At 70.4% G+C, this 57,671-nt stretch carries 40 protein-coding genes, 1 tRNA gene and 2 pseudogenes (1 of these 43 only partly in view); 30 read left to right on the top strand and 13 right to left on the bottom strand.

Going from position 1 to position 57,671, the window contains the following annotated elements:
* Window positions 1-115, bottom strand: partial view of a TetR/AcrR family transcriptional regulator gene (locus ACIQAK_RS04405; protein ID WP_366387836.1) — the start only. It extends 623 nt beyond the left edge of the window; the window shows 115 of its 738 coding nt (coding positions 1-115); its start codon is at window positions 113-115; its stop codon lies off the left edge, out of view.
* A 158-nt stretch (window positions 116-273) separates the two neighbouring features.
* Between ACIQAK_RS04405 and ACIQAK_RS04400 the strand changes: the two genes are divergently transcribed.
* Window positions 274-2,583: an MMPL family transporter gene (locus ACIQAK_RS04400; protein ID WP_366387837.1), complete on the top strand. Its 2,310-nt coding sequence runs from the start codon at window positions 274-276 to the stop codon at window positions 2,581-2,583.
* A gap of 243 nt (window positions 2,584-2,826) precedes the next feature.
* Complete coding sequence (locus ACIQAK_RS04395; RefSeq protein ID WP_366387838.1) at window positions 2,827-3,579, top strand: class I SAM-dependent methyltransferase; 753 nt, start codon at window positions 2,827-2,829, stop codon at window positions 3,577-3,579.
* Window positions 3,580-3,609: 30 nt separating this feature from the next.
* Here ACIQAK_RS04395 and ACIQAK_RS04390 read toward each other — a convergent pair whose 3' ends face one another.
* Window positions 3,610-3,801: an AlpA family transcriptional regulator gene (locus ACIQAK_RS04390; RefSeq protein WP_010064909.1), complete on the bottom strand. Its 192-nt coding sequence runs from the start codon at window positions 3,799-3,801 to the stop codon at window positions 3,610-3,612.
* Window positions 3,802-4,060: 259 nt separating this feature from the next.
* Between ACIQAK_RS04390 and ACIQAK_RS04385 the strand changes: the two genes are divergently transcribed.
* The gene (locus ACIQAK_RS04385; RefSeq protein WP_366387839.1) at window positions 4,061-4,597 is read left to right on the top strand and encodes a DinB family protein; all 537 of its coding nucleotides are present in this window, start codon (window positions 4,061-4,063) and stop codon (window positions 4,595-4,597) included.
* Between the two features lie 22 nt (window positions 4,598-4,619).
* On the opposite strand, the gene ACIQAK_RS04380 is transcribed toward ACIQAK_RS04385, so the two are convergent.
* Window positions 4,620-5,555, bottom strand: a complete 936-nt coding sequence (locus tag ACIQAK_RS04380; RefSeq protein WP_366387840.1) for a sugar phosphate isomerase/epimerase — start codon at window positions 5,553-5,555, stop codon at window positions 4,620-4,622.
* A gap of 133 nt (window positions 5,556-5,688) precedes the next feature.
* Between ACIQAK_RS04380 and iolC the strand changes: the two genes are divergently transcribed.
* The 5 genes from iolC to mmsA are packed head-to-tail and all read left to right on the top strand — an operon-like array spanning window position 5,689 to window position 12,278.
* Window positions 5,689-6,738 carry a 5-dehydro-2-deoxygluconokinase gene (gene iolC, locus ACIQAK_RS04375; RefSeq protein ID WP_366387841.1) on the top strand — a complete coding sequence of 350 codons (1,050 nt, stop codon included), beginning with the start codon at window positions 5,689-5,691 and terminating at the stop codon, window positions 6,736-6,738.
* Window positions 6,735-7,703, top strand: coding sequence for a deoxyribose-phosphate aldolase (locus ACIQAK_RS04370; RefSeq protein ID WP_366387842.1), 969 nt, complete (start codon window positions 6,735-6,737; stop codon window positions 7,701-7,703). The genes iolC and ACIQAK_RS04370 overlap by 4 nt, the downstream gene beginning before the upstream one ends.
* A 9-nt stretch (window positions 7,704-7,712) precedes the next feature.
* Window positions 7,713-8,687 (top strand): 5-deoxy-glucuronate isomerase, encoded by a 975-nt coding sequence (gene iolB / locus ACIQAK_RS04365; RefSeq protein ID WP_401847761.1) that lies wholly within the window; start codon window positions 7,713-7,715, stop codon window positions 8,685-8,687.
* Window positions 8,684-10,735: a 3D-(3,5/4)-trihydroxycyclohexane-1,2-dione acylhydrolase (decyclizing) gene (gene iolD / locus ACIQAK_RS04360; RefSeq protein ID WP_401362959.1), complete on the top strand. Its 2,052-nt coding sequence runs from the start codon at window positions 8,684-8,686 to the stop codon at window positions 10,733-10,735. Before iolB ends, iolD begins: the two co-directional genes overlap by 4 nt.
* Before the next feature lie 40 nt (window positions 10,736-10,775).
* On the top strand, window positions 10,776-12,278 hold the full coding sequence (mmsA, locus tag ACIQAK_RS04355; protein ID WP_366387843.1) for a CoA-acylating methylmalonate-semialdehyde dehydrogenase: 1,503 nt from the start codon (window positions 10,776-10,778) through the stop codon (window positions 12,276-12,278).
* 6 nt (window positions 12,279-12,284) lie between these two features.
* On the opposite strand, the gene ACIQAK_RS04350 is transcribed toward mmsA, so the two are convergent.
* Window positions 12,285-13,271 carry a hypothetical protein gene (locus ACIQAK_RS04350; RefSeq protein WP_366387844.1) on the bottom strand — a complete coding sequence of 329 codons (987 nt, stop codon included), beginning with the start codon at window positions 13,269-13,271 and terminating at the stop codon, window positions 12,285-12,287.
* 365 nt (window positions 13,272-13,636) lie between these two features.
* Between ACIQAK_RS04350 and ACIQAK_RS04345 the strand changes: the two genes are divergently transcribed.
* The 3 genes from ACIQAK_RS04345 (at window position 13,637) to ACIQAK_RS04335 (ending at window position 16,838) form a co-directional block, all read left to right on the top strand.
* Complete coding sequence (locus ACIQAK_RS04345; protein WP_366387845.1) at window positions 13,637-14,257, top strand: DUF4291 domain-containing protein; 621 nt, start codon at window positions 13,637-13,639, stop codon at window positions 14,255-14,257.
* A gap of 192 nt (window positions 14,258-14,449) precedes the next feature.
* Window positions 14,450-15,817 carry a histidine kinase gene (locus tag ACIQAK_RS04340; RefSeq protein WP_366387846.1) on the top strand — a complete coding sequence of 456 codons (1,368 nt, stop codon included), beginning with the start codon at window positions 14,450-14,452 and terminating at the stop codon, window positions 15,815-15,817.
* A gap of 340 nt (window positions 15,818-16,157) precedes the next feature.
* Window positions 16,158-16,838: a response regulator transcription factor gene (locus ACIQAK_RS04335; RefSeq protein WP_366388581.1), complete on the top strand. Its 681-nt coding sequence runs from the start codon at window positions 16,158-16,160 to the stop codon at window positions 16,836-16,838.
* A 90-nt stretch (window positions 16,839-16,928) separates the two neighbouring features.
* Here the strand turns inward: ACIQAK_RS04335 and ACIQAK_RS04330 are convergent.
* Window positions 16,929-17,516, bottom strand: a pseudogene (locus tag ACIQAK_RS04330) (phosphatase PAP2 family protein); the annotation flags it as partial.
* Between the two features lie 284 nt (window positions 17,517-17,800).
* Here ACIQAK_RS04330 and ACIQAK_RS04325 point away from each other — a divergent pair.
* The 4 genes from ACIQAK_RS04325 (at window position 17,801) to ACIQAK_RS04310 (ending at window position 23,885) form a co-directional block, all read left to right on the top strand.
* Window positions 17,801-20,599 (top strand): alpha/beta fold hydrolase, encoded by a 2,799-nt coding sequence (locus ACIQAK_RS04325; protein ID WP_366387847.1) that lies wholly within the window; start codon window positions 17,801-17,803, stop codon window positions 20,597-20,599.
* On the top strand, window positions 20,596-21,507 hold the full coding sequence (locus tag ACIQAK_RS04320; protein ID WP_366387848.1) for an ABC transporter permease: 912 nt from the start codon (window positions 20,596-20,598) through the stop codon (window positions 21,505-21,507). Before ACIQAK_RS04325 ends, ACIQAK_RS04320 begins: the two co-directional genes overlap by 4 nt.
* Before the next feature lie 267 nt (window positions 21,508-21,774).
* The gene (locus tag ACIQAK_RS04315) at window positions 21,775-23,340 is read left to right on the top strand and encodes a von Willebrand factor type A domain-containing protein (protein WP_366388582.1); all 1,566 of its coding nucleotides are present in this window, start codon (window positions 21,775-21,777) and stop codon (window positions 23,338-23,340) included.
* A 77-nt stretch (window positions 23,341-23,417) separates the two neighbouring features.
* On the top strand, window positions 23,418-23,885 hold the full coding sequence (locus tag ACIQAK_RS04310; RefSeq protein WP_366387849.1) for an anthrone oxygenase family protein: 468 nt from the start codon (window positions 23,418-23,420) through the stop codon (window positions 23,883-23,885).
* A 62-nt stretch (window positions 23,886-23,947) separates the two neighbouring features.
* Here ACIQAK_RS04310 and ACIQAK_RS04305 read toward each other — a convergent pair whose 3' ends face one another.
* Entirely contained in the window at window positions 23,948-24,823 is an 876-nt protein-coding gene (locus tag ACIQAK_RS04305) for a peptidoglycan-binding protein (RefSeq protein ID WP_366387850.1), read from the bottom strand.
* Window positions 24,824-25,641: 818 nt separating this feature from the next.
* On the opposite strand from ACIQAK_RS04305, the gene ACIQAK_RS04300 reads away from it, so the two are divergent.
* The 3 genes from ACIQAK_RS04300 to ACIQAK_RS04290 all read left to right on the top strand — a co-directional run bounded on the left by ACIQAK_RS04300 (window position 25,642) and on the right by ACIQAK_RS04290 (window position 27,022).
* The gene (locus tag ACIQAK_RS04300; protein ID WP_366387851.1) at window positions 25,642-25,914 is read left to right on the top strand and encodes a hypothetical protein; all 273 of its coding nucleotides are present in this window, start codon (window positions 25,642-25,644) and stop codon (window positions 25,912-25,914) included.
* 46 nt (window positions 25,915-25,960) lie between these two features.
* Window positions 25,961-26,521: a hypothetical protein gene (locus ACIQAK_RS04295; RefSeq protein WP_366387852.1), complete on the top strand. Its 561-nt coding sequence runs from the start codon at window positions 25,961-25,963 to the stop codon at window positions 26,519-26,521.
* 306 nt (window positions 26,522-26,827) lie between these two features.
* Complete coding sequence (locus ACIQAK_RS04290; RefSeq protein WP_366387853.1) at window positions 26,828-27,022, top strand: hypothetical protein; 195 nt, start codon at window positions 26,828-26,830, stop codon at window positions 27,020-27,022.
* A 13-nt stretch (window positions 27,023-27,035) separates the two neighbouring features.
* Here ACIQAK_RS04290 and ACIQAK_RS04285 read toward each other — a convergent pair whose 3' ends face one another.
* The 5 genes from ACIQAK_RS04285 to ACIQAK_RS04265 all read right to left on the bottom strand — a co-directional run bounded on the left by ACIQAK_RS04285 (window position 27,036) and on the right by ACIQAK_RS04265 (window position 32,620).
* Window positions 27,036-28,178: a Fic family protein gene (locus ACIQAK_RS04285; RefSeq protein WP_366387854.1), complete on the bottom strand. Its 1,143-nt coding sequence runs from the start codon at window positions 28,176-28,178 to the stop codon at window positions 27,036-27,038.
* A 1,075-nt stretch (window positions 28,179-29,253) separates the two neighbouring features.
* On the bottom strand, window positions 29,254-31,005 hold the full coding sequence (locus ACIQAK_RS04280) for an ABC-three component system protein (RefSeq protein ID WP_366387855.1): 1,752 nt from the start codon (window positions 31,003-31,005) through the stop codon (window positions 29,254-29,256).
* Window positions 30,983-31,273: an ABC-three component system middle component 6 gene (locus tag ACIQAK_RS04275; RefSeq protein WP_366387856.1), complete on the bottom strand. Its 291-nt coding sequence runs from the start codon at window positions 31,271-31,273 to the stop codon at window positions 30,983-30,985. Before ACIQAK_RS04275 ends, ACIQAK_RS04280 begins: the two co-directional genes overlap by 23 nt.
* Window positions 31,270-32,211, bottom strand: coding sequence for an ABC-three component system protein (locus tag ACIQAK_RS04270; RefSeq protein ID WP_366387857.1), 942 nt, complete (start codon window positions 32,209-32,211; stop codon window positions 31,270-31,272). Before ACIQAK_RS04270 ends, ACIQAK_RS04275 begins: the two co-directional genes overlap by 4 nt.
* 25 nt (window positions 32,212-32,236) lie before the next feature.
* On the bottom strand, window positions 32,237-32,620 hold the full coding sequence (locus ACIQAK_RS04265; protein ID WP_366387858.1) for a DUF4357 domain-containing protein: 384 nt from the start codon (window positions 32,618-32,620) through the stop codon (window positions 32,237-32,239).
* A 201-nt stretch (window positions 32,621-32,821) separates the two neighbouring features.
* On the opposite strand from ACIQAK_RS04265, the gene ACIQAK_RS04260 reads away from it, so the two are divergent.
* The 8 genes and pseudogenes from ACIQAK_RS04260 (at window position 32,822) to ACIQAK_RS04225 (ending at window position 46,486) form a co-directional block, all read left to right on the top strand.
* On the top strand, window positions 32,822-33,415 hold the full coding sequence (locus tag ACIQAK_RS04260) for a hypothetical protein (protein ID WP_366387859.1): 594 nt from the start codon (window positions 32,822-32,824) through the stop codon (window positions 33,413-33,415).
* A 4-nt stretch (window positions 33,416-33,419) separates the two neighbouring features.
* Window positions 33,420-34,237 (top strand): annotated as a pseudogene (locus ACIQAK_RS04255) (RNaseH domain-containing protein).
* Between the two features lie 930 nt (window positions 34,238-35,167).
* Window positions 35,168-36,430, top strand: coding sequence for an ATP/GTP-binding protein (locus ACIQAK_RS04250; RefSeq protein ID WP_044374115.1), 1,263 nt, complete (start codon window positions 35,168-35,170; stop codon window positions 36,428-36,430).
* 68 nt (window positions 36,431-36,498) lie between these two features.
* Window positions 36,499-37,113 (top strand): RloB family protein, encoded by a 615-nt coding sequence (locus tag ACIQAK_RS04245; RefSeq protein ID WP_343236835.1) that lies wholly within the window; start codon window positions 36,499-36,501, stop codon window positions 37,111-37,113.
* A 90-nt stretch (window positions 37,114-37,203) separates the two neighbouring features.
* The gene (locus ACIQAK_RS04240) at window positions 37,204-39,861 is read left to right on the top strand and encodes a class I SAM-dependent DNA methyltransferase (RefSeq protein ID WP_366387860.1); all 2,658 of its coding nucleotides are present in this window, start codon (window positions 37,204-37,206) and stop codon (window positions 39,859-39,861) included.
* Complete coding sequence (locus ACIQAK_RS04235) at window positions 39,854-41,101, top strand: restriction endonuclease subunit S (RefSeq protein WP_401847760.1); 1,248 nt, start codon at window positions 39,854-39,856, stop codon at window positions 41,099-41,101. The genes ACIQAK_RS04240 and ACIQAK_RS04235 overlap by 8 nt, the downstream gene beginning before the upstream one ends.
* Before the next feature lie 989 nt (window positions 41,102-42,090).
* Entirely contained in the window at window positions 42,091-45,675 is a 3,585-nt protein-coding gene (locus ACIQAK_RS04230) for a type I restriction endonuclease (protein WP_366388584.1), read from the top strand.
* 4 nt (window positions 45,676-45,679) lie between these two features.
* Window positions 45,680-46,486 (top strand): SprT family zinc-dependent metalloprotease, encoded by an 807-nt coding sequence (locus tag ACIQAK_RS04225; RefSeq protein WP_366387861.1) that lies wholly within the window; start codon window positions 45,680-45,682, stop codon window positions 46,484-46,486.
* Window positions 46,487-46,852: 366 nt separating this feature from the next.
* Here the strand turns inward: ACIQAK_RS04225 and ACIQAK_RS04220 are convergent, their stop codons facing one another.
* Window positions 46,853-49,003: an AIPR family protein gene (locus ACIQAK_RS04220; protein ID WP_366387862.1), complete on the bottom strand. Its 2,151-nt coding sequence runs from the start codon at window positions 49,001-49,003 to the stop codon at window positions 46,853-46,855.
* A gap of 1,084 nt (window positions 49,004-50,087) precedes the next feature.
* Here ACIQAK_RS04220 and ACIQAK_RS04215 point away from each other — a divergent pair.
* Window positions 50,088-51,488: a tyrosine-type recombinase/integrase gene (locus ACIQAK_RS04215; protein WP_366387863.1), complete on the top strand. Its 1,401-nt coding sequence runs from the start codon at window positions 50,088-50,090 to the stop codon at window positions 51,486-51,488.
* A gap of 1,141 nt (window positions 51,489-52,629) precedes the next feature.
* On the opposite strand, the gene ACIQAK_RS04210 is transcribed toward ACIQAK_RS04215, so the two are convergent.
* Window positions 52,630-52,705: transfer RNA gene (locus tag ACIQAK_RS04210), tRNA-Arg, on the bottom strand.
* 327 nt (window positions 52,706-53,032) lie between these two features.
* Between ACIQAK_RS04210 and ACIQAK_RS04205 the strand changes: the two genes are divergently transcribed.
* The 3 genes from ACIQAK_RS04205 (at window position 53,033) to ACIQAK_RS04195 (ending at window position 57,327) form a co-directional block, all read left to right on the top strand.
* Window positions 53,033-54,676: an ATP-binding protein gene (locus tag ACIQAK_RS04205; RefSeq protein ID WP_366387865.1), complete on the top strand. Its 1,644-nt coding sequence runs from the start codon at window positions 53,033-53,035 to the stop codon at window positions 54,674-54,676.
* Window positions 54,673-56,703, top strand: a complete 2,031-nt coding sequence (locus tag ACIQAK_RS04200) for a GTPase (protein ID WP_366387866.1) — start codon at window positions 54,673-54,675, stop codon at window positions 56,701-56,703. Before ACIQAK_RS04205 ends, ACIQAK_RS04200 begins: the two co-directional genes overlap by 4 nt.
* Before the next feature lie 126 nt (window positions 56,704-56,829).
* A complete protein-coding gene (locus ACIQAK_RS04195; RefSeq protein WP_366387867.1) occupies window positions 56,830-57,327 on the top strand; it encodes a single-stranded DNA-binding protein in 498 nt (165 codons plus the stop codon).
* The last annotated feature ends 344 nt before the right edge of the window (window positions 57,328-57,671 follow it).

Genomic DNA, 57,671 nt, shown 5'->3' with positions numbered 1-57,671 from the left:
GGGCCTGGCGGCGGCGGGGGCGTGCGGTCCCCGCGGTGCCGCCCGTCCCGTCGGCGGCGGGTTTTCCGGCTGCGCCGTCCCCTGCGGTGCCCCTCTTGGCTTTGGCCTCCGACACGGTCAATCCCCAGCTTTCGTGATGCGTTTGACAAACACGAGTACTCGCTCGCATTCTTATAAAACACGAGCGATCACTCGTGTTTGCCAGTGTAAGTGGCAACGACTGACCCATGCTGCCCTGTGCCGCCCGGGTCTCGGTGAAGGGGACACCGCACCATGTCCGAAGTCAACGGTCCACCCGGTCCGCCCGCCTCTCCTGGTTCTCCTGGTCCGCGTCCTGTCGGAGGCTGGACCCGGTTCGTCACCGCCAGGCCCCGGCTCGCCCTGCTGGCCGCCCTGGTGATCACCGCCCTGGCCGTGTTCGCCGGGAGCGGCGTGGCCGACCGGATGGGCAGTGGTGGCTGGCAGGCCCCCGACGCCGAGTCGTCCTACGCCACCGAGGCGCTGGAGCGGGAGTTCCCCGCCTCGCAGCCCAACCTGCTCCTGCTGGTGGACAGCGGCCCTGCCTCCGTCGACGACCCGGCGGTGGCGGCCGAGGCCGCACGGCTCACCGAACGGCTCGCCGCCGAGCAAGGCATATCGGGGGTCACCTCGTACTGGCAGACCAAGGTGCCCGCCCTGCGCGCCGAGGACGGCCGGGAAGCGCTCATCGCGGCCCGGATAGCGGGCGACGAGACGGAGGCGGGGGAGACGCTCGAACGGATCGCTCCCGCCTTCGCCGGGGAGAGCGGCCCGGTGACGGTCTCGGTCGGCGGGCCCGTCGCCGTCCAGCACGAGATGCAGACGATCATCCAGGAGGACCTGCTGCGGGCCGAGCTCATCGCCCTGCCGGTGACGCTGATCCTGCTGGTCATGGTCTTCGGCAGCGCGATCGCCGCCATGCTGCCGCTCCTCGTCGGCATCGTCGCGATCCTCGGCACCAACGCCGTGCTGCGCGGACTGACCGAGTTCACCGACGTCTCGGTCTTCGCCATGAACCTCACTACGGCCCTCGGCCTCGGACTGGCCATCGACTACGCCCTGTTCATCGTCCGCCGCTTCCGTGAGGAGCTGGACGCCGGGGCCGGTACCCGGGCGGCGGTCGGCACCACGTTGCGCACGGCCGGACGCACGGTGCTCTTCTCCGCGCTGACGGTTGCCGTGTCCCTGTCGGCGATGCTCGTCTTCCCGCAGTACTTCCTGCGGTCCTTCGCCTACGCCGGGATCGCCGTGGTCCTGCTGGCCGCGGCCGCCGCACTGATCCTGCTGCCCGCCGCGCTCATGCTGCTGGGCCCCCGGGTCAACGCGCTGGACCTGCGCCGCCTGCTGCGCGGCAGAAAGAGGACGGCAGCCGCTGTCGTGGAGTCCGGCAGGGGGTGGGCGCGCTTCGCCGAGTTGGTGATGCGCAGGGCACCTGTCTTCGCCATCGTCACCACGGTGGGGCTCGTCCTTCTCGGACTGCCCTTCCTCGGCGTCAAGTTCGGTACGGCGGACGACCGCCAGCTCCCCGTCGGCGCCGAGTCCCGGGTGGTCCAGGAGCACATCCGGGACGGCTTCCCCGGCAGTCCGAGCGGCGGCCTGGAGATGCTGGTCGAGGGAGAGGGGACGCCCGCCGCGTACGCGACCCTGAAGGACCGGATCGAGAAGGTCCCGGGCGTGCTGCGCGTCGAGGGCCCGGTCGCGGCGGACTCGGCCGCGTACTTCAGCGTGCTGCCGGACGGCGAGGCGGTCGGAGAGCAGACCCAGCAGCTCGTACGGGACCTGCGCGCGATGCCCGCGGACTCCTTCGACACCTCGGTGACAGGTACGGCGGCGGTCCTGGTCGACTCCAAGGACGCCATCGCGGACCGGCTCCCCTGGGCGATCGGCATCGTCGTGGTGGCGACACTGCTCCTGGTCTTCCTGCTCACCGGCAGTGTGCTCATACCGATCCAGGCGGTCCTGCTCAACGCCCTCAGCCTCACGGCGATGTTCGGGGCGGTGGTCTGGGTCTTCCAGGACGGGAACCTCTCCGGGCTTCTCGCCTTCACCAGTACGGGGGACATCGAGACGACCCTGCCCGTCCTGATGTTCTGCGTGGCCTTCGGGCTCTCCATGGACTACGGGGTCTTCCTGCTCTCCCGCATCAAGGAGGAGTACGACCGGACCGGTGACCACGAACGCTCGGTCACCTTCGGGCTGTCCCGCACCGGCGGTCTGATCACCGCGGCCGCAGTGATCCTCGCGGTCGTGATGGTCGCCATCGGCACCTCACGGGTCACCAACACCAAGATGCTGGGGCTCGGGATCGCCCTCGCCGTCCTGATGGACGCCATGGTGGTCCGCAGCCTGCTGGTACCCGCGGTGATGAAGCTGACGGGCCACGCCACCTGGTGGGCGCCCGGGCCGCTGCGCGCCTTCCACCACAAGTTCGGCCTCAGCGAAGGGGAGTCGGCCCCGGCCGCTTCCGGTACGAAGGGGGAGCCCGGCGGCCCCGGGGACGACCCGGCCGGCGGGGAGATACCCGAGACGGCCCGGGACGGGGAGAAGGTCACCACGGGGGCGTAGGTGCCCGCTTCTGCCGCGGCCGGCCCGGGATCGGTTCGGAAACAGCTCTCGGGCCGGCCGTGGAAGGCCCCCTGACGGGCCGTGGCGGGCGCGCGGACGGCCTGGCCGCCCGGGGGCGGTGGGCCAGGGCTCCCGCTCGGCCGCGCACCCTCTGGGCGCCCTCGGGACGATCACCGAACCTGCCTTGACCTGGGCTTTCGCCCTCTCGATCACTAGAATTGGCGCATGGGGAAAGGGGGCCGGATGGACCGGAACATCCGCACGCCGGACGATGTCATGACGCTCTTGGACGACCTGTTCGTACCCGAGGCGCACCGCTGGACCGCTGACGCCGCGTCATGGTGGGACGACTTCTACGGGGACCGTTCGAAGCCGGTGCCCTTCTTCGTGGACAAACCCGACGAGAGCCTCGTCTCGTACGTCGACCGGGGGCTGATCGCCCCGGGCCGTGCGCTCGACCTGGGCTGCGGCCCCGGGCGCAACGCGCACGCGCTGGCCTCGTTCGGCTTCGACGTCGATGCGATCGACCTCTCCCCGGCGGCGATCGCCTGGGCCGAGGAGCGCGCCAAAGCGTCGGGGGGCGAGGCTCGGTTCCACCGCGGGGACGCCTTCGCCCTGACGTCGGGCGGGGCGGAGCTGGCGGGCCCGTACGACCTGATCTATGACTCCGGGTGCTTCCACCACCTGCCGCCCCACCGGCGTATCAGCTACCTGGCCCTCCTCGACCGCTGTCTGGCACCCGGTGGCCGTTTCGCGCTCACCTGCTTCGCGGCAGGCGAGGGCGGCATGGGCTCCGAGCTGCCGGACGCGGAGCTCTACCGGCAGGGAAGCCTTCATGGCGGACTCGCCTACACCGCCGAGGAGTTGCGCCGGGTCTTCTCGGACCTGACGGAGATCGAGCTGCGCCGTATGCACGACGAGGCGCCCGGGTCCGAGGTGGTCGGTGAGTCCTTCCTCTGGACGGCGCTGTTCCGCAAGGAGGCGCCCGGGCGGTAGTGCCCGGGCGCCGGTGGATCGGGGTCGGCGTCAGCGGCCCCGGTTGCGCGGGCGGGAGGCGACCCAGGCGCGGACGGTGTCGCCGTACCAGTACGGCTTTCCGTTCTTCACCTGGTCGGGCGGAGGGAGGAGGCCGTGTTTGCGGTAGGAGCGGACGGTGTCCGGCTGGACCTGGATGTGCGCGGCAATGTCCTTGTAGGACCAGAGTGTTCTGTCCGTCATCCGTGACACCTTTCTGCTCTGCTCTGCTCTGTGCTGCTCGGTTCTGCCCCCGGTGATCACTCAGCCTGCGCTCGGTTGAACGACCTCGAACGGCAGGCCGGGTGGGGCTGTTGTGCGTCTGTGACGGAAAACCCGCGTAACGGAGATATGTGTGGCGAAACGGTGACTGGAGTGACAGAAGGGGCGAACGGTAAACGCCTTGTCGAGTCGCCCACCTGCTGCCCGGGCGATGTCAGACCCGGATGTCACGATGACGGCCATGAGCACTTTCGAACGTCCGATGCCCCCTCTCGTCGCCGATGAGCGGACCTCACTGGAGAGCTGGCTCGACTTCTACCGCGCCACCCTCGTCCAGAAGTGCGCGGAGCTGCCCGAAGAGAGGCTCCGTGACGCCTCGGCGGCACCCTCGTCGATCACGCTGCTCGGACTGGTCCAGCACGCTGCGGCCGTCGAGCGGAACTGGTTCCGGCGGGTCCTCGTGCAGGAGGACGTTCCGCCGCTGTTCGCCCCTGGCGACGGAGGAGGGAGCGGGGGCGGGAGCGGGGGCGGTGGACACGACGGTGGGTTCGAGCTCGCCGAGCACGCCACGTACGAGGAAGCGCTGACGGTATGGGAGGGCGAGGTCCGGCGGGGCCGGGAGAACTGCGCGGGCCGGGGGCTCGACGACACCTGTCCGTTCATGGGGGGTGAGGTGACGCTCCGCTGGATCTACACGCACATGATCGGCGAGTACGCGCGCCACTGCGGGCACGCCGATCTGATCCGTGAGCGCATCGACGGGCGTACGGGAGTCTGACGCGGAGCCCGCCCCGGGAAGGTCAACGTGTGGCGCGGGACGTGCTGGGCCTGCCGCAGGAGCGGAGGAACTCGCGGGTGCGGCGTGCGATCGGGAGCGGCCTGTCCGGGTCGCACGGGTACATGTCCTGCTCCACGATGGCGAACAGGTCGACGTCCAGGGCGCGCGCCGCGTCCAGGACCGGTTCCAGGGCGGGTACGCCGCCGGGCGGTTCGCACATCACGCCCCTGGCCACGGCCGGGCCGAACGGGATCTCGTCCGCCACCACCGCCGCCAGGACCCCGGGGTCGACCTGCTTGAGGTGGAGGTAGCCGATGCGCTCCCCGTACGTCTCGATGAGCTTGACGCTGTCACCGCCGCAGTAGGCGTAGTGCCCGGTGTCCAGGCAGAGCGAGACCAGGGAGGGGTCGGTGGCGTCGAGGAAGCGGTTGACGTTCTCCTCGCTGTCGATGTGGGTGTCCGCGTGCGGGTGGACCACGATGCGGAGCCCGTAGCGCTCCCGGACCTCCCGGCCGAGGCGCTCCGTCTGCGTCGTCAGATCCCGCCACTGCGCGGGGGTGAGCGTGCGGTCCTCCAGGACCTCGCCCGTCTTGTCGTCGCGCCAGAAGGAGGGGATGACGACCAGGTGTTCCGCTCCCATGGCCCGGGTCAGTTCGGCGATGCCGGCGACGTGCGCCCAGGTCCGGTCCCAGACGTCGGGCCCGTGGTGCAACCCGGTGAACACGGTGCCGGCGGAGACGGTGAGCCCCCGGCTGCGGGTCTCGTCCGCCAGCCTCGCCGGGTCGGTGGGCAGATAGCCGTACGGGCCCAGCTCGATCCATTCGTACCCCGCCTCGGCCACCTCGTCGAGGAAGCGCTGCCAGGGCACCTGCCGCGAGTCTTCGGGGAACCACACCCCCCACGAGTCGGGTGCCGAGCCGATGCGGATGCGGGTCGAAGAGGGTGCGGAGGGGGTCATATCGCCCAGCGTCGCGGCTTGTGCGGACGAGTGTCAAGGCTTCGTCCGAATGTCCGGACAAAATGTTGACAGGGTTCCCGGGAGGGGACTAGACCTGGGAGCAGCCGGCCGCCGGTGGGTCGAAGGGATGCGCATGCCTGAGCCGTACGACGTGATCACCATGGGGCGGATCGGGGTGGACATCTACCCCCAGGACGTCGGGGTACCGCTCGCCCGCGTCGAGACGTTCAACAAGTTCCTCGGCGGCTCCCCGACGAACGTCGCGGTGGCGGCGGCGCGGCTGGGCCGGCGGACGGCGGTGATCACCCGTACCGGCCGGGACGCCTTCGGGGACTACCTCCACCAGGAGCTCCGGGGGTTCGGGGTGGACGACCGGTGGGTGACGGCGGTCGAGGAGTACCCGACCCCGGTCACGTTCTGCGAGATCTTCCCGCCGGACGACTTCCCGCTCTACTTCTACCGGCAGCCCAAGGCGCCCGATCTGGAGATCCACCCGCCGGAGCTCGACCTCGGCGCGGTGCGCGATGCGCGGATCTTCTGGATGACCGGTACCGGACTCAGCGCCGAGCCCAGCCGGGCCGCGACGCTGGCGGCGCTCCGGGCCCGTAGCGAGAGCGCCCGTAGCGAGAGCGCCCGCGGCGAGGACCCGGCCGGAGAGTCCCGTACCGCGACCGTGTTCGACCTCGACTGGCGGCCCATGTTCTGGGACGGCGGGGACCACAGCTCCGTCGCACTCGCCCGCTACCGGGAAGCGCTCGCCCACGCCACCGTCGCCGTCGGCAACGTCGACGAGTGCGCGATCGCAACCGGCGAGCGCGAACCGCACGCCGCCGCCCGCGCCCTGCTCGCGGCCGGGGTGGAACTCGCCGTCGTCAAGCAGGGGCCGAAGGGCGTCCTCGCCGTCCACCGCGACGGCTCGACGGCCGATGTGCCGCCACTGCCGGTGGAGGTCCTCAACGGGCTGGGCGCCGGGGACGCGTTCGGCGGGGCGCTCTGCCACGGACTGCTCGCCGGGTGGGACATCGCGCGGATCATGCGGTACGCGAACGCCGCCGGGGCCATCGTCGCCGCCCGGCTCGCCTGCTCCTCGGCGATGCCCTTCCCGGCGGAGGTCGAGCGCGCCCTCGCCGAGGGGGCCGTGACCGGGGAGATCGCCTCCGGGCCCCCTGGAGCGAGCTCATGACCCCCGCCGCCCCCTCCGTCCACCACCTGGTCCGGCTCCGCGCCGAGCGCCCCGAAGCGATCGCCGAAGCCGCCGCACGACGGAAGCGGCGCCCCCTGCTCCGTACCCCCGACACCGCCTCGGACCGTGCGCGCCCGCCCCACTCCACCGCCCGGGAGAGCCCGCCCCACCCCGGTCGGCTGATGATCATCGCCGCCGACCACCCCGCACGCGGCGCCCTCGCCGTCGGGGACCGGGCCCTCGCCATGGCCAACCGGTTCGAGCTCCTCCAGCGGCTCTGCCTCGCCCTCTCCCGCCCCGGCGTCGACGGCGTCCTCGCCTCCGCCGACGTCCTGGACGACCTGCTCCTCCTGGGCGCCCTGGAGGACAAGGTCGTCATGGGCTCCATGAACCGGGGCGGGCTCGCGGGCGCCGCCTTCGAACTCGACGACCGGTTCACCGGGCACCGCGCCGAGGACCTGGTCCGCCACGGGTTCGACGCGGGCAAGCTGTTGCTCCGCATCGACCACGACGACCCCGGCTCCCTGGACACCCTGCACGCCGCCGCCCGCGCCATCGACGCGATGGCCGCGCACCGGCTGCCCGTCTTCGTCGAACCGTTCCTCTGCCGGCGCGTCGACGGCCACCTCCGCAACGACCTGGACGCCGCCGCCGTGACCACCTCCATCGCCATCGCGTCGGGCCTGGCCGGGAGCTCCGCGTACACCTGGCTCAAGGTCCCCGTCACCGAGGACCCGGACGACATGGCCCAGGTCATGGAGACCTCCACGCTGCCCGCCGTCCTGCTCGGCGGGGAGGTGGGCGACGACCCGGACGGGGCGTACGCGAGGTGGCGCGAGGCGCTGCGGCTGCCGACCGTGCGGGGGCTGGTCGTGGGGCGTTCGCTGCTCTACCCGGTGGACGGGGATGTGGCGGGCGCCGTCGACACCGCCGTAGCGCTGCTCCAGCCGGAGAAGGACGGGTAGGGAGGGGGCATGGAGACGCACCACGAGCAGCACGAGCACCATGAGCATCCCGGCCGCGGCATGACGCGCGCCGGACGCCACCACCTGCCCTCCGGCAGCGCGGGTCGCGGCCCCTATGTCCTGGACATCGATCCGGAAACGGCCGGATGGGACCGGTCCCATCTGCGTGTTCTGGAGCTGGAGCCGGGCGGAGTTCATACGTTCGTCACCGGGGAGAGCGAATGGATCGTCCTGCCGTTGGCCGGTGGCTGTACGGTGCGTACGGCAGGTGACACCTTTGAACTGCTGGGCCGGGAAAGCGTGTTCAGCGGGGTGAGTGACTTCGCCTACGTGCCGCGCGACGACCGGGCGCAGATCGCCTCCGACGCAGGAGGCCGCTTCGCCCTGGCAGGAGCGAAGTGCGAGCGACGACTCCCCGCTCGCTACGGCCCCGCGCCGGAGGTACCCGTCGAGCTGCGCGGCACCGGCACCTGCTCGCGCCAGGTCAACAACTTCGCTGCTGCCGACACCTTCGTGTGCGACCGTCTGATCGCCGTCGAAGTGCTCACCCCCGGCGGCAACTGGTCCTCCTACCCGCCCCACAAGCACGACGAGCACGTGCCGGGCGAGGAGTGCGAGCTGGAGGAGATCTACTACTTCGAGGTGGCGGGCGGCGGCCTCGGCTACCACCGGGTCTCCCCGTCGCGCGAGGGCGGTACGGATGTCCTCGCCGAGGTCGGCGACGGCGACGCGGTCCTCATCCCCGACGGCTGGCACGGTCCGTCCATCGCCCCGCCCGGCCGGACGCTGTACTACCTGAACGTGATGGCGGGGCCGGGGGAGGAGCGGGCCTGGCTGATCCGCGACCATCCGGACCACGGATGGATCCGCGACACCTGGCCGAACGAGCCGGTCGACGCCAGACTGCCGCTGTACACGGCGCATCCGCAGACGGCCCGCCCGGACACGGCGCGTCCGTCGCCCGGCCCGGAGGTAACGCCTTGAGCCCGACGAGTCCCGCGAGCCACCCCGACTCCCGTAACGCGAGCCCCACCGACGGAGCGAGCCCCGCGAGCCGCACCGGCCCCCGTAACGCGTCCCCCACCCGCCGCCTGACCACCGCTCAGGCCCTGGTGGCCTTCCTCGCCCGCCAGTACACCGAGCGCGACGGCCGCCGCCGGCGCCTGATCAACGCCACCTGGGGCATCTTCGGCCACGGCAACGTCGCCGGGATCGGCCAGGCGCTCGTGGAGGCCGGCAACGGAACGCGGAACGGCCTCGGGACGCGGACCGGCGACGGGACGCGGACCAGGCCCCGGATGCCGTACCTCCAGGGCCGCAACGAACAGGCCATGGTGCACGCGGCCGTGGGGTACGCCCGCCAGTCCGGCCGGCTCTCCGCGCACGCGGTGACCACCTCCATCGGCCCGGGCGCCACCAACCTCGTCACCGGCGCCGCCCTGGCCACCATCAACCACCTGCCGGTGCTCCTGCTCCCCGGCGACACGTTCGCGGCCCGGCCCGCCGACCCCGTACTCCAGCAGCTCGAAGTGCCGTACGCCGGTGACGTGTCGGTCAACGACTGCCTGCGGCCCGTCTCGCGCTACTTCGACCGGGTCACCCGCCCGGAGGCGCTGATTCCGGCAGCGTTGCAGGCGATGCGGGTCCTGGCCGACCCGGCCGGGACGGGCGCGGTCACGCTGGCGCTGCCGCAGGACGTGCAGGCGGAGGCGTACGACTGGCCCGAGGAGTTCTTCGCCGAGCGGATCTGGCAGGTCCGCAGGCCGGCCCCCGACGCGGCCGAGCTGGAAGCGGCGGTACGGGCGGTGCGCTCCGCCCGCCGCCCCCTGATCGTCGCGGGCGGCGGGGTCCGCCACAGCGCCGCCGAGGAGACCCTCGCCGCGTTCACCGCCGCCACCCGCATCCCGGTCGCCGCCACCCAGGCGGGCAAGGGGGCCCTGCGCCACGACCACCCGGCGGACGTCGGCGGCATCGGCCACACCGGTACCGCCACCGCCGACGAGCTGGCCCGCACCGCCGACCTGGTGATCGGCATCGGCACCCGGTACACCGACTTCACCACCGCCTCCGGCACCCTCTTCGAGAACCCGGCCGTCCGCTTCCTCAACCTCAACATCACCGGCTTCGACGCCCACAAGCTCGCCGCCCTCCCCCTGGTCGCCGACGCCCGCACCGGCCTGGAGGCGCTCACCACCGCGCTCGCCGGGCGGGGGTACCGGATCGACCCGGCGTACGAGACGGAGTACGCCGGCGCGAAGGACGCATGGGAGGAACGGGTCGAGGCGTCCTTCACCACCCCCGACCCCACCGCGCGCCCCACCCAGACCCAGGTGCTCGGCCTCCTCGACACCCTGGTCACCGAGGAGGACATCCTCATCAACGCCGCAGGTTCGCTCCCCGGCGACCTGCACAAGCTCTGGCGCACCCGCTCCCGCGACCAGTACCACGTGGAGTACGGCTACTCCTGCATGGGCTACGAGATCCCGGCCGCGATCGGCGTCCTGCTCGCGACCGGCGCCCACGGGCACCCTGACCGGCCCCGTCCCGTCTGGGCGCTCGTCGGCGACGGCACGTACCTGATGAACCCCACCGAGATCGTCACCGCCGTCCAGGAGAACCTGCCCCTGAAACTGCTGATCCTCCAGAACCACGGGTACGCCTCCATCGGCGGCCTCTCCGAAGCGGTCGGCGGCGAGCGTTTCGGCACGGCCTACCGCCACCGCGACGCCGACGGCGGCCTCACCGGCCCCCCGCTCCCCGTCGACCTGGCCGCCAACGCGGCCTCCCTCGGGATGCGGGTCCTGCGCGCCGACACCGTCGACGACCTGCGCAAAGCGCTCGCGGAGGCCCGCGGCGCGCAGGGTCCCACTTGTGTCTACGTCGAGACCGAAACGCCCGACACAGTGTCGGGCCCCCCTCCGGCACAGGCGTGGTGGGATGTTCCGGTAGCCGAAACCGCGAGCCGTCCGGCGGCGGTCAAGGCCCGGGAGGAGTACGACCGGCAGGTCGCCGCCCGACGCCGCCACCTGTGAAACCACGCCTGCGCCTGTCTGCAGCCTGAAGGAGTACGTCATGACGAAGACCGTCAACCACTGGATCGGCGGCAAGACGGTGGAGGGCACGTCGGGCAAGTACGGTCCGGTCACGGACCCGGCCACCGGCGCGGTCACCACGCAGGTGGCGCTCGCCTCGACGGAGGAGGTCGACGCCGCGGTGACCGCGGCGAAGGCCGCGTACGCGACATGGGGCACGTCCTCCCTCGCCCAGCGGACCGCCGTCCTCTTCCGCTACCGCGCGCTGCTGGACGCCCACCGCGACGACATCGCCGCCCTGATCACCGCCGAGCACGGCAAGGTGCACTCGGACGCGCTGGGCGAGGTCGCCCGAGGTCTGGAGATCGTCGAGCTGGCGTGCGGGATCACCACCCAGCTCAAGGGCGAGTTGTCCACCCAGGTCTCCAGCCGGGTCGACGTCTCCTCGATCCGCCAGTCCCTCGGCGTGGTCGCGGGCATCACCCCGTTCAACTTCCCCGCCATGGTGCCGATGTGGATGTTCCCGCTGGCGATCGCGTGCGGCAACACGTTCGTGCTGAAGCCGAGCGAGAAGGACCCGTCGGCCGCCAACCTGCTGGCCGAGCTGGCGGCCGAGGCCGGCCTCCCGGACGGCGTCCTCAACGTCCTGCACGGCGACAAGGTCGCCGTCGACGGCCTGCTCAACCATCCCGACGTGGCGGCCGTCTCCTTCGTCGGCTCCACCCCCATCGCCCGCTACATCCACGCCACCGCCTCCGCCAACGGCAAGCGCGTCCAGGCCCTCGGCGGCGCGAAGAACCACATGCTCGTCCTCCCGGACGCCGACCTGGACGCGGCGGCCGACGCGGCGGTCTCGGCGGCGTACGGCTCCGCCGGTGAGCGCTGCATGGCGATCTCGGCGGTCGTCGCGGTCGGCGCGATCGGCGACGAGCTGGTCGCCAAGATCCGCGAGCGCGCCGAGAAGATCACGATCGGCCCCGGCAACGACCCCGCCTCCGAGATGGGCCCCCTGATCACCGCCGCCCACCGCGACAAGGTCGCCTCGTACGTCACGGGCGCCCCCGCCCAGGGCGCGGAGGTCGTCCTCGACGGCACGGGCCACACGGTGGAGGGCTTCGAGGACGGCCACTGGATCGGCCTCTCCCTCCTGGACAAGGTCTCCACCGACTCCGACGCGTACCGGGACGAGATCTTCGGCCCGGTCCTGTGCGTGCTCCGCGTGGAGACGTACGAGGACGGCGTCGCGCTCATGAACGCCTCGCCGTTCGGCAACGGCACCGCGATCTTCACCCGCGACGGCGGCGCGGCCCGCCGCTTCCAGCTGGAGGTCGAGGCGGGCATGGTCGGCGTCAACGTGCCGATCCCGGTCCCGGTGGGCTACCACTCCTTCGGCGGCTGGAAGGACTCCCTCTTCGGCGACCACCACATCTACGGCAACGACGGCGTGCACTTCTACACCCGCGGCAAGGTCGTCACCACCCGCTGGCCGGACCCGGCGGACGCGCCGTCGGGCGTCGACCTGGGGTTCCCGCGCAACCACTGACCGCCCTCACGCTGGTCTCCGCCCGCCCGTAGCGACGATGACGCCACGGGCGGGCGTTTTCGTGATTGTCGTACCCTTCGTGGACTTGTGGTGTACGGGGACTTGTGGTGTACGGGGCGAGGGGGAGCACAGGTGATTCGGGTCGTCGTCGTGGATGACGAGCGGCTGGTCCGTTCGGGTCTGCGGGCTGATGCCCCGCTGGGCCATCCGCGGCGCGGCGTGCTTGGAGATGCTCTTGACGCCGGTGGAGAGCAGCAGGCGCCCGGCGACGATGGCGAGCGGGATGAACCAGGCGGGGTCGGCGACCACGGGGTACGCGGTGTTCGGCCCGGGGCGTACGGTCTGGACGAGCGCGCCGCCCTCGACGCGGTACTCAGTGGGCACGGCCTCGCCGTTCGCGTCCTTCGCCCAGGGCGCGTCGAAGGTGCCGAGGTAGGTGTCCCCGTGGCTGACCAGGACGCTGCCGTCCTCCAGGTGCTCGGTGACCGCGTCGGCGGGCAGGTCGAGCGGGAACCGGTACTCGGTCGGCGCCTGTGCGTCCCGCAGGGTGATCAGGGCCCGCACCCCGTCCCGGTTCGGCTGCACCGCGAGGTCGAAGCCCTCCTCGGCGTCGGCGTACACGACGGTCCCGCCGGTGCTGCGCGCGGCGGAGGAGTGCGCTCCGCCGGGCAGGCCGAACCGCACGGTGTCGTCGCCGTAGGTGGACTCCACCGCGCCGTCGGCGGTGGCGGGGGCGGTGATCCGCGCGGTGTGCGCGTCGGCGGGCACCTCGAAGCGGGTGGCGCCGTCCGCGAGGGCGGTCCCGGGGACGAGGTCCGCGGTCCCGGTGACGCGCTCCACCGCCTCGGCGGCCTGCACGACCCGGGCGGTGGAGGCGGTGTCGGCCTGGGCGGCCGTCGCGGTGAGGAGTACGGCACCGGCGGTGCAGGCGGCGACGAGTAACCGGGCGGCGCCGCGGTGACGGCGGATGGATCGATCGGTGGTGCGAGACATGTGCGTCCTTGCTGACGGCCCGGGAGCGGGCCCCTGGTGAACAACAACGCCCAGCAGCCTGGCAGCGGGCCCCCGCCCGGGGAATCCGTCCGGCGGCGGTGGATGACCCCCGCCGGTCGGCGGGGGCGAACCGGCCGGAGGAGACGGCGGTCCGTGGAGGGACGGCGCAAGGGGACGGCGCAGAGGGCGGCGCAGTGGGACGTACAGAGGGGCGGCGCAGAGGACGGCGCAGAGGGACGTACAGAGAGGCGGCGCAGCGGACCGTGCAGCGGGACGTGCAGAGGGGCGGCGCAGCGGGACGTACAGAGGGGCGGCTGAGGAAAACGGGATGCCGGGCCCCGGACCCGTACCGCATCCTGGGGCCCATGAACACCCCCGCCCTCCCGCCCCGTTACGAGATCCGCGCGCTGCACACCTCATCCACCGTCACCGTCTACCAGGCGTACCGGCCCGCCATCGGGCTCCCCGCCGCGCGCGACGGGCGGTTCCCCGCCGAGTGGAAGCGGGACCGGATGACGTGGATCAAGCCCAGCTTCCTGTGGATGATGTACCGCTGCAGTTGGGGCACCAAGGAGGGCCAGGAGGTCGTGCTCGCCGTCGAGATCGACCGGAGCGGCCTGGAGTGGGCCCTCGCGCACGCCGAACTCTCCCACTACGTACGGGGTGTCCACGCCGACCAGGCTGCCTGGAAGCGCGGCCTGCGCACCGCCCCCGCCCGGGTGCAGTGGGACCCCGAGCGCGACCTGGACCTGAGCCCGCTCCCGTACCGATCCCTCCAGCTGGGGCTGAGCGGGGAGGCGTCCCGGCGGTACGCGGACGAGTGGACCGTCTCCGTACGCGATGTCACCCCGCTCGCCCGCGAGGTGCACGCGGCGGTGCGTGCGGGGGAGCGGGAGCGGGCCGCCGCCCTGCTGCCGGTGGAGACGCCGCTCGACCTCGACGCTCCGCGGCCGGTGCGGGGTGCGGTCCCGGCGCCCGGGACGTGACTTTCGGCAGTGCCGGAAGGCCGCCGGCCTTCGTAGCCTCTTCCTGTGAACAGCCTTCCCCTCGTGCGCAGCCTCCCTTTCGTGCGCTGCCTCCCCTTCGCGAAGAGCCTCTCTGTCGTGGACGGGACTCCTGATGGATCCCGCCCCGGGCCGGTGCCCGGCCTTCGGCGGGCGGGGCCGGGGGGCCTGCTGGTGTCCGCCGTGGCGGCGTTCGGCGCGCTGAGTCTGGTGGGGTGGTGGTGGGGTCTGCCCACCGCGCTCGCCGCGTTCGTCGCGGGGCGGGGACCCGGGCGCGGCAGGACGCTCGCCCTCCTGCTGGCCGGAGCCCTCGTCGCCGGGGCGGTGGCGGTGGCCGTGGTGCCTTCCCTGCTCGGTCTCGGGACGCAGTTCGTCGCGGTGGTCGTTCTCGCGGTGCTCGTGCCCTGGTTCGTGGGGCGGTTCTCACGCCAGTACCGGGAACTGGCTCGGGCCGGCTGGGCGATGGCCGAACAGATGGAGCGGGAGCGGCAGTTGGTGGCCGAGCAGGCGCGACTGCTGGAGCGGGCCCGCATCGCCCAGGACATGCACGACGTCCTGGGTCACGACCTCAGCCTCATCGCCCTGTCGGCCGGCGCCCTGAAACTGGCGCCCGGCCTGGACGAGCCGCACCGGCGGGCCGCTCAGGACATCCGGGGCAGGGCCGCCGCCGCGGTGGAGCGCCTCGGCGAGGTGATCGGTGTCCTCCGCGAGCAGAGCGAGGGCCCGCCGCAGGGGCCGGGGGACTTCGACATCGCCCGGCTCGTCGGTGACGCGGCCGCCTCCGGGCTCGCCGTCGGACTCTCGGTGGACGGGGAGGCGGCGGCGGGCCTCCCTCCCGCCGTCGAACGAGCCGCGCACCGTGTCGTCCAGGAAGGTCTGACCAACGCGGCCAAGCACGCGCCCGGCGCGCCCGTGAGCGTCGAACTCGCGCACACCGCGACCGAGACCCGGGTGGTGGTCCGCAACGAGGCCCCGGAGGCGCCGGCCGGACCGCCTCCCGGGCACGGGGGTCGCGGACTCGTCGGTCTGGACGAGCGCGTCCGGCTCGTCGGCGGCACCCTCGACCACGGCCCCCGGGACGGCGGCTTCGTCATCGCCGCCCGGCTGCCCCATCGTGCCCCCGCGCAGCCTCCGCGCCGCCGGGCCTTCCCGTATCCGGCGAGCCCCGCGCCCGCCGGATACGGGAAGGCCCGGCGGCGGGTCCGCCGTACCCTGCTCACCGCGCTGGCGGTGCCGCTGGCCACGGGTGCGGTGCTGCTCGCCGTGGTGGGGGCGTGGGAGACGGTGGCCGCGTCCCGGTCCGTCCTGGACCCGCGCGACTACGCCCGCCTGCGGGTGGGGCAGGATCGGACAGAGCTGCGAGAGGTGCTGCCGGAGCGGCAGTCGGTGGACCGGCCGACGGGCGCCGGGCCGGAGGAACGAGGGGTGACGTGCGAGTTCTACGCGATGACGGCCGACCGCTTCGACGACCGGTCCGGAGACGCGTACCGGCTCTGCTTCCGGGACGGCAGGCTGGTCTCCCGCGACGCGCTGACGCCGTGAGCGCCCGATGAGCGGGCCGGACGCGGCCAGGGCAGCGGGCACGACTCCGACGGAGGCGGCCAGAGCAGCGGGCACGCCCTCGACGGAGGCGGCCTGGGCGTCGGACACGACTCCGACGGAGGCGGCCAGAGCAGCGGGCACGCCCTCGACGGAAGCGGCCAGGGCAGCGAACACGACTCCGACGGAGGCGGCCAGAGCAGCGGGCACGCCCTCGACGGAAGCGGCCAGGGCAGCAGACACGACTCCGACGGAAGCGGCCAGGGCAGCGGACACGACTCCGACGGAAGCGGCCAGGGCAGCGGGCACAGCTCAGGCGGCGGATGCGACCGGGCCCGGACCGATCCGGGTGCTCGTCGCCGACGACGAGCCGATGATCCGTGCGGGTGTGCGGGCCCTGCTGGCCACCGACCCGGACATCGAGGTCGTCGCCGAAGCCGCCGACGGGCACGAGGCCGTAGAGCTGGTCCGGGCCCACCGTCCGCACGTGGCGGTCCTCGACGTGCGGATGCCCAAGGCCAACGGCATCGAGGCCGCGGCCGAGATCCGCCGCACGCTGCCGACCACCGGCGTCGTCATGCTGACCACGTTCGGCGAGGACGACTACATCCTGCGCGCACTGGGCTGTGGTGCCGCCGGATTCCTGATCAAGTCGGGTGAACCCGAGGAACTCCTCGCCGGAGTACGGGCCGTGGCCGACGGCGCCGCCTATCTGTCACCGAAGGTCGCCGCCCGCGTGGTCGCGCACCTCGCGTCCACCGGGGCCGAGGCCCTGGCCGGCCGCCGGGAAGCCGCCCGGGAAAGCGTCGCCGGGCTGACGCCCAGGGAGCGCGAAGTGCTGTCGTACCTCGGCAACGGGCTGTCCAACAGGCAGATCGCCCGGCGGCTGCACCTGGTCGAAGGAACGGTGAAGGCGCACGTCAGCTCCGTCCTGACCCGCCTCGGCGTCGACAACCGGGCCGCCGCCGCCGTGGTCGCCCACGAGGCCGGGATCCCGTCCCCGCCACCGCCCGAACAGCGCTGAGGCGAGGCGTTCGGCGGGCCGCCCCAACGTGAGCAGGACCGCCGCCGCGACTGCCCCGCCGAGCACTCCGCCACCGAGCACGTCATGCGGGTAGTGGACCCCCACCAGGACCCGCAGCAGCGCCGCGGCCACCGCCAACGGCAGGGTCACGGCGGCCAGTCGGGGCCTGCGCACAGCCAGCCCGACCGCCAGGGCGGCGGCGAGGGTCGCGTGATTGCTCGGGAAGGACCAGTCGCCCGGCTCCGGACATCCGGCGACCACCTCGACGCCGTCAAGGGCCCGGCACGGGCGCTCCTCGTCGACGACCAGCTTCAGCGCCTCGCTGATGCCGTACGCCACCACGGTCCCGGCGCCGATCAGGACGGCTCCCGCCGCCAGGCCCGCGTCCCGTCGGCGTACGGCGGCCCAGCCGAGACCGAGCAGCAGCAGCCCCAGGAGCGCCAGGGTGCCCTCCGAGGCCGCCTCCAGTACGTGGCCCAGCCACCCCGGAGCGTCCGCGACCGCCCCCGTCAGTGACCGGTACGCCGTTGCGGACGTCCCGTGCGCGACCTCGACCGGGCCGGGCCGGCCGAGCCCTCCCGGTGACAGCAGGACGATCAGGGCGGCCGCCGTCGCCAGCAGGGCCGCCGATCCGAAGAGCCGCCGAGGCAGCGCGTGTCGATGTGTGTGGTTCGCCATGCCGGTGAACGTACGAAGGCGCGGTGGCCGGACGCAGGGGCCGAACGGCAGGGTCCACCCCCGACGAACGTCAGGGGTCGTCCGGGCGAGGGCACGCCGGCGGAACACTGAGCCCCCGGCCACGCCCGCCCGATAAGCAGCCGATGTCCGCAATGGCCTTCGGCCGGGATGAGGCCCGTACCGCATCCGGAGTACGGGGAGGGCGCACCGTACCTCTCAGGGAGGCTGCCCACCTCACCCTGGCGGCACTTCGACCGGTTGCGTCCTCCGTTTAGGGTCGAGGGATGGAGACCCCTACTGTTCGACGGCGGCGATTGCTGCCCCGTACCCCTGGCCGGTGGGCCGCGGCGCTCGCCGCGCTCGCCGTGCTCGTGGGCGGCGGCACCTGGACCGCTGTCGCCGACGACGGCCCGCCCGCCGTGCAGCGCGAGGACCGGACGCTGCGCCCGGCCGGGGTGCCGATCGACACCTCGTACTTCACCGCCGGAGGTTCCGGTAAGCGGCCGGCCGTGCTCATCGGCCACGGCTTCGGCGGCAGCAAGAACGACGTACGGGCCCAGGCCGAGAAGCTGGCCGCCGACGGGTACGCGGTGCTGACCTGGTCGGCACGCGGGTTCGGCAAGTCCGGCGGGCCGATCTCGCTGAACGACCCCGACGGCGAGGTCAGGGACGTCTCCGGGCTCATCGACTGGCTGGCGACCCGCCCCGAGGTCGAGCTGGACGCGAAGGGCGACCCCCGGGTCGGCCTCACCGGCGCCTCCTACGGCGGGGCCGTCTCCCTGCTCGCCGCCGGACACGACCGGCGGGTCGACGCCATCGCGCCCGTGATCACGTACTGGAACCTGGCCGACGCCCTCTTCCCGGACGGGGTCTTCAAGAAGCTCTGGGCCGGGATCTTCGTGACCTCCGGCGGCGGCTGCGAGAAGTTCGAGAAGCGGCTCTGCGAGATGTACGAGCGGGTCGCCGTCAGCGGCAAGCCCGACGCCGAGGCCCGTGCCCTGCTCACCGAGCGCTCGCCCTCCGCCGTGGCCGACCGCATCAAGGTGCCTTCCCTCCTCCTCCAGGGACAGTCCGACTCCCTCTTCCCGCTCGGCCACGCGGACGCGATGCAGAAAGCGATCAGCGCCAACGGCGCACCCGTCTCCGTCGACTGGATCTCCGGCGGTCACGACGGCGGCGACAACGAGACCGCGCGCGTCGAAGGACGCGTCGGCTCCTGGTTCGACCGCTACCTGAAGGAGGAGACCGGTACCGACACCGGACCCGCCTTCCGCGTCACCCGTACCGGAGGCGTCGACTCCACCGACGGCGCCGCCCTCAAGCGCGGCGCGAGCAGCGACACCTACCCGGGGCTGCGCAGCGGCGGCCGGGAGATCCCGCTGCGGGCGACAGGCGGAGGCGGCGCGTCCGCCGAAAACGGAACCGGAACCGGAACCGGAACCGGAACCGGAACCGAAAACGGAACCGCCAACGGAACCGGAGTCGGCCCCGCCAACGGAACCGGAGCCGGCCCCGCCACCAAACACACCGGCTCCACCGAGACGTTCCGCAACCCCGCCGGCTCCGCCCCGCCCGCCATCTCCGCCGTACCGGGCGTCGGCGGCGGGCTCTCCCAGCTCTCCTCCCTCGGCGTCGGGCTCTCGCTCGACTTCCCCGGGCAGTTCGGCCGCTTCGAGTCGGCCCCGCTGACCACCGCCGTACGCGTCACCGGAACGCCCACCGTCCGCGTGGACGTCAGGGCGACCGAGGGCCGCGACGCGGTGCTCTTCGGCAAGGTGTACGACGTGTCGCCGGACGGCAGGCAGCAGGTGCTGCCCTCCCAGCTCGTCGCCCCCTACCGGATCACCCCCGACCAGCAGGGCAAGCCGGTGGAGCTGGCGCTGCCCGCCGTGGACCACGAGTTCGACGCCGGGCACCGGATGCGGCTCGTCCTCTCCGCGACCGACCTCGGCTACGCGTCCCCCGCCGAGCCCGCCGCGTACACCGTGACCGTCAAGGGACCGCTGACCGTCCCCACCGCACCCGCCGTCACCACCGCCGCGGCCACCCTCCCGTGGTGGACCTGGGGCCTCCCGGCCGCCGCCCTCGTCATCGCGGCCGGTCTGCTGCTCACGGCCCGCCGCCGTACCGCCACGCCCGCGCCGGACCCCGCGCTCACCGACGTACCGCTCCAGATCACCGGGCTCTCGAAGAAGTACGCGAAGTACGTCGACCGGTACGCCGTGCGCGAGCTGTCCTTCCGCGTCGAGAAGGGGCAGGTCCTCGGGCTGCTCGGCCCCAACGGCGCCGGCAAGACCACCACCCTGCGCATGCTCATGGGGCTCATCACCCCCGACGAGGGCGAGATCCGCGTCTTCGGGCAGGCCATCCGCCCCGGTGCCCCGGTCCTCTCCCGCGTCGGCGCCTTCGTCGAGGGCGCGGGCTTCCTGCCGCACCTCTCCGGGCGCGCCAACCTGGACCTGTACTGGCAGGCCACCGGGCGTCCCGCCGAGGACGCCCACATCGACGAGGCGCTGGAGATCGCCGGGCTCGGCGACGCGCTCGCCCGTGCGGTACGGACGTACTCCCAGGGCATGCGGCAGCGGCTCGCCATCGCGCAGGCCATGCTCGGCATGCCGGACCTGCTGATCCTCGACGAGCCTACCAACGGGCTCGACCCGCCGCAGATCCGCGAGATGCGGGATGTGATGATCCGTTACGCGGCCGGGGGCCGGACCGTCATCGTCTCCAGCCACCTCCTCTCCGAGGTCGAACAGTCCTGCACCCACCTGGTCGTCATGGACCGGGGCCGGCTCGTGCAGGCCGGACCGGTCGCCGAGATCACCGGATCCGGCGACATGATCCTGGTGACCACGGCCGACGAGGTGTCCGAGCCGCTCGCGGAGAAGGTCGCGTCCCTGCCCGGCATCGGCTCCGCCGTCCGCACCGACGACGGCCGCGGGCTCCTCGTCCGCCTCGATGGGGCCACCACCGCGCGCCTCGTCGCCGACCTCGTCCGGCTCGACGTCCCGGTCACCGGCGTCGGACCGCACCGCCGCCTGGAGGACGCCTTCCTCACCCTGATCTCCGGAGGAGCAGCATGAGCGCCCCCGTCCAGCCCCCAGCGGACCGCGTGGCGGCCGAGCACCCGGAGGCCGCCGGCTACCGGGCCGGGCGTACCCTCCCCCTCCGCGTCGAGGCGATGCGGCAGCTGCGCAGGCGCCGCACCCTGCTCATGGGCGGGATCCTCGCCGCCCTCCCCTTCATCCTGATCATCGCCTTCGCCATCGGCGGCTCGCCGGACGGCGAGGACGGCGGCGGAGGAGGCCGGGGCGGCAGCCGGATCAACCTGATGGACGTGGCGACCGAGTCCGCCGCGAACTTCGCCGCCACCTCGCTGTTCGTCTCGGCCGGGTTCCTGCTGGTGGTGCCGGTGGCGCTGTTCTGCGGGGACACCGTCGCCTCCGAGGCGAGCTGGTCCTCGCTGCGCTATCTGCTCGCCGCCCCCGTGCCGCGGGTGCGGCTGCTGTGGTCCAAGCTCGTCGTCGCGCTCGGCTTCAGCCTCGCCGCGATGGTGCTGCTGCCACTCGTCGCGCTGGCGGCGGGCACGGCGGCCTACGGATGGGGGCCGCTGAAACTGCCCACCGGGGGAGCGCTGGCGGCCGGGGACACCCTGCCCCGCCTCGCGCTCGTCGTCGCGTTCATCTTCGTCTCCCAACTGGTCACCGCCGGACTGGCGTTCTGGCTCTCGACGAAGACGGACGCCCCGCTCGGCGCGGTCGGCGGCGCGGTGGGCCTCACCATCGTCGGCAACGTGCTCGACGCCGTCACCGCGCTCGGCTCCTGGCGCGACTTCCTGCCCGCGCATTGGCAGTTCGCGTGGGCGGACGCGCTCCAGCCCCAATTGGAGTGGGGCGGCATGATCAAGGGGGCGGCGATCTCGGTGACGTACGCCCTGATCCTGTTCGCTCTGGCCTTCCGCGGGTTCAGTCGTAAGGACATCGTGTCCTGAACCTGATGTTCCGCGGGTTTGCCGTCCACAAGCGGGCCCTGCTGGACCGCTGTTGCCGCATCGAGATGGTTCCGCAACGCTTTCGTCGACTCCGGTCGGCGCCCTCGTACGTCACATTCACAGGTGTCGGAGACACCGTGATGACGTGGGGGGTTACGGATGGACCAGCGAAACGGACAGCGAACCACCGGCCGACGAACAGGGGCACGGGCAGGGGCACGGGCAGGGGGCCGCGCCCCGGCGGTGGCGCTCCTGCTCGCCACCGGGATGCTGCTCACCGCGTGCAGCGGCACCGGTCCGGCGGACGGCACCGCCACCGACAAGCGCGCCGGCACCCGCCCGGCGCAGGGGTCGACCGGCGGCGCGCAGCCCGCGCCCGGCTCGGCTCCAGCGGAGCGGGGACGGCAGACCGAGGAGAGCGGGGACACGGCCCGGCCCGGCACCGCGGCCCCCGACTACCTCTCCACCTTCGCCCTGGACGTGGACACCGCGAGCTACGGCTACGCGCGCCGCGCCCTCGGCGACGGCAGACTTCCCGACGCGACGGACGTGCGGCCCGAGGAGTTCGTCAACAGCTTCCGCCAGGGGTACGAGCGGCCCGTGGGCAACGGATTCTCCGTCACGCTCGACGGAGCGCGCATCGGCACCGACGGTGAGGGCGGTGGAACCGGGCCCTCCGACTGGTCGCTGCTGCGCGTCGGCCTGGCCACCGGGGCCGCTCCGCCGAGCAGCGAACGGCCGCCCGCCGCCCTCACGTTCGTCATCGACATCTCCGGCTCCATGGCCGGCCCCGACCGCCTGGGGCTGGTCAAGACGTCCCTGGACATCCTCACCGACGAGCTGCGCGACGACGACTCCGTCTCGCTGGTCACCTTCAGCGCCGCGGCCGAGACCCGGCTGCCGATGACCCGGCTCAAGGGCAACCGGAACAGGATCCGGGACGTGGTGGACGCGATGGAGCCGGCGCAGTCCACCAACGTGGAGGCGGGCATCGAGCGCGGCTACGAGGAGTCGGTCGAGGGACACCGCAAGGGCGTCAACAACCGGGTGGTGCTGCTCTCCGACGCCCTCGCCAACACCGGCGACACCGACGCCGACAACATCCTGGAGCGGATCGACTCCGCCCGCCGCGAGTACGGCATCACCCTCTTCGGGGTCGGCGTCGGCAGCGACTACGGCGACGCGTTCATGGAGCGGCTCACCAACCGGGGCGACGGCCACACCACGTACGTCGGTGACGAGGAGCAGGCCCGCAAGGTCTTCGTCGACCAACTGCCCGCCCACATCGAACTCCGGGCCCGGGACGCCAAGGCCCAGGTGGCCTTCGACCGCAGGACCGTGAAGCAGTTCCGGCTGATCGGCTACGAGAACCGCGAGGTCGCCGACGAGGACTTCCGCGACGACAGCGTCGACGGCGGTGAGGTCGGCCCCGGCCACACGGTGACCGCGCTCTACGCCGTACGACTGCGCGAGGGCGCCTCCGGTCCGGTGGCCGAGGCGACCGTGCGCTGGCTCGACCCCAAGACCCGCGAGGCGCACGAGGAGAGCGGCTCGGTGCGGACCGGGACGATCGACGGCGAGCTGTGGGGCTCCGCGCCGCAGCGGCTCCAAGTGGCTGCCATCGCCGCCTACTTCGCCGACTCCTTGCGCGGCGGGGACCTGCCCGGCACGCCCACGCTCGATGAACTGGCTTCCCGGGCAGCGAAGTTGGCGGGCGATACCGACGACGGTTCCGTACGGAAGCTGGCGAAGGCGATCGGGCAGGCGGAGGCGCTCAGGAACGGGGCCGAGCCGGAGGGCGGGGGAGAGGCGGGCGAGGGGGAGATCGGCTGATCCGGCAGGCGGCGCGACGGAGCACCGTGTTCGCACAGTCATGCGGAATATAGCTGTGCGAACGGCTGTCACCCGTCATGATGTCGGCCATGACCTCCCTGTTCCTGGTGCTCTCGGTGATCGTCACCGGCCTCTACGCGGGCTTCATGCTGGCGTTCCTGACCGCGATCATGCCCGGCCTCGCCGCGCTGACGGACGAGCAGTTCACGGCGGCGATGCGCCGCTTCAACGAGAAGGTCCCCCGGCCCCTCTTCCTCGTCCTCTTCCTCGGCGTGGTCGCCCTGCCCGCCGCCGCGCTCTTCACCGGGCTCGGCGAGCACGACGCCGTGGAAGGCCCCGCGCTCGTGGGAGCACTCGTCTGCGTGGTCGCCGGGCACCTGGTCACGATCGCCGGGAACATCCCGCTCAACAACGCCCTGGCGACGTCGGAGGGCGGCGACGACAGCGCCGCCCGCAAGGCCTTCGAACCCCGCTGGAACACCTTCCACCGGATCCGCACCGCGTTCGTGCTGGGGGCGTCCGTCCTGCTGGCCATCGCGCTGTAGGGCCGGGCGCCGCCCGGCAGGCGGCAGTTCGACACCGGGCCCGGGTCCATCGGCCGGGCGACTCACACGTTGGGGACCTTGAGCCGGTCCCAGGTGGCCTTCCCCGGGATGCCGTCCGCGTCGGTGCCCGTGTAGCCCAGCTTGCGCTGCCAGGCGGCGTAGGAGTTCCGGTCGGCGGTGGACCAGGCCGGGCCGGGGCCCACCGTGTACCGGCCGCACCCCTCGGCCACCAGACGCCTGCCCATCGCCGCGACGATCGGGCTGTTGCGGCCGACCGTGAAGAACGACGCCCCCGGGAACGGCTCGTACGTCGGTTTCGGCGGTGGCTCGGCGGGCCCGTCCGGCGCGCCGTCCAGCCGCTTGCCGATCCTGGTGCGCATCGAGTTCATGGTGAAGCCGCGCGGATCGATCTTGCCCGGCTGCCACTCCAGGTGCCCGATCACCGACCGCTGCGACCAGCCGTGCGCCCGGCAGACGGCCGCGGCGGCGCGCTCGATCGCCAGCAGCTGGGCCGCCGGCCACGGGTCCTTCCCGTCACCGAGGTTGACGCACTCGAAGCCGTAGAAGTACCGGTTGCCGTCGGTGTTGGCCTCGTTGTCCGGGGGCAGGGCCTTCTCCGCGACCACGGCACGCAGCACGTCGTCGTCGCCGAGCCCGGCGTGGTTGGCGCGCCCGTTCCCCACGAGGTACACGGTCCCGTCCTTGGCGATCACGCCGTGACAGAGGGGGCCGGGGAGGGCGGAGTGGCCGTTGTAGCAGAGCTCGACCGAGGTCGCGGTGCCCGACGTGACGGTGTGATGGATCATGACGCCGTGCGTCGGGCCCCAAGGCCCCTTGTGATTCCGGTTGTTCGTACGCCAGCTCCGGTGTTGGACGACGGTCAGGCCTTCGTCGCGGAGGGCTTTGAGCAGCTTGTCGGCGGACAGCGGCGTCGCCATCGTGGCGCTCCCTTCCAAGTGGTGCGGCGGTTCGCGGGGGTGTTCGGCCGGTGGAGGGCAGGTTCGGCCGACGGACGGCACGCCAAAGCTGCGCGCGCCCGAACGGGTCTGCGGGAAGGTGGGAGAGTGCCCGGCGGAAGGATTCCGTATGCGGGCCGTACAGGAACGATTTGCCCGTTCTTGCGCCGCCCTGAACGTCGTTTCGGCCCGAACGTTTCGTCGGCCCACCACTCTTGCGCCCGGGATTCCGCTTAGCGGGGCGCGGGGGGTGGATGGGGCCGGAGTGCCGGCTGTGGGGGGCACGGGCGTTCCCGCACCGGCCCGTCCCGCCGCCCGTCCTGCCGCCCGTTCCGCTGCCGCTGCCGCTACTGCCGCTGGAGAAAGGCTGTGCTACCGGTCGAGGACGAGGGGGCGCAGCCGCTGGGAGACCGGCAGGCAGAGGCGGGCCCGCACGGATGCACGGGCCGGGAAGTCGTGGTCGAACCGGGCGTCGTGGGTCACCGGGGCGCCAACCTGCTCGGACCGGCGAAGAGGCCCTCCGGTGCGGAGGGCCTCACGGTCGTGCGGTCGGTGTGCCCCCGGCAGGACTCGAACCTGCGGCCAAGCGCTGAGAAGGCACTTATTCTAACGTATCTCTACCGTCCTGACCTGGCACTTTATAGGCCAGTGATGCATCGTCAGCTGTTTTGGGGGGCGCATGTTGGACGATCTTGCTCGCTGACTGGTGGTGGGATCATGGAGGAAGAGTCCGTAGCGATTCGGGGACCCGTTTCCTTGACGAGGGGCGCCACGGGCGAGACCTGATCGAGGTGCCGACCATGGATACCACCTTTGACGTAAGGGTCTGGCAGATCGAGCGGGGCTCCGGGAAGCTGCGCGAGTCCTACGGGGTCCGCTGGTCCGTCGGTGGAAAGCGCCATCGCAAGACGTTCCAGACGTTCGCGCTGGCCGACGGTTTCCGAGCGGAGCTGGTGACCGCGACGCACGCCGGAGAGCCGTTCAACATGTCGACCGGCTTGCCGGACCGGCATGAGCCGAGAACTTCCTCGGTCGGGTGGTACGACTTCGCCGTCCAGTTCACGGACGCCTAGTGGCCGCGTGTGTCGGCGAATCACCGGAAGCACGGCTCGCACGTTGATGATCGTCACCACTGCGCTGATGGACCGGGATCCGCCGGGCGTCCCTTCCCGCCGGGTCCGTACGGCCCTGAGCGATTGGGCTTTCAACACCAACCGCCGCGACGATGACCCGGATGACGTGGTCGCGGTACTCGGCTGGGTGCGGCGGCATACTCCGACCATGGACGCCTGGACCGATCCGCTCATCGTCCAGGACGTTCTGCTGGTACTGGGAACGCTGCTGGACGGGAGACGGGCGGCCGCTTCGTCTGTGAAGCGGCATCGACGGGTCCTGCATCTGCTGATGAGGTATGCGATCGTCCGCGGCATTCTGCGGTCCGATCCGGTTCCTGAGGGGCGGAATCTCACACCGCAGTCTGCCGGTGCGATCGACCGGCGCCGGCTGCTGAACGAGCGGCAGGCGGCACAGTCGCTCGACTGGATCCGCGGTCGGCCGCGCAGCGGGCAAAGGCTGCAAGCATTCTTCGCCACGTTGTACTTCACGGGGCTACGTCCGGAAGAAGCTGTCGCGCTGCATGTCTCAGACCTTGTCCTGCCTACCTCGGGGGTAGGACAGTGAGCCGACATCGTGGTCCACACCGCCGAGCCCGAGATCGGGCGCACGTGGACCGACAGTGGAACCCGGCACGATCAGCGACGTCTGAATGCCAGAGCAGAGGGTGAAACGCGCATAGTGCCGTGCCCTCCGACCTTGTCCACCCTCTTGAGGGCGCGTATCCAGGAGGCGAGCCTGCTCCCCGACGATCGACTCGTTCCCGGGGAACGCGGCGGAGTCCTCGCCGGTTCCGTCTACCGCCGTACGTGGGACCACGCCCGCAGGGCAACCCTGCCACCCCACGTATACGCGTCACCGACAGGACAACGCGTGTACGACCTTCGGCACACCAGGCTGACGATGTGGCTGAACAACGGCATCCCGCCTGCTCAGGTGGCCGAGTGGGCCGGCACCAGCGTTGCCATGCTGTTCGCCACGTACGCGCAGTGCATCAGTGGTCAAGAGCAAGATCTGCGGCAGCGACTCGACGAGATGCCGGACGCCTCGGCCACCCTGATTGCGTGATCGCCGGTGAGGGTCACCGCTCCCGTCGGTAGGGGTCCGTGTACGGCTCCATGGACTGGCGGACCTCGTCCCGGACTGGGTCCATGAGGGGCCCGGGGGCGTAGTAGCGGGCGCGGGCCTTGCCGTGGGCGACGAGCCAGCCGCGGGCCACGAGCTCCCGGATGTCGCGGATGGCTTGCTGGTCGCTGAGGTCGGCGTCCTGCTGGTAGACGGTGCGGCGCACCTTCGCGTCGGAGAAGGCGGGCAGCAGGGCATAGACCACCCGCTCGTCCAGACCGGTGGCCTCGACGCCTTCGACCAGACGGGTCCAGGCCCGCGACATGACGTCGAAGCGGCGCTGGGCCTGCTGGGCCTGTCGGTGATGGGCGGTCAGGCAGAACCGGATCCAGGGGCGGGTATCCCGCTCGGGGCTCCAGTGCGGGCCGCCCACATCCTCGAGGATCTGGTAGTAGGCGTAGGTGTTCTGTCCCCGGCCGAGCCATTCCTCGATGGAGGAGAATTCGGGGGGCATTAGAGCCTCGCGGGAGAACACGAGCGTGGACAGGGCGCGGGACATGCGTCCGTTGCCGTCCTTCCACGGATGGACCTTGACGAGGTTGAGGTGCGCCATGGAGGCGCGGACGTGGACGGGTGCGTCGAGATCGCCCTCGTTGAGCCAGTCGATGAACTCCGACATGAGGGCGGCGACGTCCGCCTGGTCCGGTGCGGTGTAGGCGGGGACCAAGGGGTCGTCGGGGCTAGTGACGTAGACGGGTCCGTCGCGCCAGCGGCCGGGGCGCTTGTCGAGGTGGTGGCCCTGGAGCATGAAGTGCAGCCCGTTGAGCAGGCCGGCGTCGTACCGGAAGCCGTCTCCGGCGTCGGCGAGGGCCTGGATGTAGGTCATGCCGCGCTGGTAGCCCTCCAACTCGGCTCGCGTCTTTTCTCCGGTCTCCAGGGGTTCCTCACCCGACATGAGGGCTTCCACGTCGTCGACCGTCGCCGCGTACCCCTCGATGGTGTTCGATCCGGCGATCGCCCGGGCGGTGAGGTTGCGGCGCAGCTGGCGGGTCCAGCGCGGAGTGGCCCGGAGCATGTGGCGCAGAGAGCGGCGCATGCTCTCGATCTCGTCGAGGGCGCGGCGGTCGGCGGCGTCCAGGGAAGGTGTTTTGTACAGCATGACTCCATGACATGATAATTCTGTCACGGAGTCAACCTGTCGCTGAGGTGATTCCTTGCCCTTGCCGGCAGCTCCGTCGCTGGTGTGGGCTTTTTGGCCGTGACGTGCAGCCTCCCGCTCTTTCGCAGCGCAGCTGGTGGGTGCAGGTATCGGCCCGGCCGTCCCGGTCGTGAAGGTCTTGCCCATGAGCGGACCGGGCGTGCATCCGGCCCCATCGGGTGCCGGAAGGGGCGCGGTGGGTCGACCTCGACCCAGGGGGTGAGTGCAGCTGCCGGGTCGCCGCGTTCGGGGAGCCAGGCGGCGAGCCGCCGCCAGACCTCGCCGGCGTGGGCCGGGCGATCGTTCGGTGCCTTTGAGAGGAGTTCGAGCACGAGGGTTTCCAGGTCCGAGGGGGTCTCGGGACGCAGGTCACGCAGAGGGGGCGCAGCCCAGCCGTGCCCTCCGTGGATCTCCTGCCCACCGAGCGCCGCTCGCGTACGTCACGGCCGGACAACGCCCGTACAAGCCAGGCCGCCCACCCGGACAGCCTGCCCGCACCGCCGGACGGTCACGCTCTGTGCGGCGTCGGGCGCTCCCCGCGGAAGATCGGGCACGTCACTCTCGGTGATGTGAACCAGGAAGCGGGGGCCGTGGCCCCCTCATTCAGGCGCACAAGCCGACCTCTTGAGCTTCACGGCTCTCTGCGCCGCTACACGTCGCGGCGCCCGCGCGTTTGCCGTGTCGCCGGGGGCGGGCTCGCTGTGCACCGGTCTCCGGACGGTCCTCGAGACGGCGGCCTCATCACCACTGTCACCCTCCTCATCGCCGAGCCGACCGCGAATGCCGCATGCATGGCCGGGTGCGCGGTCGTGAGGCCCGCCTCGACGTCCGCCTGGACGGGAGTGAACTGCGGATCGAGGTCACTGACGCCTGCGGCGACAGGTGGCCGACGCCACGACACCTCGGCAGTACCGGCGAGTCGGGGCATGGATTGCGCCTTGTCGAGGCGCTCGCTGACGACTGGGGCGTGCGCCCGCACCACCCCGGAGACAAGATGGTGTGGGCCATGTGCCGCCAGTGAGGTGCGAGAGTCGTGTCAGAAGCGGAACCCGAACAGTCCGCCTTCGTCGTAGGCGTCGGTCAGGCGGGGCTCGATGAGGTAGGGGGAGGGGTCGAAGCCGTCCAGGCGGGCGCGTTCCAGCTTGTCCGAGTTGAACGTCACGATGTACTGGAGACCTTCCTCCTCGGCGACCTCGGACGCCAGCGTCAACGCCTCAGTCACCTGGCGGTCGTCCACCCCGTCGAAGAGATGGCTGTCGTGGACCAGGAAGCCGGGCCCACGGTCGTGACGGAGGGCGATCACCGCGGCCGTGAGATCAAGGCAGAAGATCACCATCTTGTTAATGCCGACGCTGCCTTGACTGTCGACATGTGCCGAGATTTCCAAGCTGCTGGTGCCGGCCCTGATGGTGAGGTATGCCTGCCGGTCCTGCCCGTAGAGGCGGCGAGCGAAGCGGGCGAAGAGCCAGGTGGCCTCCCGGGTCTGCTCGCTGCGCTCCTCCAGGTCGAGCTCCAGTTCCTCCTGGAGCTCGGCGCGCTGCGCCGTGATCTCCCGCTGGCTGGCCTCCATGAACTGCGCCGTCTCATGCTGTTTGCGGAGCGCTTCGAGTGCCGCCTGCTTCTGGGCGAGCAACTGCTGGAGCGCTGTGAGGCCGTCGAGGGCGCCTCCGTCGCGCAGTGCGCTCAGTGTCTCGGTGAGCTCCTCACCGAGACGGGCGCGCTCGTGTTCGCGCGCCGTGAGTCTGGCCTGCGTCTCCTCGATCTCGTCGGCGAGGTAGCGGCGGCGGTTGCGGACGATGGACGCGTGGAAGCCGCGTACGTCCTCGAAGGAGCGGTGTACCCGGTCGGGCAGAACAATGCCTAGTTCCCGGTACATGGCGTCCACGTACGCCGTGTCTGGTTCGTTTGCCTCCTCCACCGCCCGCCGTAGTTCCGCCAGGTTTCGACGGTCGATCACGTCCTGCTCCGGGAGCGAGCGGACTCTCTTGTCCAACCCGTCGGCTCGCGCCTGGAGTTCTGCGTACGCGGGCACAACGTGGAAGGAGGCGATCTGCTCGCGGAGCCGGTTCACGTCGCCCTCCGCGACGATGATCCGTCCGCGCAGGTCCGCCGTCGTACCGACGACCTGGTGCCAGGACGGATCGTTCATCGCTGACCGCAGCTGCCGTCGGGTCGCTTCCCGTGCGGCGATGTCGCGGTAGCCGGCGGCGAGTCGCCAGTCCAGGCCGAGGAGATAGGCGAGGTTGGCCGCAGCCTCGGCCGTCGGCTGCTGCGGATAGGTCCGCACCGGGTCGTTGAAGGCGTGTGATCCGACGCGGCGTACGAGAAGCGACAGCAGGGCGCGCCCCGAGATGCCGGGGTGGTCGGCGGGCAGCCGGAAGAGGTTCGTCTCGATCCGTGTTCTCCACTCCGTCACAGGCATCTCACGGGCGAGGTTGAACGCGAAGAGCCCTCCGGCCTCGCCCTCGGTGCCGTCTGGAGCGTCGGTCAGGACGATGCCCTGCTGGGCACCGCGCCTGCTCACTTGTACCGGCTCCTCGTGCCCGGGCCAGTCCATGGTCAGCGTGAAGAGAGTGCGCCGAAGCCGGGTGTGGCCGGGCAGGCTGCCTTTACCGGCCTGAGCCCCCAGGGTGAAGTGCAGCAGCTCTACCAGGCTGGACTTGCCGGTGCCGTTGCGACTGTCCGTCTTCCTCGCCCCGGGGTGGGCCTCGGCGACCAGAAGATTGAGGCCGCGCCGGAACTCAACGGGGCGGAACCGAGGATCGTCAGCGCTCAGACGACGCAGCATCGTCCCTCCTTCTGGTCGGCGAGTCGGCTTGCCTTCTCGTCAGCAGATCGACGCGGAATTCGATCACACCGAGCGCGTACAGCACATCGAGCCCGAGGACGAACCAATGGAAGGAGACCGGAGAGTGGTGGCCGAGCCGGACACGTTCGGCGCGGAATCTCGACCAGGTCTGGGTAACGGTCATCGGCATGTCGAGGACCCGCAGGATCTGCGCACCGACGGAGAGCAGGGAGCGGTCCGGGGAGATGCCCTTCGTCGGCGTGATCACGCGGCGCTCCGGTCCGCCGCGCCCGGAATCCAGCCGTCGGGTGGCACGTCGAAGACGTCGCACCGCTGGAAGAAGTGGGCGATGACGATCCAGGCGCAGTACATCGAGTTCAGACTCGGCGCGGCGTTTCCGAGGATGTACTCCTGCAGTGCGGCCCACAGCTTGTCCTGGTCGTCGGTGTCGGCCCGGACCTGGTCGTAGTACACCCGGAACCCCTGCGCGACCCGGTCCGCCTCGTCCGGTGCGCCGAGCCCGGCGTAGTACCCCTCGACGATATGGCTGTGCCCGATTCCCTGGATCAGCGCGCCGCGGACGTCACCGGACAGACCGTTCCACTCGATCTTGTACTTGTTGACTTCAGGGAGGGCCGCGAGCGGCTGCGACGTGCGCCGCTGCTCACCGAGCCGGGCAAGCAGCGTCTCGAGATCGGTGAGTCCGATGCCGTACGTCTTGTCCTGGACCGGCAGCTCACAGCCGAGGAGATCTTCCGTGGCGATCCTGTCCAGTCGCATGACGTCGTTCCACAGGCGGTGCCAGCCGTAGTGCTCCACTCGGCGCGGGCGTAGCTTCTCCTGAGCCTCGGACATCATCACGCTCAACTCCGGGTGCACGCCCTTGAGATCGTTGACCGCGAAGCGGAACATGTCGAAGGCATCCGGCCGTTTCACGAGCGCCTTCTGCAGGTCCGAGGCGAACTTGCGCTTGACCCGGGCGATGTCGTCGGTCTGCGGTGAGTAGCAGGCCCAGAGCACCCGGTCCCAGAGGAGGAGCCCGTCGGCGCCCAAGTCGCCGAGATTTCCGTGTGTGCGTACGGGCACGAAGTCGGGGTGCCGCAGGCTCAGCAGCTTGTGGATCAGCTGCTCGAAGCTCTCGCCCGGCATGTCGGTGAGCTGCTGGCGCAGGGTGAGCTGCGCCAGCATGCGCTGAGTGAAGTCCACGTGGTCGATTCCCCCGTCGAAGTGGTCAGGCTCTGCCGCGAAGAGCGCTCAAGGAAGTGCCGTCGTCGGTGTGCCAGGCATCCCAGCCGTTGGCCTTTGCCCCGGTCACCGCCTCGCACGCGCCGGACGGCGAGGTGCAGATCCGACCGTCCTCCAGACGAAGGCTTCCCTCGGCGGTGATGTGTGCGCGGTGCTCCTGGCCGAGGTTGCGGCGGCGCCAGGTCAGCCGCTGTCCCGGCCGCAGCAGTCCTGAGGTGATCAACTTGGCGAGCGCGCCTGGCTGGACCGTCACCTCGTCCAGGGCAAGCAGGCGTCGCAGCACGCTGTTTGGTGTGTCGATCAGCGGCTTGGCCTCGCGCTGCAGGCGCGCGAAGACTTCTGCGTCAACGGTGATGCTGTGCTCGGGCACCGCTCCCCCTTTCCTCGGAGTATTTTTCTCTCTCTGTTATGCGTCGAGAAAAAAACTTGTACCGGTCCCGCGATGGGTTGTCAACACCTGGTGTGCTGCGGGGTGCGTGCCATGGCTTGTCTACTTCTGAGCTGTAAACGCAGTCAATGACTTCCGTGATCCGCTCATGCGCGTCTCCCGGTCGACGGCGGGCGGCGCATCGTGCTGCTCGCGCCCGACGAAAGCAGTGACGTGTTCGTCTTTGTTCGTGTCGTTTCCTGCGGCAAGGCGCACTCCTGGGCCAAGCCAGCGGCTGTACTCCGCCAACGTGGCCACCCGCTGTCTCGATCTAGTCGTCATGGGCAGATCACCTCGCTCTTCGCCCAGGAGGCTGAGGTAGCGCCGAAGCTCTTGTTTGCCGGGTGGTCGGACACCGTGCCGCATTGCCTCGGCATCGGCGACGTAACGCCCCGCGCGGCCTGCGTCAGCATCGGCAAGGTGCAGCTGGAGACGTTCGGGTCGCTGATGCCGGAGGAGCAGTTTGAGGCGCTGTGGCTGCTCGCGGAAGGGTTCGAGCCCGTGGGCATCTACCGTGACCTCTTCTCGGCGCGACAGGCGGTTGCCGTCGAGGAGGCCGAGGGCAGGCGGGGCGAGCTGGCCGCCGCCGTCAGACTTACCCGCAGCCGGATCGTCCTGGTTACGGGGCCCGAGTGGCTCGCCGGAACTCCCCCGCGGCCTCGCCTGCACCTGGCTACAGCTGAGCGCCAGAGCTCCTCGACTGTTGGCGGACAGGGCAGGCGAGGGCCCCGGTTATGACCACATGACAGTGTACGACTTCAGGGCCTCGCCGCCCACGGGAGCGGCCCGTGTACGAGGGGCACGGGACGGAAGCGGCCGAGGCCGATGCCGTTGTGCGCACGGTGGGAGCGTGGCTTGTGGCAGGTGTCGCGCCGTGCGAGATCACGTCCCCGCAGGCCGGCTCGACGACGAACTCCGCCTTGTGCGCATCCGAGAATGCGGCGGGCGGGAGGCCGCGCAGTGGTGGGGCCTGGCGGAACCCGGTAAGCCGCACGACCAGCCGGCCGACTTCTGGGCCCAGACCATCCCGTCGCAGGGCGGGGCCTCATCAGGGGACCGGATCTTCTACAGCACAACGGAACGCCCCGGTACCCACGCCGTGTCGCCCGCTCTCGACCGCCTGGCCACCAGGGTCAACGCTGCGGGCAACCTCACCTCGCAGGCGGGCACCAGTGCCGGAACCCGACCTTGCTCGAGATCGCGGTGCTCGGCTGTCACGCGGACGACTACCCGGGCGCCCTCGCCCTGGGGAAGCCGGACGATGCCGAGGCTCTGGCCCTCGCCGTACACCAACTGCGCCAGGCACCGGACTATGCGGCGGCGCTGTCCCTGCCGCTCCCGCTTCACCTGGCCGGACTGGCCCAGGCATACGTCCTCCCGATGCTCGTACAGAGTGATGAGGCTTCAACAGGAGCGACGGCGGGGCCAACTGTGGAGCAGGAGCAGGCGAGCACGACGGACAACCATTCGGACCCGGACCTCATGGACGCGGCGGGGCTGACCACGGAACCCGAAGGGGGAGATGACGAGGGGCGAGGCTCGTCTCTGGCGGGTCCTTGAGCTATCGGACGAAGCGCTGCTCCGGGGGAGCGGCCGATGCACAGCCGCTGGCTCCGCGATTTGCGGGGTTCGGCGGCGGCGTCACGTTGTGTGGTTAGCGCCGAGATGGAGCAGATTGAGTCAGCAGTCACGAACAGGGCAGGCACCGCTTTGGCGCCTGTCCTGTTCGTCCCCGATGGGCCGTCAGAATGGCCCTGACCAGGCAATACTTGCCCATCGATGGTGCCGCACCGTGGGATGACTCCTGATCTGGGGGACGTATGTGGGACGGAGGGTGGGAACCGAGGGAATAAATTGGGGTAAAACACCCTCCTGGGCAACGAAAAAGCCCTCCGCAAGTGATCTTGCGGAGGGCTTAAAACCGCCTCTGACCTGCATAAACGTGTGCCCCCGGCAGGACTCGAACCTGCGGCCAAGCGCTTAGAAGGCACCCATTGCATATAGCTCAGACCCCGTTTGACCTGCAACTTAGCCCTTAGCTGACAGGTGATCAGGCGTTTTGTGGGACGCATGTGGGATTCGACCGTACGGGGGACCGGTGGGTCAACGACGGCGGCTACGGGGTTCTGCGCGAGTACATGACCGACGCGGTCGGCGTCACCACCCACACCGAGCTCGCCCGCCCCTACTTCACCGCTCTCGCCGAGTCTTTCGGTATCCCGGCCACACTGTCGTCCCCCGCCACCCCCAGGCTGACCTCGCGTAGTCCCTCGCCACCCCGGCTCCTCCGTCGTCGTCCTCCCAGCGGCCCTGAAGCTCTTCGCCCCGACCCGCCTCTGAGCGCACCTGGACCAAGATCCCCCAAACCCTCCCGCTGGGCCGTCCCGGACGGTATGTTCCGGTCCGCGGGGGCGGCACCGCAGGCCAGGTGCCACCCGCCGGGCCGATGTCAGAGGCCACGACTAGGCTGAATGCGGAGAGGAGGACGGTGTGCTGCTGAGATTCCGCGTGGCGAACGTGCGGTCCCTGCGTGACGAGCAAGAACTGTCCTTCATCGCGCCCGAGGGCGAGAGCGGGGGCGACGGGTCGGCGAACCCGGTGGAGCTGGCGGGCGGCGGAACCGTGGCAGTCTTCCCGCTCCTCGCCGTCTTCGGAGCGAACGCTTCCGGCAAGTCGAACGTGCTCAGCGCCCTCGGCGACATGCGGCACGCGGTGCTCAACTCCTACGCTCGCTGGGCATCCTACGAGGGCGTCCCCCGCCACGTCTTCGCGCTGAACCCGAAGAGCGAGGATGAACCGTCCTTCTTCGAGGTTGACATCGTCATCGACTCCATCCGCTGGACGTACGGCTTCGAGCTCGGCGCCGACCGGGTCGAGTCCGAGTGGCTGCACAGCTACCCGCGCGGCCGCCGCCAGGAGTGGCTGGACCGCGACGCGTCCCGGACCGAGGTCTACAGGTGGCCGGGCGGCCGAGTCCGCGACCGATCCCAACTCGTGCGCCGCACCCGGCCGAACGCCCTGCTGCTCTCCACGGCCGGCACGGACAACCATCCGCAGCTCTCCCCGCTTTTCCACTGGTTCCGGCGCAATCTGTGGTCGATCGACCCGGAGGCCGAACGCCCTCAGCGCGAGGCGTTCACCACCCGGGAGCTCGCCGGGGACCGCGCCCAGCGGATCCGGGAACTGCTCAGGGTCGCGGATCTCGGCATCACAGGGGCCTCTGTCGTGCAGGAGGACCCGGGGAAGAGCTCGGTGAAACTGACCCACCGGTCGGCGGGCGGGGACGTAGCCTTCGACTGGTCGGAGGAGTCCTACGGCACCCGCTCCTGGTTCGCCCTTCTGGGCCCGCTGCTGCTGGCCCTTGACGAGGGCGCGGTGCTGCTTATCGACGAGCTCGACGCCAGCCTGCACTCCCGGTTCGCTGCCGAGGTTGTGCGGCTCTTCCACGACCCCCTCGCGAATCCCAGGGGTGCGCAGCTCGTCTTTACCTCCCACGACGCGACGATGCTGACCACCCCCAGCGGGGGGCGGCTGCTGGAGCCCGGGCAGGTGTGGCTGACGCAGAAGGACAAGGACGGGGCGACCGAGCTCTACCCGCTGACGGACGCGGAACCGGGCGAGGAGGAGGACCTCACCCAGTCCTACCTCGCGGGGGCATTCGGCGGCGTTCCGTCCCTGCTCGAGGGGCAGATCGCGCGGCGGTTGGCGACGGCGCGGGAGACCGGGGCGTACGAAGGGGCGGGACAGAGCTGATGGCGAGGCCGCAGCGGGGAAACGACGCGTTGGGACGGTCCTCGAGGGGGGCGGGACAGCGGAGACGGGTGGTCTTCGTCTTCACCGAGGGCGAGGTGACCGAGCCCTCGTACCTCGACATCATCACCGAGGTGGGGGTACTGAAGAACCCTGCCGCCAAGGTCGAGCTGCGCATCGCCAACCGAAAGAAGAAGAGCGACCGCAAGCCGATCGACCTCGTCGAGATGGCGGCGGACTTCCTGCGCGAGAAGACCCGCGAAGCCAAGCGCGCGAAGCTGAAGGGCGCCGCCGCCCAGCCGCAGGTCTGGTGTCTCTTCGACCACGACAACCACCCGCGTGTCCCCGAGGCGATGAAACTGGCCAAGGAGGCCGGTGTCCATGTCGCCTTCTCGCATCCGTGCTTCGAGGTGTGGCGGCTTGCCCACTACAAAGCGGTCACCGGTTCGTTCGAGGGGGTGTGCGATCTCGCGGCCGACCGGCTGCCCTTCCAGCGTGGCAGTGAGGACGCTGCCAATCCGAAGCTCGTCCTTCCCGGCCAGGTCCTCGGCAGGTTTACACAGGCCCGGGACAACGCCCGACGCATGAACGACCAGCACGGTGACCATGTGCCCAGGTTCGACCGCGACCCGTACACGGACATGCATACCTTCGTCGAGGACGCACTCGGCATCGTCTCCTACTGACGTCCCCTGCAGACCGGCCGCCGCTGATTTCGGGATGGGGCCAGACGGCCATAAGGTCGGACCGTCATCTCAGGTCGTAGGGAGTCATACGTGGCCAAGCTCACGCTCGCCCAGTTGGAGCGGCACCTGTTCGCCGCAGCCGACATCCTCCGGGGGACGATGGACGCCTCCGAGTACAAGGACTACATTTTCGGGCTGCTCTTCCTGAAGCGCGCCAATGACGAGTTCGAGGCGGCCCGGGAGCGGATCAAGGAGCAGGCGAAAAGGGACTGGGGCTTCGACGGCGAAGAACTCGACGCCTTTCTGGAGCAAGAGGCCCCGTACCGCGAACGCGACGTGCTGTTCGTCCCCGAGAAGGCCAGGTGGCACGAGATCTCGGGCGTCACGCGCAACATCAACGAGAGTGTGCTGCGCCCTGCCCTTCAACTTCTCGAAGGGCAGAACGAGAAGCTCACGGGTCTCTTCGACCATCTGGACTTCAACCGCATCGGCGGCTCCGGCGCGGCCGCGGGCACGGCCACGCTGGCCGACAAGCGCCTGGAACTCCTCATCGCGCACTTTGGCCGGGTCCGGCTGCGCACGGACGACTTCGAGTTTCCGGACCTGATCGGCGCAGCCTACGAGTACCTGATCAAGGAGTTCGCTGACTCGGCCGGCCGCAAGGGCGGCGAGTTTTACACCCCGCGCGCGGTGGTGCGCATGATGGTCGAACTTCTCGCCCCCACCCAGGGCATGCGGATCTACGACCCGTGCGTGGGCTCGGGAGGCATGCTCATCCACGCCGCGGAGTACGTGGAGGAGCACGGCGGGGACACCTCCGACATGTTCTTCGCCGGCCAGGACGCCAACAGCGGCTCCTGGATCATGTCCACGATGAACATGGTCCTGCACGGCGTGCGCCGCTTCGACCTGACCACCGGCGACACGCTGGCCAGGCCGACCCACGTCCCGACCTCGGACGCGGACCGCTTCGACGGCGTGCTCAGCAACCCGCCGTTCTCGATGGACTACACGGCCACGGACCTGGCGCACAGGACCGAGCGGACCTACTACGGCCTGACCAGCGAGCGCGGCAAGGCCGACCTGATGTTCCTCCAGCACATGCTCTGGGAGACCAAGAAGGAGGGGCGCGGCGGCATGGTCATCACCGTCATGCCCCACGGGGTGCTGTTCCGGGGCGGCGGCGAGCAGCAGATCCGTACGAAGCTGCTCGACGAGGACGCCGTGGAGGCGGTCATCGGCCTCGCTCCGAACCTCTTCTACGGCACTGGCATCCCGGCCTGCATCCTGGTGCTGCGCCCGCCGGGCTGCAAGGACCGGGACCGGTCGGAGAGGGAGCCGGAGCGCGCGGGGAAGGTCCTGTTCATCAACGCGGACCGCGAGTTCCACGCCGAGCGGGCGCAGAACGTGCTGCTGCCCGAGCACGCCGAGAAGATCACGACCACGTTCCGGACGTTCGCAGAGGTGCCCGGCTTCTCGCGCGTCGTGACCCGCGAGGAGCTCGCGGAGAACGACGACAACCTCAACATCCGCCGCTACGTGGACAACACGCCGCCACCCGAGCCGCAGGACGTCAGGGCGCACCTGGTCGGCGGGGTGCCGCGCGCGGAGATCGAGGCGAAGGGCGAGCTGCTCGGCGCGTACGGGATCGGGGCGGACGACCTGTTCGCAGAGCGGTCGCCCGCCGACACCGACTACCTGGACTTCCGGCCCGCCGACGCCCGCCCTGACCTGGGCGCGCTCGCCCGGCCGCGCGAAGAGGAGCTGCGGGCCGCGTTCGCCGAGTGGTGGGCGGCGGAGGCGAAGCACCTGGAAGCGGTGGCCGCGACACCGGAGCTGCTCGCCGAGTCCACCGCCTCCGAGCGCAAGGCCGCGCTGATGAGGTTGCGCGGCTCGCTGATGGGCTCCTTCGTCGACCGGCTCACCCAGGTCGGTCTCCTCGACCGGTACGCGCTCGCGGGCGCGGTCGCCGGGTGGTGGCACGAGGCCAAGTACGACCTGCTCGCCCTGTCGGAGAACGGGTTCGCGGGCGTGATCGACGGCTGGGTGGAGAACGTCGAGACCCTGCTCGCCCCCGAGCAGGACCCGCGCACCCAGAAGTTGCGCAAGCGAACCGCCGCGGAGCGGCGTCAGGCATACGACCACAAGCTTGTCGCCGCGATCGCCCCCGACTTCCTGACGGAGCTGAAGGAAGCGGACGCGCGCAAGGCGGAACTCGACGCGAAGTGGAAGGAACTCAACGGACGGTTGCCGAAGGAGCCGGTGGCAGGGGGTGGCTCGGCGGGTTCGGAGGCCAACGCCGATGCCGACGCTGACGGCGGCGAGGAGTCCGACGTCGACGTCGAGGAAGTCACCCTCTCAGTGGAGGAGTTGGCGACACTTTTGGCGGAGATCGCCGTCGTGAAGAAGGACCGTGCGAAGGCGGGCGCGGTGGTCAAGCGCCTGGAAACGGACTTCTGGTTCCCCTACCCGAGTGACCCGCCCACCCTGGGCGAGGAGCCGCCCCGGCTGTTCCGCGCCCGCGCGGAGCTGGACCCGGCCGCGGAGCGCCGAGTCGTGCTCGCTCTCCTCCGCGACGACCTCGCATCGAAGCTGAACGGCCATGTGGTCCGCTGGCAGCGGGAGTTGGCGACGTCCTACGAGACGTGGGAACACAAGTACGCGGTCTCGCTGGCTGAGATTCGCGCGGACCGCGAGCGGGCGACGGCGAAACTGGACGGGTTCCTGAAGGAGCTGGGATATGAGTGATTCTTCGTTGGGTATCCCCAACCTTCAGAACTGGCCAGAAATGGCCCTTGCCGATATTTGCAAAGTTCTACGACGAGGTACAGCTCCCTCGTATGTGTCAGCAAGCTCAGTGCGGGCAATTGGGCAGCGATGCGTGCAAGATTCGGGGTTTCACGCTGATAAGGCGAGGCCCCATGATTCGAAGCTACTCGAGGGCTCGCTTATTGCGGAAGCGGGTGATGTTCTTGTGAACTCCACCGGCTCGGGAACTATCGGCCGAAGCTGCGTCTTTCGAGCGGACGGGCATTTCATTGTCGACTCGCACATCACGATCGCCAGGCCACGCGAAGGAATTGATCCGGAGTGGATCAATTTGATGATTAGGTCCCCTTGGGGGCAGAGGCGACTGGAATCACATTGCTTCGCGGGTTCGACGAATCAGATCGAGCTATCTCGACACCAGCTAGCACTTACCAAGATCCCAGTCCCATCGTGGGGGGTCCAGCGTAGGATTATTGCTCTTCTTGATTCCTTGTCAGACGCGGAACGCGGCATCGCGGCGTCGATTGCCAAGCTGCGAAGCGTGCGGCAAGGTATTATCTCCGAGCAATTCTCGCGGGCGTACGCGGAAGGTGGGTCGCCGACATCGCGTATGCGTACGCTAGATTCGCTTGCTGACGTTGGTGGTGGCCTCACTCTCGGCGGCGTCTCCTCCGGTGGCACCCTACTGGAAGTTCCATATCTGCGTGTGGCGAACGTTCAGGACGGTTTTGTCTCGACGCTCGAAATGAAATCGGTGCGCGTTACGCCGGGCGACATGGAGCGTTTTCGGCTAAGGCGCGATGACGTCTTGGTTACGGAAGGGGGGGATTTTGACAAAGTAGGACGGGGTGCTGTTTGGGATGGGCGGATCGACCCTTGCTTGAATCAGAACCACGTCTTCCGTGTCCGCTGTGACAAGAAATTCTTGGACCCCCACTTCCTCAACCTGTATATGTCATCAGCGGCTGGCCGCCGCTACTTTCTAAGAGTTGTCAAGCAGACGACGAATTTGGCCTCGATCAACTCATCTCAGCTCAAGGCCATGCCTATTCCTTGTCCCCCTCTGGAAGGGCAGCGCCGGACGGTCGAACTGGTCGGCTCGTGTGATGAACGGATCGCCCAAGAGGAAGGCGAGCTTGCGAAGTTGCGCGAGCTGAAAGTGGGACTCGTGGACGACTTGCTGTCCGGGCGGGTTGCCGTTGCGGTGGCCGGTGGCTGAGGAGTAGAGGGACCCCCGCCGGGGGCGGGGGTGGGAAGGGTGGGCGGGGGAGGTGTCGGACTGCAGGACTGACGAAGGCGGACCAGCTTGTCGGGGGATCGTCAGCTCCCGTGTGATGACTTGGTCGCCTGTAACCCCTGGCGAGCCTAGACCGCCCCGTCTCACTCTGTGAGTGGATCGCTACACAGGGATGTGCATACATCCGCTCGTCCGGAGGGGCTCCGTCGCATTGAAGCCCCCCCGAGCGTCGCGGAAACGACCCGGGGGCATGGCCATCAACAATGGCCATCAGCACACGGAGTTGGCGACATGTTGCACCTGGCTGCCCTCCCCTATTGCCGCTGCCGCGGTTCCTGTGGCCGCCCGCTGACCACCCCCGTTCCCCGCTCGCGCGGGCCGCGCCTCGTCCAGTCGCTGCCGGGCAGGGGTACGGGATCGTCCGCGAACGCCGAGCGGAGGCCCGACGGCAGCGCGCACGGCGCCGCGCGCTGTGGCTCGCCGTGCACGGCGTCAATGTCGGGCCCCGCTTCATCCGTGGAGGTGGCTGCGTGACCGGCCATGCACGGCAGACCGCCGGACAGATCCCCACGCACGCCGCCCGGTCGGCCGCGGACGCAGAACGGCTCCTGCCCTGGACCACGCCGGAGGGCAAGCCCTGCTAGGTCATGGGCGACGGCACCGGACGCATCTCCCGCGTCGCCGTTACCGTCGAGAACCTCCAACTCGACATGACCGCCGAGCTGCACGCCCACTCCGCCGGCCTGCTGGCCGACAACCGCCTTCGGAGCGGGAAGAGAAGGAGGTCGGGACCCCGCGGAAGCGCCGCCGAGCGCTGGTCGGAGCGTGCCTCCGGGCGGACGTACCATCGCAATCCGGTACGTCTACACCTCTGTTCACCGCTCTCTCTCCCGTGCTCCTGGCGCGCCCCCATGCCGCCGCGCAGAATGGATCTCCAGGGGACGTATGGGGAGAGGCGCGGGTTCGTGGTGATGCAGGTGGAGCGGGACGAGGTAGAGCGGCCGCTGGTCGCGCAGCTCAAGGCGATGGGGTGGACGCACCGGTCGGGCCGCGATATCGGCACCCTCGATGTCGACACGCCCCTGCTCGCCGACCTTCTCGACCCTGCCCTGCGCCGGATCAACACCCGGGCCCTGGACGGCGTGCCCTGGATGGGCGCGAGCGACATCGATCGCGCCATCTCGGCACTCGCCCGTGTTCCGCTGGGCGAGGGGGTCGTTAAGGCCAACCTGGCGGCCACCGGACTGCTGCTCAGCGGACTCGTGCTGAGTAAGCCCTCCGCCGGGCACGGCGGGGCATCGGCCACGGTGCAGTACATCGAGTGGCATCCTGACCGGCTCGGTCTCAACGACTTCACCGTGGTCGACCAGCTCCGGGTCAGGAACCGCGCGGGCAAGGACTCTGTCCTCGACGTCGTCCTCTTCGTGAACGGCATCCCGCTCGTCGCCGTCGAGTGCAAGAGTCCCGACCTCGCCGAGCCCATCCGCGAGGCTGTTCTCGACCTTCGGCACTACGCGGGCAACCCGGTCAAGGAGGAGGGAGCGCGGGCCCGTCCAGGGGAGGGGACCCGGCCCGCCGGCGTACCCGAGCTCTTCCGCACCGTGCAGCTGCTCGTTGCGGCGACCGGTGAGACCGCCCACCTGGGGACGGTTACCTCCGGTCCCGAGCACTTCCACCCCTGGCGCAGCGTCGAGCCCGAGGTCGGCGGCACCCTGCGGCGTGAACTCCTTACGGCGGGGCTCGTGCCGGACGCCGACGGGTCCGCGCCGGCCGCACTCGGCGAGCAGCAGAAGCTGGTGGGCGTGGTACTGCGTCCCGCAGCGCTGCTCAACATCGTGCTGCACTACGTGATCGAGCTGCCCGTCGAGACCGACTCCGGCGCCACGGTGACCGTCAAGGCCGTCGCCCGTCACCAGCAGTACCGGGCCGCGGAGAAGGCCGTACGGCGGCTGCTCGATGGGCGGGCCCGGAGCGGGCCGATGACCGAGGACGAGCGCGGCGGCGTCATCTGGCACACCCAGGGCTCCGGCAAGAGCCTGACTATGACCTTCCTCGTTCGGCGGGTCCACGCGCACCCGAGGCTGAGCGAGTTCACCGTCGTGGTCGTCACCGACCGCACCCAGTTGCAGACGCAGCTCACCGAGGCGCTGGACACGAGCGGGTCCGAGGTCGTGACGGCCGACACCCGCACCGAACTGGAGGGCCTGCTGCGGGCGGGCGGCCGGCGGGTCGTCTTCGGGATGATCCAGAAGTACGGGGTCGGGCTCAACTTCTCCGGGGACGCCGAGCAGGACGAGGACGGCCGCGACCTGGCGGAGGAGTACGCGGAGGCCGAGCGGACCCGCGCCGGTACGCGCGCCGAGGTGGCGCCGCCCGTGCCGAACTTCCCGGAGTGCAACACGTCCCCCGCCATGCTCGTTCTGGTCGACGAGGCGCACCGCTCGCACACCAGCGTGCTGCACGCCGCTTTGCGCAAAGCCGTCCCGAACGCGGCGAAGATCGGGTTCACCGGAACGCCCATCACCACTGGGCGGGAGGAGGACACCCGTCGGATCTTCGGGCGCGGTGACTCCCCGCGCGGCTTCCTGGACGAGTACCGGATGGAGGACGCCGAGCATGATGAGGTCGTCGTCCGCATCCGCTACGAGGGGCGCACCGGTGAGGGAGAGGTCAAGGACGGGGCAAGCCTCGACCGCCGGTTCGACGACCTGGTCCGCGACCGCACGCCGGAGGAGAGGGCCGCGCTGCTGAAGCGCTGGCCCACCGGAAGCGACGTCGCCGAGTCCGAGCCGATGATCGCGGCCAAGGCCGAGGACATGCTGAAGCACTGGGTGACCAGCGTGCTGCCTGGAGGCTTCAAGGCGCAGGTCGCGGCCGTCAGCCGGAAGGCCGCCGTGGAGTACCACTACGCGCTGCGGGCGGCCCGCGACCGGCTCCTGGAGGAACTGGACGGTTACGATCCCGAGTCGGTCGCCGGCACTCCGCCGGAGAAGCTGGAGGGCCGGCTGCGCTATCTCCACCAGGCCCACCAGTTCCGGGCCCTGCTGCGCCGTGTCGATTTCGTGCCCGTCATCTCGCCGAGCACCGGCAGCAAGCACGGTCAGTGGGCGGAGTGGACCGACTCCAGGCGGCAAGAGGCGTACATCGCGCGCTTTCAAAAGGCGTTCCCACTGCTGCCCCCCGACTCGGTGTGGGCCCCGACGACTGCTGTGACTCCGCCGGCCCCGACCCTTGAAGCAGAGGCCGCCGAGCGGAACGCGGACCATCCCTGGTCCCACGCCGTCACAGAGCCCCCTGCGTCCCCGCGCGGGGTCGTGCCCGACCCGGTGCACCCCGACAGCCCCATCGCGATGCTGATCGTGAAGTCGATGCTGCTCACCGGCTTCGACGCCCCCCGCGAGCAGGTCCTCTACCTGGACCGCCCGATCCGCGGCGCCGAACTGCTCCAGGCCGTCGCCCGCGTCAACCGGCCGCACCCAGGCAAGGAGATCGGCTACGTCGTCGACTACTACGGCGTCTTCGGCCATCTGAACAAGGCGCTGGCCGGATACCGCAAGGCCGACCAGCACGACACGATGCGCAGCATGTCGGTGGAGATCGAAGGTCTCGAACCCGCTGCCGCTGCCGTGCGCGGCCTCCTCCGGGGCCTCGGCGTCACGGACGCCGACCTGACCGACCCGGTGCGGTTGCGTGCCGCCCTGGACCGGTTCGAGGACGAGGACACCCGGCTCGCGTTCGACACAGCACTGCACGACTTCCTTGACACGATGGAACGCGTACTGCCGCACGAGGCTGCCCTCGACTACGTGAACGACGCCCGTCACTGGGGGCTGCTCCAGAAGCGCGTGCGCCGCCTGTTCCGGGATGCCGAGGGCGGCACGTTCACCCTCCGCAGGTACGGCCGGAAGGTCCGGGCCATGATCGCCGAGCACCTGGAGGGGCCGGAGATCGAGGAAGCGATCCCGCCCGTATGGATCACCGCGGACGGCTTCGACGACGCAGTGCGCGGTCTGCCGCCCCGCGAGGCTGCGGCAGAGATGGGCCACGCGCTGCGGTTCCACCTGGAGGAGCGGGTCCGGCGGGAGGACCCGGAGAAGTACCAGCGCTTGTCGGCACGCCTTGAGGAGATCCTTCGGACGACTCCCGACCGGTTCGAGGAGCAGGCCGAGAAGTTCGCACGCCTGATCGAGGAGGCCAGGCAGGGGCACGAGGAGGACCCGGAGCTCGTCGGCCTCAGTCCGCTAGAGCAGAGGACCTACCGCCTGCTGGTCCAGCTCATGGCGGACAGGAGCGAGGTCAGGAACACTGGGGACGACATCCGCCCGCTCGTCGGTCAGCTGTGCGACGTGGCGGCCGAGACGATGGTGAAGGTGTCCTACCAGGGCCAGAGCCAAGACCTGGCCACCCTGGCCGGGGTCATCCAGGGAAGGCTGCTGGCAGGCGGGCTCCGGCCCGCGGGCAAGGACTGGGCTCCGCTGAAGGCGATGGCTGAGCGACTCGCTTCCTTCGCGAACGACAACCGCCGCCAGTTCCTAGGCAGGGCGAGAGGAGAATAGGCGGGTGACCGCACCCGCCAAGAAGCACGCCGACAGCAGCTGGGACACCCTGGCAAAGGCTTCCCGCCCAGGGGGTGCGTCGATCGACGTCGACGGGTTCTCACTGCGGGTCCGCGCCCACCCCCGGCGCAAGCGGTTCGCGCTGACCGTGGAGCCCGACGCCACCCTGACCCTGCACACTCCGCCGGACCGCACAGTGGAGGAGGCCGAGGACTTCGTCCGGGCTCACCATGGTTGGCTAGCGACGAAGCTCGGCGAGCGGGAGCGGACCAGATCCCTGCACCCGGCCAAGCACCTGGCCGACGGCGAGGTGTTCCGCTACCTGGGCAGGACCTACCGACTAGCGATCTCCGACGGCCCCTCCGAGGACGGCCGGGTGCGGCTGATGGCCGGGCGGCTCGTGATGGCCGAGCACCTCGCCGAGCACCCGCCGGCGGGGCGGGCGGCCCTCGTCGACTGGTACGCCCGGGTTGGCCGCGCCTGGGCCGTCAACCGGTTCCAGCCATGGGCGGCTCGCATGGCGGTGGCCGAACCGGAGCTGGAGGTGCGCGATCTCCAAGACCGCTGGGGGTCGTACCGGCCAGATGCGCGCAGGGGCGGGCCAGGGCTGATGGCCTTGGGCTGGCCGCTCTTCCAGCTACCCATGCACTTGGTCGACTACGTCATCGCGCACGAACTCGCACACGTCCGGGTTCCGGACCACGGGGACGCCTTCTGGCGGCTCCTGGGCCTCGCCTTGCCCGAGTACGCGGCCCGGCGGGCCGAGCTCGACGAGGTGGGGCGGCGAATGTGGATGGGAGACCTGCGCTGAAGGGGGCTCTCTTCATTGACGTCGCAGCTGGTCGGCACGGAAGGTGAAGCCCCTCGAACCGGCGGGGCCGGAGAGGATCCACCAGCGGTCGGACATCCAGGCGGGGCCCCAGCCGAGGACGAGCTGGTCCGGGCCGCCGAAGTCGCCGCCGGCGATGATTCGGGCCGCGCGCTCGCGGGCGGGGACGGGGCTTTCCCGCGTTGCGCGCCGGGCCCAGCGCGTCGACGCGGCGCGGCCGGGTGGCGTCGGGACCCGCCGGCCACGCGTGCAGGATGGCGACGCCTTGTTTGTGCTATATGGCATTTATTTGTCACCGCAAACGACGGGGACGCGTCACGGCTCGAAACCCCGTGGCCTCGTTCGTCATCACTCGTCTTCCTCTTCCTCCATGCTGTTGAGAAGCCGCCGGGCGAGGATGGCGAGGGTCTCTCCGTCCTGGGTGGCCCAGCGGGCGGTGCCCTGGTTCGATACGGGGCGCCCTTCCCATTCGGCCAGCTCCCACATCCGTGCGATGAGACCGCTGGGCGAGTAGGCGTTGCCGTCGGCGGCCCAGACGATCGGGCGTGCCCGATTGGTGTTGGTCCATTTCGCAAGTGCCCGCCGCGGGTTGGAGTCGAGCCATGAGGCGAGCGCATCCTTCTCCGGCTGCAGGTACAGGGCCAGATGCAGCGGTGCTCCTTCTTCCAGAGCGCCCTTGTCGACGATGACGTGCACTGCGTTGGGCCTGCGGCGCTTGCGAGCTTTGTTCTGCTCGCGTCGGTACTGCGCGGCGGCGTCCTCGGCTCCGTCGCCTTCGAGAGCTGCCAGGGCCGCGGTCACGAGGTCGGCGGCTTGCCCCGGATCAGCGCACACGCGCTGCAGGCTCGACCGGGTTCCCACTCCGTCCAGAGCCTGTACGAGCGCCGGGACAACATGCTTGACCAGGTCGGGCACCTGTTTCTTGGCTTCGGTGGCCCAGATGAGTGACTGGTCCGGCTCGCCCATGCCGGCGTCCTGCGCGAGGAGCTGCCGGAACACTAGGTGGGTAATGAGGAACGTGCCGTCGTCGATGACGGCGGCCGCGCGTCCGGCGTACTGTTCGCGTTCCGCACGCAGTGCCGTGCGCACCGCCCGCAGGATGTTCACGGCGTTCCAGGTTTCGTACACGCTGGGCACGGACCGGAAGAGGAGGTCGTAGATGCCGCTGCCGCCTCGTTCCCACAGCACATCGGTGGTGCCGGACGCGACGAGCCGGGCCGCGAACCGGCTGCCGCTGTGGGCACAGGCGAGCGCGCACGTGGCTTCCACGACGGAGCAGCCCTCGTCGTCCTGGGGTTCGAGTTCGCTGCGGCGCACGCTGTACACGAGGCCCAGTTCTGCACGGAACTCCTTGATGAGCACCGCCTGAACGGGCTCGAGCGCGATCCGGTCACGCTCGGTGATGTGGTTCTGCCGGTTGGTGGCCTGGGTTGTGCGGTTGGCGAAATCGGTGTCGCCGCCGGTGACGATGAACCGGACGGTGACCTGAGCGAGCCCCGCTTCATCGGACTGCTCGGCTGCGTCGATGACGGAACGCACCGTCTGGGCGCCGTTCACGACACTTGCGCCCTTGGCGGTGATGCGGACGGGATGGCGCTCGGGGAACTTCTGCGATCCAGGGACTGCTTCGAAGGAATCGCACAGGACGGTGATGCCGTTGTTGAAGTACCAGAAGTGGGACGGCTCGCTGACGAGTGTGTTCAGCAGTTCCTTGTTGATGGGAGTGAGCCCCAGCGGATCGCGGATGTTGCGGGCGAACAGTGCATTGCCGTGCTCGGCCCATGCCGCGACTTCTTCGGCTTGTATGACGCCTTCGTAGGAGAGGTAGGGCGAGGACACGCTGAACCAGGGGTGGAGCGTCGCTGTCAGCGTGACGGGCTCGCTCTGCTGGTCCTTCAAGACCAGGCCGTGGATGCCGGGGGCATGCAGGAAGCGGTGGTCGACGTATTCACCGTGGGAGTTGAACTCGTTCTCGCCATTCTTGATGACCTGCAGCACACCCGGCGAAGGCGGCTTGACGCCCATTAGGGCGATCACCTGGGTGATTCGGGTGCTTTTCTCGCCAATCAGGCCGTGTGCCCGCTTGGCGAGTATCTGTCCGCGGGGGTTGAACTGGGCGGATTCCCCGGAGTCGATGAGGGTAAGCCCTGCGAAGAGCTTGTGCACAGCGGTCTCGTCCGCCTTGGCCGTCCCTTCAGGGCTCCACTTTGCCTGCACGAGGTAGATGTGGGCGTTCGCCTCGTCGATGGCTATGGCGTCGATCCCTTGGTCCTGGCCACCGTCGATGACGCAGTCGGCCGCCTGCTCGGGGCTCCACCCGGTCATGATGCGCACAGCATGCGCTGCCAGAGCGCGGGAGCGGAACGCTGGCTGGATCTTGTCAGGCGGCCGGTTACCGAAGTCACTCATGTCGATGAGGCCGGAGTACGTCATGTCGAAGGCACGCGCGGTCTGGCGGACTGGGGCAGGCACGGCGGGCTGCTGGGGAGTCGCGTTCATGGTTTTCCTGTACGGCTAATGGGGAGCGAGAGCGGCGAAAGAGGGCGGCATGGGAACGAGCGTCAACTGAGCGAGTTGAGCACGACCTGGAAGCTCCTCTGCGCCTGGCCTCGCGCGTGGTCGAGTTTGAGAAAGAGTAGATATGCGATGTGCTCGGTGAACTCCAGCCGGGTCAAACCTCTTAGGCTCGGCCTCTGTTCGAAGAACCGCTGCCAGCACCGGCAGATTCCGTTTGCAGTCCAGTGTCCTTCGGGCCTGCTCGCCCCGATGTGCTCGCGCTCCGTCGCCATGCCCCACCCGCTCTCGAACGTCCTTGTCCGAGTGGATACGCCGACAGGCCGATCCCCTATTCAGGCGTGTCGGATCCGGTGACAAAGCGTTCGGCAATACATCGGAACCGGACGATCGGGCCGCAGGCGATCAACTCCGTTCCAGGGTAGGCGCAACGTCGACTCCTGGAGCCCCGACCAGCAACATTTTCGGCCTGTCAGACCATGTTCTCGTACCGAGGCAAAACCCAGCAGCGAACTTGCGCACCGACCGGCGCTACCCCCGTGACCCGCCACCGTGGTGCGAGCAAGCGACCAACGGCAGCCCGTGCCCCGACTCCACCTCGGGATTGTCGAGCCACTCGTCTCCCCGCCCTGGGAGCACCGGCGGTACGGATCGTGCAGTCTGCCCCGACACCCCGCCTTCGCGGCCTCGCCGCACCACGACGACATGACCCCACTTCAGTGAACAGCAGCCAGGGTTTGTTGGTGAACTACCAGCCTGTCCGCTGGCTCTAGCTCTCGTCGGTCGGTGGCGGCATGTCCTTCTTTGCAAGTCATGTCGGACGGGGTATGGGTCGCTTATGGGATGCGCGGGTCGGGCGTGGCTCGCGGTTTCGGGTTGGCGAGTGCGTGGTCGGCGGTGTCGTCGGCCGAGGTGTTGGCAGCGCGGTTCGCGTGGGGGAGCGGGCGAACGATTGAGCCCTGCCGTGGGAGACGGCGCATAGGGTAGACACCTCTGAGGGGGTAAATCCGGTCGGCATGGGCGGCGCTTTGCCGGGTCCGTCGGTGAGGGCTTCGCGGGAGGTGGGTCCGTGGATACGTCCTATGACGTCAGGGTGTGGCAGATCGAGAGTCGGCAGGGGCAGCAGCGGGCTTCTTTCGGAGTGCGCTGGTCGGTGGCCGGGCGCAGGCGCGGCAGGACGTTCCAGACGTATGCGCTGGCGGACGGTTTTCGAGCGGAGCTGCTGCATGCGGTGCACCAGGGTGTGCCGTTCGGTGTGGTCACCGGTTTGCCGGTCAGGCGCGGCGTGTCGGCCTCGTCGGTGAACTGGTACGACTTCGCCGTACATTTCGTGGATTCCCGTTGGCCGCAGTCCTCGGGGAACACGCGTCGGAACACCGCTCGAGTATTGATGATCACTACGGAGGCGCTGCTCGGCAGGCTGCCTCGTGGGGTCAGGGGGCAGCAAGTGCGGACAGCGCTGTTCCAGTGGGCCTTCAACACGCGGTGCCGTGCTTCCGCGCCGGACGATATTGCTGCCGTGCTGGGCTGGATCAGGCGTCAGTCGCCGGTCATGGAGGTCTGGGAGGACCCGGAGGTGGTGGACGATGTGCTGCGGGCGCTGTACCACCGTCTTGACGACTCCGTCGCGGCGGCCTCGTCGAGGATGCGGCACCGCCGAGTTCTGAATGTGGCGATGGAGTACGCGGTGCGGCGGAGCATCCTGTCGGCCAATCCACTGCCCAAAGGGCTTAACAACCTTCCACGGGTGACCAAGCAGGTGGACCCGCGCCGCTTGCTCAACGGCGTTCAGGCGGCAGTCCTGCTGGAGTGGGTCGGGCGTCGGGTGCGGATGGGCCGCTGTTATCGGGCGTTCTTCGCGACGCTTTATTACGCGGGTCTGCGTCCGGAGGAGGCGCGGGCCTTACGGGTGGGCGAAGTGGTGCTGCCGGAACGGTGCTGGGGTGAGGTGCGGGTGCGTGCCGCGACGCCTGAGGTCGGCTCTCGCTGGTCCGATGACGGTGAGGTGCGCGAGAGCCGGTGTCTCAAGGGGCGGCCTGAGGGTGAGACTCGCGTGGTGCCGCTGCATCCTGAGCTGGTGGAGATCCTTCGTGACCTGATCGAGGGCGACAGCCTGGCTCGTGGGGATTTGCTGTTCGCGGGTGAGCGGGGCGGGCCCCTGGCTGGATCGGTCTACCGCAGGGTGTGGGGCAAAGCGCGTGCAGCGGTGCTGTCCACATCCGAGTACCACTCTTCGGCCGGGCGGCGGGTGGCCGACCTGCGTGATACCTGCTTGACGGTGTGGCTGAACAACGGGGTGCCGCCGGCTCAGGTGGCCGAGTGGGGCGGTACCAGCGTCGCGATGCTGTTCGCGGCGTACACACAGTGCGTCTCCGGGCAGGCCCAAGACGTCCTCCACCGCGTCGAGGCCGCGCAAGCGCTGCCCTGTGTAGAGACGGACGCCCGACAGTCCGGCGTGGCGTGTCCTTAAGAACGGCGACACGGATCCGGCATGTGGCCCGATCTCGGGGAGGACGATTGTGGGCTGGCCGGTCACTGCCATGGGCTTCCATGACGTGGCGGTCTGGGCCGGCTGGTCGTCCGCCAGGTGGAGGTAGCCGGTGCGCATAACCGGGTCGCCTCGGCGATCCGCAGACGTTTGGGAACTCGGGCACTTCGGGAAGCTCACACCATCTAGTCCGCGCAGTACCGAACCGTCCGCCTGCTCCCGAAGTTCCTCGAGCGGCGCGAGGGTGACGGGGGCGATGGCGAGAGTGCGCTCTCGCAGCAGGCTGCCGGCCCTGGCGAAGGTATCGGCCGCGCCGAACACTTCCTCCATCCGCTGCCGCTGGGCGATCTGCGAGAACTGATCCTCGTCGAGACCGCCCCGGCCGTCGCGGACCGAGTGAGGAGACGTCCAGCGCCTCTTCCTCCCGTACGTCGACGCTTTGGGCGGCGGCCGACAGCATGACGAACTTGGCCGTGCCCATGAACCTGGGGTCGAACATGTCCTGGCGCCACCCGGCACGCTCTGCGGCGGCGACCTTGTACGGCGCCTGCGGGCTGTCGGACCTGGGGTCGAGGATCCCGTCCGTTTCCAGGAAGTCGACCAGAGCTGTGACGGCCGCGGGCACGTCCACGCGCTCGTCAGTGAGCGCCGCAGTTTCGCCGCTTGACGAGAGGGAGTTCACACTCGCCGCTCTCGGCCGGGGTGGGGCCGGAGCAACCAGTCGGCCAAGTGGCCCGTCCTGACGCGCTGGTATGGAGCAGGCGTCCGTGCAGCGCCTGCCCTGTCCGTTCAAGGACGCCTTCGAGGGCCTCGGTGACCTGCGCTTTTCTCCGCGTTGAAGGGGGCGTGGCTCCGACAGAGGGGCGTCTGGCGTGGGACGCATGTGGGATGAATACCCGTAGGCGGCCGGTGTCAGTGGGATGCGTCGGCCTCGTAATATCTTGACCACGGGCTTTGACCAGGGAAAACGCGGGAAACGGAGCCCATGCGAACGCTCCGGGCCAGGGGGCCCAGTGAAAGGCACTCGCCCCGCAAACACGGACAAACGCCCTCCCGGGAGACGTGCAGCCACTGCTCGGGTGATCCCATGAAGGGCTCCGCAGGTCGCTGACCTGCGAAATGTTGGCGCCCCCGGCAGGACTCGAACCTGCGGCCAAGCGCTTAGAAGGCGCCTGCTCTATCCACTGAGCTACGGGGGCCGGGAGCCCTGATCGGGTGGTTCCGTGGCCATGCCGGGACAAGGATAGGGCTCCGATCGCCTGGACCCGGTTGCTTCACCTGCGTGGCACGATGTGGAGGTTCGGTGAAGCGAACCGATAATCGCAGGTAGGTGCGGATCCCGCACTGGTTTTCGCGTCATGCGGCCCGGGTGTTGTGCACTCGTTATGCCTGCGCCCCACTCGTCCCCTGTGTCCGGAGTTTGCCCGGAGTCCTTCGGCACGCGCAGGAAGGTGGAACCGCCGCGCAGAGGGGTCTATACGCTTCAAAAAGCCGCTAAAATTGGGCATTCTTCACATGTGGTGACCATGGACGTACGGCCTCAGCTCATCGACGCACTTTCCGCCCTGCGCGACCGTGTCGCCGCCGTGCGCCTTCCATTCCCGCTGCCGGGGGCCGAACGCGCCCGGCAGACGAGGGTCGAACTCCTCGCACAGCTCGACGACTACCTCCTGCCGCGGCTCAAGGAGCCCGAGGCCCCGCTGCTCGCCGTGATCGGCGGGTCCACCGGGGCCGGGAAGTCCACGCTGGTCAACTCGCTCGTGGGGTGCCGGGTCAGCGAGGCCGGGGTGCTGCGGCCCACCACCCGTACCCCGGTGCTGGTCTGTCACCCCGACGACCACCACTGGTTCGCCGGCGTACGGGTGCTGCCCCAACTCACCCGCGTCTGGCTGCCGCCGGGCCGGCTCCGGGACCCCGACGGGCTCGACGACCTCGGGCCCGGCGCGGACGACGAAGGGACCGTGCTGCGGGTGGAGACCGCGGTCAGCCTCCCCCGGGGGCTCGCGATCCTCGACGCCCCCGACATCGACTCCCTCGTCGTACGCAACCGCATCCTGGCCGCCGAACTCATCTGCGCCGCCGATATCTGGGTCATGGTCACCACGGCATCCCGGTACGCCGACGCGGTGCCCTGGCATCTACTGCGTACCGCGAAGGAGTACGACGCGGCCCTCGTCACCGTGCTCGACCGGGTGCCCCACCAGGTGATCGCCGAGGTCTCCCGGCAGTACGCGGCGCTCCTGACCCGCGCCGGACTCGGGGAGGTACCCCGCTTCACCATCCCCGAACTCCCCGAGTCCGCGGGCGGCGGCAGCGGGCTGCTCCCCACCACCGCCGTCGCCCCGCTGCGCGCCTGGCTCACCCACCGGGTCCAGGACCCCGCCGCCCGGCAGCAGGCGGTGGGGCGTACGGCCTCCGGGCTCATCGAATCGCTGAACGTACGGATGCCCGAGCTGGCCGGCGCCGTCGCCGCGCAGTACGCGGCGTCCGTACGGCTCACCGGCGTGGTCGAGGACGCGTACGGCAAGGAGGCCGCCCGGATCCGGCGCAGGCTGCAGAGCGGGGCTGTCCTGTCCGGGGACGCGCGGACCCGGTGGCGCGGCTTTCCCCTCTACTGCGCGCCCGGCGAACTCCTCGAAGCGCTGGTGGACAGTCTGATCGCCCTGCTCCAGTGCGCCGTATCGGCCGCCGACGAACAGATCCGTACGCAGTGGGGCCGGGAGCCCGCCGCCGGAGTGTTCCGGTTCGACGGCGCCGGGCGGGAAGCCGGCGGGTGGGGACCGCTTGAGGACGTCGAGGGGCGGATCGCCGTGGCCGTACGGCGGTGGCGGCGGGTCCTGGAGGAGCTCGCCGAGGAAGAGGTGCGCCAACTCGAACGCAGCGTGGCCCCTGACCCCGAGACCGTCGCCGCTCTCCTCGCGGCGGCCCTGCTCGGCGGGCGGCGGTCCCGCACGGCGGGGGAGCAGCTCGCCGAACGCATCGGCGCGCAGGGTGCGCTGCACCTCCGTGACAAGGGCGGCGAACTGTTGACGACCTACATCGAGCAGGTGCTCGGCAGCGAACGCGACCGCAGACTCGCCCCGCTCGACGCGCTCGACGTCGCCCCCGAACCGCAGGCCGAACTGATCGCCGCGCTTTCCGTACTGCAGAAGGAGAGGTGGCAGCGATGACTGCCGTCACGGACGAGGACCCGGGCAACGGCACGGCGGAGACGGGCGAGCGGAAGGAGGGGGAGGCTCCGGCGAAGGACGCCGGGCGCTGGGACGACGGGCTCATCGCGCGGCGCGCGGCGGCGGTCGACGTCCGGAGCGATGATCCCGGAAGCGGGGATTCCCGTACGGACTCACGTGCGGGCTCTCCTACCGGCTCTCCTACCGGCTCTCCTACCGGCTCTCCTGCGGATGACGGCTCGGTGGATTCGGCCGACTCCGCCGACCTCACCGCCTCCGCCTCCGCCTCCGCCGAGGGCGACGTACGTCCGCAGGTCGAGGCGTACGGGCCCCCCGGCGGACCGCTGCCGACCCGGCTCGACGCCCTGCGCGAACTCGTCGGACTCTCCCGCGCCCGGCTCGACCGGGACACCCTCGCCGAGGCGGGACGCGTACTGGACGAGGCGGCCGCCCGGCAGCGGCTCTCCTCCCGGCACACGGTCGTCGCCGTCGCGGGGGCCACGGGGAGCGGGAAGTCCACGTTGTTCAACGCCCTGGCCGGCGCCCAGATCTCCGACACCGGGCTGCGCCGCCCCACCACCTCGCAGCCCATCGCGTGCAGCTGGACCGACGGGGCCGCCGGCCTGCTCGACCGCCTGGCGATCCCCGGCCGGCTGCGCCGCAGGCCCCACCCCGGACCCATCGCCTTCGACGAGGCACTCCAGGGGCTCGTCCTGGTCGACCTGCCCGACCACGACTCCGCCGCGACCGCCCACCGGGACCAGGTGGACCGGGTGCTGGCGCTGGTCGACGCGGTGATCTGGGTCGTCGACCCGGAGAAGTACGCCGACGCCGCCCTGCACGAGCGCTATCTGCGTCCCCTGGCCGGCCACGCCGAGGTCACCTTCGTCGTCCTCAACCAGGTCGACCGGCTGCCCGGCGAGGCCGCCGACCTCGTGCTCGACGATCTGCGCCGGCTCCTGGACGAGGACGGCATGGCGGTCGGCGAGCACGGCGAACCCGGCGCCACCGTCATGTCCCTGTCCGCGTTGACCGGAGACGGGGTGCCCGAACTGCGGGAGATGGTCGGCCGGTTCGTCCAGGACCGCACGGCCGCCACCCGCCGCCTCTCCGCCGACGTGGACGCGGCGGCGGCGCGGCTGCGCCCCGTGTACGTGGCGGAGGGGCGGCCCGGACTCGGCGAGCGGGCCCGTGAGGAGTTCACCGACCGGCTGGCCGAGGCCGTCGGGGCGGCCGCCGCCGGGCAGGCCGCCGAGCGGGAGTGGCGCAGGAACGCGGGCCGCGCCTGCGGGACGCCGTGGCTGCGGCTGTGGCGCTGGTACGAGTCCCGGGGGCTACCGGGCAGCCTGGACCGGATGGGCCAGGCGCTCGCCCCGCCCGAGGAGGAGCCGACCGCCCGGCAACGCGTCGAGCAGGCGGTACGGATCGTCGCGGACGGCGCTGCCCACGGGTTGCCCGCACCCTGGGCGCAGGCGGTGCGCGAGGCGGCGTTCCACGGGGCTAAGGGGCTGCCGGAGGCGTTGGACGAGCTGGCGGCGCAGGGGGGAGGGGGGGCCGGTTCCGCCAAGGCCTCGGGCACTTCGGGTGGCACCGGGCGGGCCGGCCGGGCGAAGGGCCGGGGCCCGGCCACCGGTGTGGCGCTCGTCGGGCGGCCGGCCAAGCCGCCCCGGCCGAAGTGGTGGCCCGCCGCGGTGCTGGCCCAGGTGTCCATGACGCTGCTCCAGGTCTTCGGCGGTCTGTGGCTGCTCGGCCAGATCGTCGGGGTCCTGGAGCCCGGGCTCGTCGCCCCTGCCCTGATCATGCTGGCCGGAGTCGTCGGCGGGCCGCTGGTGGAGTGGTCCTGCGCCGCGGCGATCCGGGGCCCCGCCCGGCGCTACGGGCAGGACGCCGAACGACGGCTGCGCGAGGCGGCGGCCGGGTGCGGCCGAGCCAGGGTCCTGGACCCGGTCTCGGCGGAGCTGGTGCGGTACCGGGAGGTGCGCGAGCGGTACGCGGCGGTGACGGAGTTTTCCACAACCGGCCAGTAGTCCACAGGCGCCGACGCCCTGCGCTTCCGGCGTCCACCATGAAGTCGGTGCTTCGGCGCTGCGGTGCGTACTTCGGTACGTCGGTGGACGGATACGAACACGAACGACGGAAAGCGGGGGTCGGAAATGAACGAGACGATGGTGACGCTGGTGGGAAACGCCGCCACGGCGGTGGAGTTCCGTGAGACGGCGACGGGAGGAATGGCGCGATTTCGCTTTGCCGTGACCCCGCGGCGCCGGGACCGCGAGACACAGCTCTGGATGGACGGGCCCACCAGCTTCTACACGGTCTGGGCCTGGCGGACGCTGGCCGCGAATCTGGCGGGTTCGGTGGCGATCGGGGAACCCCTGCTCGTGCACGGCCGGTTGAAGGTCCGTGAGGAGGAACGGGAGGGCGGACGCAGGACGTTCGTGGACGTCGAGGCGGTCGCGGTGGGCCACGACCTGAGCCGGGGGACCGCCGCCTTCCGCCGGGTCGTGCGGACCGAGCCGGTGCTGACGTCCGCCTCGCACAACGGGTCTGACGGCCGGTCGGGCGGGGAACCGGGAGCCGGTGCGGACCACGGCCTCGGAAGCGGGGTGGACGTGGCCCCGACCGTACGGGAAAGGGTGGCGGTGTCCTGAAAGGGCTGGTCGGGAGGGGCGGCCCGGCGATAACGATTCCGATTCGGAATGGTTGACCGGGGGCGGTACGGGGGACTGGGGTTCGCCCGGTCCTTAGGATTCCCAGAGCTCATGGGTCACTTGAGTCTGCTGGCGGGGCATTCCCCACACGCGCACCACGCGCGAAGGTCTCGCCCGGAGGGGAATTCCGTGTTTGTTGCGTCTTCAGTGCCTGCTTCGCCGTCCGACGCGAAGGCGGTGCCCGCCGTCCGCGGCAGGACACCGCGTATCGGGGAGACCGGCAGAGCGGCGCGCGAGGGCGGGACCGGCAGGCAGGCACGCGTGGCCGAGGCCGGCGGGCGGGC

It is taken from the genome of Streptomyces sp. NPDC088706 (genome assembly GCF_044752765.1).
Classification (GTDB): Bacteria; Actinomycetota; Actinomycetes; order Streptomycetales; family Streptomycetaceae; genus Streptomyces.
This window is presented reverse-complemented; position numbering and strand designations above follow the sequence as displayed.

Excerpts from the sequence above, each read along its gene's own strand:
- ACIQAK_RS04400 (WP_366387837.1), top strand. The coding sequence starts at position 274 with ATGTCCGAAGTCAACGGTCCACCCGGTCCGCCCGCCTCTCCTGGTTCT.
- ACIQAK_RS04395 (WP_366387838.1), top strand. The coding sequence starts at position 2,827 with ATGGACCGGAACATCCGCACGCCGGACGATGTCATGACGCTCTTGGAC.
- ACIQAK_RS04390 (WP_010064909.1), bottom strand. The coding sequence starts at position 3,801 with ATGACGGACAGAACACTCTGGTCCTACAAGGACATTGCCGCGCACATC.
- ACIQAK_RS04385 (WP_366387839.1), top strand. The coding sequence starts at position 4,061 with ATGAGCACTTTCGAACGTCCGATGCCCCCTCTCGTCGCCGATGAGCGG.
- ACIQAK_RS04380 (WP_366387840.1), bottom strand. The coding sequence starts at position 5,555 with ATGACCCCCTCCGCACCCTCTTCGACCCGCATCCGCATCGGCTCGGCA.
- iolC (WP_366387841.1), top strand. The coding sequence starts at position 5,689 with ATGCCTGAGCCGTACGACGTGATCACCATGGGGCGGATCGGGGTGGAC.
- ACIQAK_RS04370 (WP_366387842.1), top strand. The coding sequence starts at position 6,735 with ATGACCCCCGCCGCCCCCTCCGTCCACCACCTGGTCCGGCTCCGCGCC.
- iolB (WP_401847761.1), top strand. The coding sequence starts at position 7,713 with ATGGAGACGCACCACGAGCAGCACGAGCACCATGAGCATCCCGGCCGC.
- mmsA (WP_366387843.1), top strand. The coding sequence starts at position 10,776 with ATGACGAAGACCGTCAACCACTGGATCGGCGGCAAGACGGTGGAGGGC.
- ACIQAK_RS04350 (WP_366387844.1), bottom strand. The coding sequence starts at position 13,271 with ATGTCTCGCACCACCGATCGATCCATCCGCCGTCACCGCGGCGCCGCC.
- ACIQAK_RS04345 (WP_366387845.1), top strand. The coding sequence starts at position 13,637 with ATGAACACCCCCGCCCTCCCGCCCCGTTACGAGATCCGCGCGCTGCAC.
- ACIQAK_RS04325 (WP_366387847.1), top strand. The coding sequence starts at position 17,801 with ATGGAGACCCCTACTGTTCGACGGCGGCGATTGCTGCCCCGTACCCCT.
- ACIQAK_RS04320 (WP_366387848.1), top strand. The coding sequence starts at position 20,596 with ATGAGCGCCCCCGTCCAGCCCCCAGCGGACCGCGTGGCGGCCGAGCAC.
- ACIQAK_RS04315 (WP_366388582.1), top strand. The coding sequence starts at position 21,775 with ATGCTGCTCACCGCGTGCAGCGGCACCGGTCCGGCGGACGGCACCGCC.
- ACIQAK_RS04310 (WP_366387849.1), top strand. The coding sequence starts at position 23,418 with ATGATGTCGGCCATGACCTCCCTGTTCCTGGTGCTCTCGGTGATCGTC.
- ACIQAK_RS04305 (WP_366387850.1), bottom strand. The coding sequence starts at position 24,823 with ATGGCGACGCCGCTGTCCGCCGACAAGCTGCTCAAAGCCCTCCGCGAC.
- ACIQAK_RS04300 (WP_366387851.1), top strand. The coding sequence starts at position 25,642 with ATGGATACCACCTTTGACGTAAGGGTCTGGCAGATCGAGCGGGGCTCC.
- ACIQAK_RS04295 (WP_366387852.1), top strand. The coding sequence starts at position 25,961 with ATGATCGTCACCACTGCGCTGATGGACCGGGATCCGCCGGGCGTCCCT.
- ACIQAK_RS04285 (WP_366387854.1), bottom strand. The coding sequence starts at position 28,178 with ATGCTGTACAAAACACCTTCCCTGGACGCCGCCGACCGCCGCGCCCTC.
- ACIQAK_RS04280 (WP_366387855.1), bottom strand. The coding sequence starts at position 31,005 with ATGCTGCGTCGTCTGAGCGCTGACGATCCTCGGTTCCGCCCCGTTGAG.
- ACIQAK_RS04235 (WP_401847760.1), top strand. The coding sequence starts at position 39,854 with ATGAGTGATTCTTCGTTGGGTATCCCCAACCTTCAGAACTGGCCAGAA.
- ACIQAK_RS04230 (WP_366388584.1), top strand. The coding sequence starts at position 42,091 with ATGCAGGTGGAGCGGGACGAGGTAGAGCGGCCGCTGGTCGCGCAGCTC.
- ACIQAK_RS04220 (WP_366387862.1), bottom strand. The coding sequence starts at position 49,003 with ATGAACGCGACTCCCCAGCAGCCCGCCGTGCCTGCCCCAGTCCGCCAG.
- ACIQAK_RS04205 (WP_366387865.1), top strand. The coding sequence starts at position 53,033 with ATGGACGTACGGCCTCAGCTCATCGACGCACTTTCCGCCCTGCGCGAC.
- ACIQAK_RS04200 (WP_366387866.1), top strand. The coding sequence starts at position 54,673 with ATGACTGCCGTCACGGACGAGGACCCGGGCAACGGCACGGCGGAGACG.
- ACIQAK_RS04195 (WP_366387867.1), top strand. The coding sequence starts at position 56,830 with ATGAACGAGACGATGGTGACGCTGGTGGGAAACGCCGCCACGGCGGTG.